The sequence below is a fragment of the Microbacterium sp. No. 7 genome, assembly GCF_001314225.1.
Classification (GTDB): domain Bacteria; phylum Actinomycetota; class Actinomycetes; order Actinomycetales; family Microbacteriaceae; genus Microbacterium.
In genome coordinates this window covers 453,127-509,063 of sequence record NZ_CP012697.1, presented here as the reverse complement: position 1 = coordinate 509,063, position 55,937 = coordinate 453,127, and the positions used below count along the sequence as shown (strand labels likewise).

51 protein-coding genes and 1 tRNA gene (1 of these 52 running past the window's edge) are annotated in these 55,937 nt (G+C 72.0%); 27 read left to right on the top strand and 25 right to left on the bottom strand.

The window, feature by feature from the left end:
- Together AOA12_RS02265 and AOA12_RS02260 are read right to left on the bottom strand one after the other, a co-directional pair.
- A protein-coding gene (locus AOA12_RS02265; protein ID WP_197281035.1) for a hypothetical protein crosses the window boundary here: on the bottom strand, positions 1 to 155 show its start. It extends 301 nt beyond the left edge of the window; 155 of the gene's 456 nt are visible here — the first part of the coding sequence; the start codon lies at positions 153 to 155; its stop codon lies beyond the left edge, outside the window.
- 247 nt (positions 156 to 402) lie between these two features.
- Positions 403 to 972, bottom strand: a complete 570-nt coding sequence (locus AOA12_RS02260) for an NADPH-dependent FMN reductase (protein WP_054679566.1) — start codon at positions 970 to 972, stop codon at positions 403 to 405.
- Between the two features lie 190 nt (positions 973 to 1,162).
- On the opposite strand from AOA12_RS02260, the gene AOA12_RS02255 reads away from it, so the two are divergent.
- Positions 1,163 to 1,987 carry a hypothetical protein gene (locus AOA12_RS02255; RefSeq protein WP_054679563.1) on the top strand — a complete coding sequence of 275 codons (825 nt, stop codon included), beginning with the start codon at positions 1,163 to 1,165 and terminating at the stop codon, positions 1,985 to 1,987.
- Between the two features lie 223 nt (positions 1,988 to 2,210).
- Positions 2,211 to 3,251 carry a tryptophan--tRNA ligase gene (gene trpS / locus AOA12_RS02250; protein WP_054679560.1) on the top strand — a complete coding sequence of 347 codons (1,041 nt, stop codon included), beginning with the start codon at positions 2,211 to 2,213 and terminating at the stop codon, positions 3,249 to 3,251.
- Positions 3,252 to 3,259: 8 nt separating this feature from the next.
- On the opposite strand, the gene istB is transcribed toward trpS, so the two are convergent.
- Together istB and istA are read right to left on the bottom strand one after the other, a co-directional pair.
- Entirely contained in the window at positions 3,260 to 4,072 is an 813-nt protein-coding gene (gene istB / locus AOA12_RS02245; protein WP_054679557.1) for an IS21-like element helper ATPase IstB, read from the bottom strand.
- A complete protein-coding gene (istA, locus tag AOA12_RS02240) occupies positions 4,069 to 5,748 on the bottom strand; it encodes an IS21 family transposase (RefSeq protein WP_054679554.1) in 1,680 nt (559 codons plus the stop codon). The genes istB and istA overlap by 4 nt, the downstream gene beginning before the upstream one ends.
- Positions 5,749 to 5,867: 119 nt before the next feature.
- Here istA and AOA12_RS02235 point away from each other — a divergent pair, with 119 nt between their 5' ends.
- Entirely contained in the window at positions 5,868 to 6,158 is a 291-nt protein-coding gene (locus AOA12_RS02235; protein ID WP_054679549.1) for a hypothetical protein, read from the top strand.
- 165 nt (positions 6,159 to 6,323) lie between these two features.
- On the opposite strand, the gene AOA12_RS02230 is transcribed toward AOA12_RS02235, so the two are convergent.
- Positions 6,324 to 8,546, bottom strand: coding sequence for an ATP-dependent Clp protease ATP-binding subunit (locus tag AOA12_RS02230; RefSeq protein WP_082405865.1), 2,223 nt, complete (start codon positions 8,544 to 8,546; stop codon positions 6,324 to 6,326).
- A 185-nt stretch (positions 8,547 to 8,731) separates the two neighbouring features.
- Between AOA12_RS02230 and AOA12_RS02225 the strand changes: the two genes are divergently transcribed.
- A complete protein-coding gene (locus tag AOA12_RS02225; RefSeq protein WP_054679546.1) occupies positions 8,732 to 9,610 on the top strand; it encodes a formate/nitrite transporter family protein in 879 nt (292 codons plus the stop codon).
- 331 nt (positions 9,611 to 9,941) lie between these two features.
- Here AOA12_RS02225 and AOA12_RS02220 read toward each other — a convergent pair whose 3' ends face one another.
- The 5 genes from AOA12_RS02220 to AOA12_RS02200 all read right to left on the bottom strand — a co-directional run bounded on the left by AOA12_RS02220 (position 9,942) and on the right by AOA12_RS02200 (position 16,560).
- Positions 9,942 to 11,063, bottom strand: coding sequence for a uroporphyrinogen-III synthase (locus AOA12_RS02220; protein WP_054679544.1), 1,122 nt, complete (start codon positions 11,061 to 11,063; stop codon positions 9,942 to 9,944).
- Positions 11,060 to 12,325: a uroporphyrinogen-III C-methyltransferase gene (gene cobA, locus AOA12_RS02215; RefSeq protein ID WP_054686748.1), complete on the bottom strand. Its 1,266-nt coding sequence runs from the start codon at positions 12,323 to 12,325 to the stop codon at positions 11,060 to 11,062. Before cobA (AOA12_RS02215) ends, AOA12_RS02220 begins: the two co-directional genes overlap by 4 nt.
- Positions 12,322 to 12,669: a nitrite reductase small subunit NirD gene (nirD, locus tag AOA12_RS02210; RefSeq protein ID WP_054679540.1), complete on the bottom strand. Its 348-nt coding sequence runs from the start codon at positions 12,667 to 12,669 to the stop codon at positions 12,322 to 12,324. Before nirD ends, cobA (AOA12_RS02215) begins: the two co-directional genes overlap by 4 nt.
- Positions 12,666 to 15,236: a nitrite reductase large subunit NirB gene (gene nirB / locus AOA12_RS02205; protein WP_197281034.1), complete on the bottom strand. Its 2,571-nt coding sequence runs from the start codon at positions 15,234 to 15,236 to the stop codon at positions 12,666 to 12,668. Before nirB ends, nirD begins: the two co-directional genes overlap by 4 nt.
- A gap of 358 nt (positions 15,237 to 15,594) precedes the next feature.
- The gene (locus AOA12_RS02200) at positions 15,595 to 16,560 is read right to left on the bottom strand and encodes a GlxA family transcriptional regulator (protein ID WP_054679537.1); all 966 of its coding nucleotides are present in this window, start codon (positions 16,558 to 16,560) and stop codon (positions 15,595 to 15,597) included.
- Between the two features lie 71 nt (positions 16,561 to 16,631).
- Between AOA12_RS02200 and AOA12_RS24005 the strand changes: the two genes are divergently transcribed.
- A complete protein-coding gene (locus AOA12_RS24005; protein WP_257720151.1) occupies positions 16,632 to 16,757 on the top strand; it encodes a hypothetical protein in 126 nt (41 codons plus the stop codon).
- Positions 16,758 to 16,963: 206 nt separating this feature from the next.
- Here AOA12_RS24005 and AOA12_RS02195 read toward each other — a convergent pair whose 3' ends face one another.
- Together AOA12_RS02195 and AOA12_RS02190 are read right to left on the bottom strand one after the other, a co-directional pair.
- A complete protein-coding gene (locus AOA12_RS02195; protein ID WP_054679533.1) occupies positions 16,964 to 18,043 on the bottom strand; it encodes a glycosyltransferase family 4 protein in 1,080 nt (359 codons plus the stop codon).
- Positions 18,043 to 19,227 carry a glycosyltransferase gene (locus tag AOA12_RS02190; protein ID WP_054679530.1) on the bottom strand — a complete coding sequence of 395 codons (1,185 nt, stop codon included), beginning with the start codon at positions 19,225 to 19,227 and terminating at the stop codon, positions 18,043 to 18,045. Before AOA12_RS02190 ends, AOA12_RS02195 begins: the two co-directional genes overlap by 1 nt.
- A 112-nt stretch (positions 19,228 to 19,339) precedes the next feature.
- Here AOA12_RS02190 and AOA12_RS02185 point away from each other — a divergent pair, with 112 nt between their 5' ends.
- On the top strand, positions 19,340 to 20,698 hold the full coding sequence (locus AOA12_RS02185; RefSeq protein WP_054679527.1) for a DUF2252 domain-containing protein: 1,359 nt from the start codon (positions 19,340 to 19,342) through the stop codon (positions 20,696 to 20,698).
- Positions 20,699 to 21,029: 331 nt separating this feature from the next.
- Here the strand turns inward: AOA12_RS02185 and AOA12_RS02180 are convergent, their stop codons facing one another.
- From AOA12_RS02180 to AOA12_RS02160, 5 genes are all read right to left on the bottom strand, one after another.
- Complete coding sequence (locus tag AOA12_RS02180; protein WP_054679524.1) at positions 21,030 to 21,461, bottom strand: heat shock protein transcriptional repressor HspR; 432 nt, start codon at positions 21,459 to 21,461, stop codon at positions 21,030 to 21,032.
- A 29-nt stretch (positions 21,462 to 21,490) separates the two neighbouring features.
- A complete protein-coding gene (locus AOA12_RS02175) occupies positions 21,491 to 22,477 on the bottom strand; it encodes a DnaJ C-terminal domain-containing protein (RefSeq protein WP_054679521.1) in 987 nt (328 codons plus the stop codon).
- Positions 22,478 to 22,491: 14 nt separating this feature from the next.
- Positions 22,492 to 23,088 (bottom strand): nucleotide exchange factor GrpE, encoded by a 597-nt coding sequence (locus AOA12_RS02170; protein ID WP_054679518.1) that lies wholly within the window; start codon positions 23,086 to 23,088, stop codon positions 22,492 to 22,494.
- Positions 23,089 to 23,090: 2 nt separating this feature from the next.
- Entirely contained in the window at positions 23,091 to 24,950 is a 1,860-nt protein-coding gene (gene dnaK / locus AOA12_RS02165) for a molecular chaperone DnaK (protein WP_054679515.1), read from the bottom strand.
- A 204-nt stretch (positions 24,951 to 25,154) separates the two neighbouring features.
- A complete protein-coding gene (locus AOA12_RS02160; RefSeq protein WP_054679512.1) occupies positions 25,155 to 25,850 on the bottom strand; it encodes a TetR/AcrR family transcriptional regulator in 696 nt (231 codons plus the stop codon).
- A 140-nt stretch (positions 25,851 to 25,990) separates the two neighbouring features.
- On the opposite strand from AOA12_RS02160, the gene AOA12_RS02155 reads away from it, so the two are divergent.
- The gene (locus AOA12_RS02155) at positions 25,991 to 26,536 is read left to right on the top strand and encodes a hypothetical protein (protein ID WP_054679509.1); all 546 of its coding nucleotides are present in this window, start codon (positions 25,991 to 25,993) and stop codon (positions 26,534 to 26,536) included.
- Positions 26,537 to 26,619: 83 nt separating this feature from the next.
- Positions 26,620 to 27,960 (top strand): MFS transporter, encoded by a 1,341-nt coding sequence (locus AOA12_RS02150; RefSeq protein ID WP_054679506.1) that lies wholly within the window; start codon positions 26,620 to 26,622, stop codon positions 27,958 to 27,960.
- Between the two features lie 89 nt (positions 27,961 to 28,049).
- On the opposite strand, the gene AOA12_RS02145 is transcribed toward AOA12_RS02150, so the two are convergent.
- Positions 28,050 to 29,078: a zinc-binding dehydrogenase gene (locus AOA12_RS02145; RefSeq protein ID WP_054679503.1), complete on the bottom strand. Its 1,029-nt coding sequence runs from the start codon at positions 29,076 to 29,078 to the stop codon at positions 28,050 to 28,052.
- Between the two features lie 172 nt (positions 29,079 to 29,250).
- Positions 29,251 to 29,817 (bottom strand): MarR family winged helix-turn-helix transcriptional regulator, encoded by a 567-nt coding sequence (locus tag AOA12_RS22935; protein ID WP_197281033.1) that lies wholly within the window; start codon positions 29,815 to 29,817, stop codon positions 29,251 to 29,253.
- 97 nt (positions 29,818 to 29,914) lie between these two features.
- On the opposite strand from AOA12_RS22935, the gene AOA12_RS02135 reads away from it, so the two are divergent.
- The 11 genes from AOA12_RS02135 (at position 29,915) to AOA12_RS02085 (ending at position 41,041) form a co-directional block, all read left to right on the top strand.
- Positions 29,915 to 30,328, top strand: coding sequence for a hypothetical protein (locus AOA12_RS02135; protein WP_054679500.1), 414 nt, complete (start codon positions 29,915 to 29,917; stop codon positions 30,326 to 30,328).
- A 62-nt stretch (positions 30,329 to 30,390) separates the two neighbouring features.
- A complete protein-coding gene (locus AOA12_RS02130) occupies positions 30,391 to 31,110 on the top strand; it encodes a sirohydrochlorin chelatase (RefSeq protein WP_054679497.1) in 720 nt (239 codons plus the stop codon).
- A gap of 76 nt (positions 31,111 to 31,186) precedes the next feature.
- Complete coding sequence (locus tag AOA12_RS02125) at positions 31,187 to 32,911, top strand: nitrite/sulfite reductase (RefSeq protein WP_054679495.1); 1,725 nt, start codon at positions 31,187 to 31,189, stop codon at positions 32,909 to 32,911.
- On the top strand, positions 32,908 to 33,651 hold the full coding sequence (locus AOA12_RS02120) for a phosphoadenylyl-sulfate reductase (protein ID WP_054679492.1): 744 nt from the start codon (positions 32,908 to 32,910) through the stop codon (positions 33,649 to 33,651). Before AOA12_RS02125 ends, AOA12_RS02120 begins: the two co-directional genes overlap by 4 nt.
- A complete protein-coding gene (gene cysD / locus AOA12_RS02115; RefSeq protein WP_054679489.1) occupies positions 33,648 to 34,595 on the top strand; it encodes a sulfate adenylyltransferase subunit CysD in 948 nt (315 codons plus the stop codon). The genes AOA12_RS02120 and cysD overlap by 4 nt, the downstream gene beginning before the upstream one ends.
- On the top strand, positions 34,595 to 35,914 hold the full coding sequence (locus AOA12_RS02110; protein WP_054679486.1) for a sulfate adenylyltransferase subunit 1: 1,320 nt from the start codon (positions 34,595 to 34,597) through the stop codon (positions 35,912 to 35,914). Before cysD ends, AOA12_RS02110 begins: the two co-directional genes overlap by 1 nt.
- A 70-nt stretch (positions 35,915 to 35,984) precedes the next feature.
- Complete coding sequence (locus tag AOA12_RS02105; RefSeq protein ID WP_054679483.1) at positions 35,985 to 37,076, top strand: ABC transporter substrate-binding protein; 1,092 nt, start codon at positions 35,985 to 35,987, stop codon at positions 37,074 to 37,076.
- Between the two features lie 137 nt (positions 37,077 to 37,213).
- Complete coding sequence (locus tag AOA12_RS02100) at positions 37,214 to 37,984, top strand: ABC transporter ATP-binding protein (RefSeq protein ID WP_054686745.1); 771 nt, start codon at positions 37,214 to 37,216, stop codon at positions 37,982 to 37,984.
- Positions 37,974 to 38,870, top strand: a complete 897-nt coding sequence (locus tag AOA12_RS02095; protein WP_054679480.1) for an ABC transporter permease — start codon at positions 37,974 to 37,976, stop codon at positions 38,868 to 38,870. The genes AOA12_RS02100 and AOA12_RS02095 overlap by 11 nt, the downstream gene beginning before the upstream one ends.
- Entirely contained in the window at positions 38,867 to 39,625 is a 759-nt protein-coding gene (gene cobA / locus AOA12_RS02090; RefSeq protein WP_054679478.1) for a uroporphyrinogen-III C-methyltransferase, read from the top strand. The genes AOA12_RS02095 and cobA (AOA12_RS02090) overlap by 4 nt, the downstream gene beginning before the upstream one ends.
- A gap of 48 nt (positions 39,626 to 39,673) precedes the next feature.
- Positions 39,674 to 41,041 (top strand): FAD-dependent oxidoreductase, encoded by a 1,368-nt coding sequence (locus tag AOA12_RS02085; protein ID WP_054679474.1) that lies wholly within the window; start codon positions 39,674 to 39,676, stop codon positions 41,039 to 41,041.
- 199 nt (positions 41,042 to 41,240) lie between these two features.
- Here AOA12_RS02085 and dcd read toward each other — a convergent pair whose 3' ends face one another.
- Positions 41,241 to 41,846: a dCTP deaminase gene (dcd, locus tag AOA12_RS02080; RefSeq protein ID WP_054679470.1), complete on the bottom strand. Its 606-nt coding sequence runs from the start codon at positions 41,844 to 41,846 to the stop codon at positions 41,241 to 41,243.
- Between the two features lie 76 nt (positions 41,847 to 41,922).
- Between dcd and AOA12_RS02075 the strand changes: the two genes are divergently transcribed.
- Both AOA12_RS02075 and AOA12_RS02070 read left to right on the top strand, forming a co-directional pair.
- Positions 41,923 to 41,996, top strand: a tRNA-Gly gene (locus AOA12_RS02075).
- A gap of 279 nt (positions 41,997 to 42,275) precedes the next feature.
- Positions 42,276 to 43,199 (top strand): helix-turn-helix transcriptional regulator, encoded by a 924-nt coding sequence (locus tag AOA12_RS02070; protein ID WP_054679468.1) that lies wholly within the window; start codon positions 42,276 to 42,278, stop codon positions 43,197 to 43,199.
- A gap of 84 nt (positions 43,200 to 43,283) precedes the next feature.
- Here AOA12_RS02070 and AOA12_RS02065 read toward each other — a convergent pair whose 3' ends face one another.
- Positions 43,284 to 44,495, bottom strand: coding sequence for an MFS transporter (locus AOA12_RS02065; RefSeq protein ID WP_054679465.1), 1,212 nt, complete (start codon positions 44,493 to 44,495; stop codon positions 43,284 to 43,286).
- A 271-nt stretch (positions 44,496 to 44,766) separates the two neighbouring features.
- On the opposite strand from AOA12_RS02065, the gene AOA12_RS02060 reads away from it, so the two are divergent.
- Positions 44,767 to 45,570 (top strand): methyltransferase domain-containing protein, encoded by an 804-nt coding sequence (locus AOA12_RS02060; protein ID WP_054679462.1) that lies wholly within the window; start codon positions 44,767 to 44,769, stop codon positions 45,568 to 45,570.
- Positions 45,571 to 45,605: 35 nt separating this feature from the next.
- Here AOA12_RS02060 and AOA12_RS02055 read toward each other — a convergent pair whose 3' ends face one another.
- Entirely contained in the window at positions 45,606 to 46,466 is an 861-nt protein-coding gene (locus AOA12_RS02055; RefSeq protein ID WP_082405864.1) for an EamA family transporter, read from the bottom strand.
- Between the two features lie 45 nt (positions 46,467 to 46,511).
- On the bottom strand, positions 46,512 to 47,771 hold the full coding sequence (locus tag AOA12_RS02050) for a serine hydrolase domain-containing protein (RefSeq protein WP_054679460.1): 1,260 nt from the start codon (positions 47,769 to 47,771) through the stop codon (positions 46,512 to 46,514).
- 84 nt (positions 47,772 to 47,855) lie between these two features.
- Between AOA12_RS02050 and AOA12_RS02045 the strand changes: the two genes are divergently transcribed.
- Together AOA12_RS02045 and AOA12_RS02040 are read left to right on the top strand one after the other, a co-directional pair.
- Positions 47,856 to 48,167, top strand: a complete 312-nt coding sequence (locus AOA12_RS02045) for a DUF2470 domain-containing protein (protein WP_054679457.1) — start codon at positions 47,856 to 47,858, stop codon at positions 48,165 to 48,167.
- 65 nt (positions 48,168 to 48,232) lie between these two features.
- Positions 48,233 to 48,886, top strand: a complete 654-nt coding sequence (locus AOA12_RS02040; RefSeq protein ID WP_054679454.1) for a biliverdin-producing heme oxygenase — start codon at positions 48,233 to 48,235, stop codon at positions 48,884 to 48,886.
- A gap of 452 nt (positions 48,887 to 49,338) precedes the next feature.
- Here AOA12_RS02040 and AOA12_RS02035 read toward each other — a convergent pair whose 3' ends face one another.
- A complete protein-coding gene (locus AOA12_RS02035) occupies positions 49,339 to 50,712 on the bottom strand; it encodes an ATP-dependent DNA helicase (protein ID WP_054679451.1) in 1,374 nt (457 codons plus the stop codon).
- A gap of 54 nt (positions 50,713 to 50,766) precedes the next feature.
- On the opposite strand from AOA12_RS02035, the gene AOA12_RS02030 reads away from it, so the two are divergent.
- From AOA12_RS02030 to AOA12_RS02020, 3 genes are all read left to right on the top strand, one after another.
- On the top strand, positions 50,767 to 51,924 hold the full coding sequence (locus tag AOA12_RS02030) for a hypothetical protein (RefSeq protein WP_082405862.1): 1,158 nt from the start codon (positions 50,767 to 50,769) through the stop codon (positions 51,922 to 51,924).
- A 170-nt stretch (positions 51,925 to 52,094) separates the two neighbouring features.
- The gene (locus tag AOA12_RS02025) at positions 52,095 to 52,850 is read left to right on the top strand and encodes an SDR family oxidoreductase (RefSeq protein ID WP_054679449.1); all 756 of its coding nucleotides are present in this window, start codon (positions 52,095 to 52,097) and stop codon (positions 52,848 to 52,850) included.
- 3 nt (positions 52,851 to 52,853) lie between these two features.
- Positions 52,854 to 53,669 (top strand): SDR family oxidoreductase, encoded by an 816-nt coding sequence (locus AOA12_RS02020; RefSeq protein ID WP_054679445.1) that lies wholly within the window; start codon positions 52,854 to 52,856, stop codon positions 53,667 to 53,669.
- A gap of 20 nt (positions 53,670 to 53,689) precedes the next feature.
- Here AOA12_RS02020 and AOA12_RS02015 read toward each other — a convergent pair whose 3' ends face one another.
- Complete coding sequence (locus tag AOA12_RS02015) at positions 53,690 to 55,669, bottom strand: cytochrome c oxidase assembly protein (protein WP_054679442.1); 1,980 nt, start codon at positions 55,667 to 55,669, stop codon at positions 53,690 to 53,692.
- Positions 55,670 to 55,937 lie beyond the last annotated feature (268 nt).

The window sequence follows — 55,937 nt, the reverse complement described above, 5'->3', positions numbered from 1 at the left end:
ACGACGAGCGCCCAGCCGGCGAGGATGCCGAGGAACGCGATCCGGCCGAGCTCGGCGCCGAGCAGACCGCGGCCGAAGAACACGAAGAACGGCAGCACGACGGCGAGGACCCACTGCAGCACGACGACGACACGTCCGGACGACACGAGAGGCATGGTCCGACGGTAGCGCGGCGCCCCGCTGATGCGGCCGGGGGCGACGCGGACGCCCCGTGCGACCCCGTGCGACGCGGACGCCTCGGGCGGCCCGCACCGCGGCATAGTGCGGGTCGCGGGCGCGGTCACCCGCACAATGCCGCGGTCGAACCGGGTGGTGGGGCGATCCGCCGGAACGCGACGACCCCGCCCGCTCGCGGGAGCGAGGGGCGGGGTCGGCGCTCGCGAGTCGGCGGATGCCGGTGCGTCAGGCCGCGGCGGACACCGTCGCGTAGCGGTCGATGAGGGCGACGAACGCGTCGAGGTACGCGCGGAGGAAGGCGGCGGTCTCGGGGTTCGTGACCTCGCCCTCGTCGGTGAACAGGCCGGGCAGCGACTGGATGTAGCCCTCGGGCTGGCCGAGTGTCGGCGCGTTGTAGTGGCTCAGGATGGCCTTGAGGTGCTGCTGCGCCGCGGCCGTCGCGATGCCGCCGCCCGAGGTGCCGATGACAGCGGTCGGCTTGCCGTCGAACGAGGCCTGGCCGTAGGGGCGGGCCGACCAGTCGAGGGCGTTCTTGAGCACGCCGGGGATCGAGCGGCTGTACTCGGGCGTCACGATGATGACGCCGTCGACGTCGGCGATCGCCTGCTTGAAGTCGCGGGCGACCTGGGGGAAGTCGCCGTCGAGGTCGGGTGAGTAGAACGGCAGGTCCTTGATGGGGATCTCGACGAGCGTCGTGCCCTCGGGGGCGAGACGCGCGAGCGCCGTCGCGAGGCGGCGGTTGATCGAGGTCGACGAGATGCTGCCGACGATGTATCCGATGGTGCGTGCGGTCATGGTTCCTCCTGACGAATGCGTGCGCCCGCGATGAGGACCACCGTGGACGCTTCCGAGGGGATCAATCGCGCGGCGCCGAGATGTATTCCCGCGAATGCGATGTTACGAGCTCCGTCATGCGTGCCGTCCGCGCGGCCCGACCGCCTAGGCTCGAGCCGCCCCCCGCCCTTCTCCGAGACCGGGAGGTCGCATGTCCCAGATCCCGCCCGCGCCGCATTCCGTGAGCCGCCCGCGCGCGAACGCACGGTCGCGCCGTCGGCGCCGGCAGCTCACCTGGTCCACCTGGCTGCTCTGGCCGTTCGCCACCGTGATCTTCGGCAGCATGCCGCTCTTCGTGCCGTTCGTGCTCAGCACCGGGGCGACCCCGCTCGTCGCCGACTACGGCGGCACCGTCGCGGGCATCGGCGCGTGGGCGGCGCCCGCCTTCGCGAAGGGCTTCGACGCGCTGGGCGTGCTGGCCACGCTGCTCGTCGCCGTCGCCGCGATGCGCGGCTTCCCCGGCGCACGGCTGCCCCTGTCGGACCGCTCCGACGTGCTGATCGACACCCTCGCGACGGTCTCGTACGTCACGCTCCTGCTGATCGGCGCGCTCGTGGTCCCGGTGCTCGCCTCGTCCCCCGGCACGGCGTCGGAGACCCTGCTGCTCTGGGTCTGCGCCTGGGGCGTCATGATCATCGCGCTCGGCGTGGGCGGCAGCATGTCGCCGCGCGAGGCCTACCTCCGCGAACGCGCGCGGCACGCGCGGCTGCTGCACGGCGTTCCGACGACCTCCGCCGCGCCGCCGACCCGGCGGGCGCTCGTCCTCGCGGTCGCGACGGCCGTCTCGCTCCCGCTGCTCACCTGGTCGGCCTGCTGCGTCGCCGTCGCCGTGGTCGACGGCCGGTTCTGGCCGCACGTCCCGTTCCTGCTCGTGCTCGCGTTCGGCTCCTACCTCGCGCTGATCGGGTGGTTCGTGCTCGCCGACCGGACGAGCAGGCCGTTCGACCGCATCGCCGCGACGACCCTCGTCTGGTGAGAATGTCAACCTCAGCTGGGCCCAGGGCGGCAATCTAAACGGGACCCACCCTGTGGTTTCTGGTCTTGGTTCCGGGCCCCGGTAGTATCTCGTTCATGAACTTCAACCGTTCCGCTTGGTGGTGGCTGCGATAGCAGCCGGTTGAAGTATGTTCACGGGCTGCACGGCAGCTCGTGGAACGGCCCGAGTACTCCGTGTAGCTCCCAATCATCGGGAGACACAAATGGAGTCCTTCATCGCAACCGCGCAACGCTCGGCAGAGGTCGCGGTCCTCGTGGCCGAGCACCCCGAGCACTTTCGAGTCCTCACGGGTGAGCGGCCGACTGGGCCGCTGCATCTGGGCCACTACTTTGGCACCATCAGGGAACGGGTGCGTCTCCAGCAGGCTGGCGTCGAGATGTTCCTCGTGCTCGCGGACTATCAGGTCATCACCGACCGAGACACGATGGCTCACGTTCGCGAGAACGTCTATAGCGCTGTGCTCGACTATCTCGCCGCGGGCATCGACCCGGAACGGACGACCATTTTCACCCACTCGTCGGTGCCGGCGCTGAATCAGTTGATGCTGCCGTTCCTGAGCTTGGTCACCGAGGCGGAACTGCATCGTAATCCGACCGTCAAAGCGGAACTCGCGGCGTCCGGGCGCGCGTTGAGCGGGTTGCTCTTGACCTATCCGGTGCACCAGGCGGCCGACATTCTGTTCTGCAAAGGCAATCTCGTGCCCGTCGGCAAGGACAACCTCCCGCATGTGGAGATGACTCGCGTGATCGCTCGACGGTTCAACGAGCGCTATGGGGATGTCTTCCCGGTTCCGGATGCGTTGATCACGTCGACGCCGGAGGTTCCGGGCTTGGACGGTCGGAAGATGTCGAAGAGCTACGGGAACGCGATCGCGTTATCTATGACACCGGACGAGACAGTTGCGGTGATTCGTCAGACTCGGACCGATCAGGACCGGCGGATCAGTTTCGATCCCGAGGACAGGCCTGGTGTTTCGGCGCTGTTGTCGACGGCCGCGCTGTGCCGCGGTGTCGAGCCAGCCGAGTTAGCCGACGAGATCGGTGATGGCGGCAGCAGCGCCCTGAAAGCCATGACGGCGACAGCCGTGAACGACTTCTTGGAACCGTTGCGCGTGAGGCGGCAAGCCTTCGCCAAAGACGAGGATCTCGTGCGGGCGATTCTTCGCCACGGCAATGAGGCTGCGAACACTTCGGCGGAGTCAACACTGGCCCAGGTGCGCGAAGCAATGGGGACGATCTACTAGGACCTCGGTCAGACCTGGTCAGTGAGTCGGCGGGTGTGGGCGAGGCGATAGGAGTCGGTGCCGGTTTCGATGATGCTGCCACCGAACGTGAGTCGGTCGACGATCGCAGCGCAGAGCCTCGGGTCGGTGAAGGTCCTCGTCCATCCGGAGAACGATTCGTTGGAGGCTATCGCGACGGAGTTCTTCTCTTCGCGTTCGGTGAGGACCTGGAACAGGAGCTCGGCTCCGCGGCGGTCGAGTTCCATGTAGCCGAGTTCATCGATGCAGAGCAAGTCGACGCGGCCGTAGCGAGCGATGGTGCGGGCGAGCTGCTTCTCGTCGGCGGCTTCGACGAGTTCGTTGACGAGTTTCGTCGCGAGCGTGTATTTGACCCGATAGCCCTTCTCTGCAGCCGCGGTTCCCAGACCGATCAGTAGATGCGATTTCCCGGTACCGGAGTCGCCGATGAGGCAGAGCGGTTCGCCTTTGCGGATCCAGTCACCGGTAGCGAGTTGGTGGATCGTGGCCGGGTTGATGTTCGGGTTCGCGTCGAAATCGAAGTCACCGAGCCACTTGCTCCGCGGGAAGCCAGCCGCAGACACGCGCCGAATCGAGGAGCGCCGATCGCGATCATCGCACTCCGCGAGCAGTAGCTCTGCCAGGAACCCTTGGTAGGACAGCTGCTCTCGGTTCGCGGTCACCAGGGCCTCGTCAACGACGGCGCGGACAGTCGGGAGCCGGAGACGCCGGCAGGCCTGATCGACAGCCGCGATCGCTGCTTCTTCGGTGAGCCCGCGTCTCCGGCGCAGCGTCGTCGTGACGGTGGTGGGTTTCGTGGTCATGTTCCCGTGGTTCCTTCCCGATCAATCGCTTCGTCCGTGAGCGTCGGGCGTGCCCGACGTTCCAAGAGTTCGTCGTAGCCGGCGACACTCGGCAGTGGTCTCGTGTCGGCCGGGAGACCTGCGATCACCGCGGCCGGATCAGCGAGACGGCGTTGGGTGAGACTGACAACTCGTTGCTCGCGGCCAGACGCGAGTTCACGGAGATGACCATGCAGGCCAGGCCCACCCGTCGAAGTTTGTCTGCGGGCTTCGACAGCGACGACATCGGCGGTGACTGCCCCGACTTGGAGTGCTGCGTGGATGCCGGCGATCACTTCCTCTGCGGGCATGCTCCGGTGCAGAAGCAGAACATCAATGAGGGCTCGCGTGCCGACGGCATCACCATCGGTCTTGCGGGCGGCCGCCCAGAACGCATCGTGGGCAGCCGTAAACACTCCGGCCTCCCGCGCCCTCGCTAAGGCGGTGGCTCCCGGGAGCGCTCCGGGCTTCTGACGCAACACCTCGAGGTAATGGTCGAGGACGACTGATTGTCCGCCGCGCGCGACAACTCGCTCATGGCGGGCAACTTCCTGGTGCCCGTCGAAAACGACGACCACGGACGCGCGTAATGAGACGCGGACGTTCCGGCCGATCAGATGGGCGGGGACGGAGTACTTCGCCATCCGAACCGTGATCAGACTCGACCTGTCGACCCGCGGATGCAGCGTCAGGCCTGGATCGAATCGCTCATACGGCAGCGGCGACAGCAGTGCCTGTTCGACGGCGAAGTCCTGGCCGACTGTGCGAATCCGCGACGCGATCCGCCGCCTGTCATCCGCCGCGTCCCAGGCGCGGATTCTCGCGTTGAGTTCTGCGAGGGAATCGACAACCGGCATGGGTGTCAAATGTGTTCGCCGGAACCGCCCGACCTCACCCTCAACGCCGCCCTTCTCATGTGCGCCCGTGATACCGGGTTGGCAGTAGAACGAATCGAACCCGTAGTGGGAGCGGAACAGCACCCACCGCTCGTTCTCGATCCGGCCGCGCCCGTTGCCATAGAGCACCGCCTGGACTGCCGATGTCAGATTGTCGTAACGGATATGCCGGGTCGGGATGCCGCCAATCTCTTCGAACGCATCAATGTGGCCCTCGAGGAATGCTTCCTGCGACTGAGTCGAATAAACCCGGTGGATCGCCTTCCCCGAGTGAGAGAGCCGGAACACGAACATGTGGCACTTCGTCTTCACCCCAGCTAGCACCACCCACACCTCGCCGAAATCGACCTCAGCCTCCGCACCTGGCTGGTGGTCTTGAGGGATGAAGACCTCCACCCGCCGGCCCGCGACCGCGTCGATCTCGGGCCGGCGAAAGCGGACGTAGTTACGAACAGTCGAATACGACAATTCAGTCGCTCCGTGCTCCTCAATAAGACGATCCAGTACCCGGGTCGCGGTGTGGCGCTGCTTCCTTGGTGCCGTCAGATCCTCCCGCAGCATCGCGTCGATCGCGGGCTTGAACCGGTCAAGCCTCGGCGCCGACCTCACCCGCGTCTTCTTCGGCGGCGGTTCCGGCGAAGCCAACGCCTGCCGCACCGTCGCTCGCCCAACGTGATGACGGCGCGCAAGCTCTCTGATCGAGAGCTCCTCCACCCGCGCATCACGCCGAATCGCCGCGAACACATCCACCCGAGATCCCATCCCAAACCTCCACCATCAGCATCCGGAACAACAGTTCCGTCAACGGTGGAGGTGGACTCGGCTCAGGCTGCCGTGGACACCCCGTCAAGCAGCAAGTGGTCTCCGCTTAGATTGCCCTGGTGGGTCCGACTTACGCTGCCATAGTCATCTGGCTGGGCGCGGCCGCGGGGGCCGTCTTCACGCTGGTGCTCCTGCATGCCGGGCTGTGGCTCGTCGGCATCCCCCTCCTCGTCTTCACCGCCGCGTGGTCCGCCGTCTTCCTGCGGCGGCGGATCACCGCGAGGGCATGGCCGTTCGCGCTCATCCAGGACCGGCTGACCGCGAACGGCCTCGCCCGCCAGGCGCAGCGCGTGCACGACGCCCGGCGAGAGTGGCGCGCCGAGCCGTCCAGCAGCAGACCCTGCAGATAGGGCAGGATGACACGCCGCGGTGCGCCGCGCGGGAGACGGGCGTGGACAGCGACAGCGGAGTGGCATCCGCCGTCACGAGCGCAGGAGAAATCACGTGGACAGGACGATCCGGGTGGAAACGTCCTGTCCACGTGATTTCTCCTGTGGCGCTGATGCCGACACGCGTCAATCCAGCAGCTCGGCCTCGATCACGTCGTCCTCGTCGGGGCCGGCGGATGCCGCGGGCTCCGCGGCCGGGGGCGTCGCAGCCGTGAGCACGAGCTGCGAGCCGTCGGCGGCCACGTCGACCCGCACGAGGTCGCCGTCGCGCACGCCGCCCGAGAGCAGGGCCATCGCGAGGCGGTCCTGGATCTCCGACTGGATGAGCCGGCGCAGCGGCCGGGCGCCGAACAGCGGGTCGTAGCCGCGCTCGGCGAGCCAGGCCCGCGCGTCGGGCGTGACCGCCAGCGTCAGGCGACGATCGCGCAGCCGGCGCTGCAGCGCGTCGACCGACAGCTCCACGATCTGGGCGAGGTCGTCCTCCGAGAGCGCCTGGAACATCACGACGTCGTCGAGACGGTTCAGGAACTCGGGGCGGAAGGCCTGGCGCACGAGCGCCATGACCTGCTCGCGCTTGACCTGCAGCGACAGGGTCGGGTCGATCAGGATCGGCGAGCCGATGTTCGACGTGAGGATCAGGATCGTGTTGGTGAAGTCGACCGTGCGGCCCTGGCCGTCGGTGAGCCGTCCGTCGTCGAGCACCTGCAGCAGGATGTCGAACACCTCGGGGTGCGCCTTCTCGACCTCGTCGAGCAGCACGACCGAGTACGGACGGCGCCGCACGGCCTCGGTCAGCTGGCCGCCCTGCTCGTAGCCGATGTATCCGGGAGGGGCGCCGACGAGGCGGGCGACGGAGTGCTTCTCGCCGTACTCGCTCATGTCGATGCGCACCATGGCGCGCTCGTCGTCGAACAGGAACTCGGCGAGCGCCTTGGCCAGCTCGGTCTTGCCGACGCCGGTGGGGCCGAGGAACAGGAACGATCCGGTCGGACGGCCGGGGTCGCTGATGCCCGCGCGCGAGCGGCGCACGGCATCCGAGACGGCCTTCACGGCATCCTTCTGGCCGATGAGGCGCCTGCCCAGCTCGGCCTCCAGGTGCACGAGCTTCTCGCTCTCGCCCTGCAGCAGCCTGCCGACGGGGATGCCGGTCCACGCGGCGATCACGGCGGCGATGTCCTCGTCGGTCACCTGCTCGTTGACCATGCGCTCCTCGGACGGGTCCGCCTCGGCGCGCTCGGCCTCGGCGAGCTGCTCCTGCAGGCCCTTGATCGTCTCGTACTCGAGCTTGGAGGCCTTGGCGTAGTTCGCCTCGCGCAGCGCGAGGTCACGCTCGGTGATCGCGGCATCCAGCTTCTTCTTCAGGTCGCCGACGCGGTTGAGCCCCGCGCGCTCGCGCGCCCAGCGCGCCTCGAGGGCGTCGAGCTCCGACTGCGCCTCGGACATCTGCTCGCGCAGCTTGCCCAGGCGCTCCTTCGACGCAGCATCCTTCTCCTTCTTGAGGGCGAGCTCCTCCAGGCGCATGCGGTCGATCCGGCGCCGCAGCTGGTCGATCTCGACGGGGCTGGAGTCGATCTCCATCTTGAGCCGGCTCATCGCCTCGTCGATCAGGTCGATCGCCTTGTCGGGCAGCTGACGGCTCGGGATGTAGCGGTTCGACAGGGATGCCGCGGCCACGAGCGCGCTGTCGCTGATCGTCACGCCGTGGTGCGCCTCGTAGCGGCCCTTGAGCCCGCGCAGGATCGCGACGGTGTCCTCGACCGAGGGCTCGCCGACGTAGACCTGCTGGAAGCGGCGCTCGAGGGCGGCGTCCTTCTCGATGAACTCGCGGTACTCGTCGAGCGTCGTCGCGCCGATGAGGCGCAGCTCGCCGCGCGCGAGCATGGGCTTGAGCATGTTGGATGCCGCGACCGAGCCCTCGCCGCCGCCCGCGCCCATGAGCACGTGCAGCTCGTCGATGAACGTGATGATGCGGCCGTCGGAGTCGGTGATCTCCTTGAGCACGCTCTTCAGGCGCTCCTCGAACTGCCCGCGGTACATGGCCCCCGCGACGAGCGCGGAGATGTCGAGGCTCACGAGTTCTTTGTCTTTGAGGCTCTCGGCGACGTCGCCCGCGACGATGCGCTGGGCAAGACCCTCGACGACGGCCGTCTTGCCGACGCCGGGCTCACCGATGAGCACGGGGTTGTTCTTGGTGCGCCGCGTGAGCACCTGGCTGACGCGGCGGATCTCGCTGTCGCGCCCGATGACGGGGTCGAGCTTGCCCTGCCGGGCGCGGTCGGTGAGGTTGATCCCGAACTGCTCGAGGGCGCTCTTCTGCTCCTCCTGCCCGGGCATGGGCTGTGCGTTCATTCGTTCTCCTGAAATCTCTCGCGGTTCAAACTTGAGTCGCTATGGCTCAACTTTACCACGTCGCACCTCACTGTGGCATCCGTCGGATGTGCGCGAAGTGTTCGCGTGCGGCAACACGCGTCGCACGCGGGGGAAACGCGGGCGCAGCATCCTGGGTCTACTGTCATCGCTCCCCCGGAGGTCCCATGTCGTACGTGAAACCCGCCGAGCTCGTCACCCGGATGGTGGATGCCGGCGCGAGCAAGATCCTCATGTCCACCCGCGACACCGTGATCCGCGCGATCATGGGCGGCGCGATCCTCGCCCTCGCCGCCGCGTTCGCCGTGACGGTGTCGGTGCAGACGGGACAGCCGCTGCTGGGCGCCCTGCTCTTCCCCGTGGGGTTCGTGCTGCTCTACCTCATGGGCTTCGACCTGCTCACCGGCGTGTTCACGCTCGCGCCCCTCGCCTGGCTCGACAAGCGCCCGGGCGCGACGACGGGCGGCGTGCTGCGCAACTGGGGCCTCGTGTTCGTCGGCAACTTCGTCGGCGCGTTCCTCGTCGCCGTGCTCATGGCGATCTACTTCACCTACGGCTTCTCCAGCCCGCCGAGCGAGGTCGGCCTCGCGATCGGCGAGATCGGCCACGGCCGCACCGTCGGCTACGCCGACCACGGCTGGGCGGGCATGCTCACCCTCTTCATCCGCGGAGTGCTGTGCAACTGGATGGTGTCGACGGGCGTCGTCATGGCCATGGCGTCCGACAGCCTCGTCGGCAAGGTGCTCGGCATGTGGCTGCCGATCATGCTCTTCTTCTACATGGGCTTCGAGCACTCGATCGTGAACATGTTCCTGTTCCCCTCGGGTCTGCTGCTCGGCGCCGACTTCACCCTGTGGGACTACCTGATCTGGAACGAGATCCCCACCGTGATCGGCAACCTCGTCGGCGGCCTGACGTTCGTCGGCCTCACCCTCTACGTGACCCACGGCCGCACCGCCCCGGCCCGCACCCCGCGCGGCTTCGCCGCCCCGGCGGCGAAGCCCGCCCCGGAGCGGGCGGCCGAGCGCGTCGGCGCGCACGGCTGAGCGGCGCGGCGGTCGCCGCCCCCGCCCCGCTGGTTGAGTAGCGCGCGCAGCGCGCGTATCGAAACCCGTGTAACGGCCCGTTACACGGGTTTCGATACGCCGCCTCCGGCGGCTACTCAACCAGCGGGGGTGTGTGGGGCGGAGGCGGGTGCGGGGGTGGGTTGCGGGTGCGTCCCGTCCCGCTGGTCGAGTGCTCGCGGCGGAGCCGCGAGTGTATCGAGACCCGTCCCACGGACCGTTAGACGGGTTTCGATACGCCGCCTGCGGCGGCTACTCAACCAGCGGGGGCGGGGGGAGAGAGAACCCCAAGCTTCGGGGTGGGGACCAGGGCTCAGTCGTCGGTGTGGAGGCGGTAGCCGCGTTTGATGACGGTCTGCACGACGCCGGCGCCGAGGGCCTCGCGCACGCGCGCGACGGCCATCTCGACGGCGTGGTCGTTGCGGCCCGAGCCGGGCAGCACGTCGAGCAGGTCGGCGCGTGAGACCACGCCCCCGGCGGCGTCGAACAGCGCGCCGAGCACGTTCACGCCGGTGCGCGACAGCGCGATGAACCGGCCGCCCAGCAGGACCCCGCCGCTGCGCACCTGCAGGGGCCCGGCGGCCGTGACCCGCACGGGCGCCGCGCCGCCGCCGAAGTAGGTGACGACCCCGCGCACGAGCGAGCCCAGCCGCCCGCGCTCGGCCTGCAGCACGGTCAGGTCGGCCTCGAGCAGGGGCGACGCCGTGATCGGGCCGACCGCGGCGAGCAGCAGCCGCCCGGTCGCGGCGCGGCGCCGGATGCGCTCGAGCACGCCGGCCTCGTCGGCCTCGGCGAGCCATTGCGCGGCGCCGGGCGCCGAGGTGAAGAGCACAGCATCCACCTCGCCGTCGCCCGTCTGCAGCACCGAGCGGCGCACGAGCTCGGGATCGGGCGGCGGCCCCCAGCGGTACACCGTGAGGCTCACGACGTCGGCGCCGTGCGCCGTGAACAGCTCGTCGAGGCCGTCGGCGCCCGAGCCGTGGTGCTGCACGGCGATGCGCGCCCCGGCGATGCCCTGCGCCACGAGGTACTCGCCGAGCTCGGCCGCCGTCTCCGACTCGGCGACCCAGTCGGCCGTGAACCCCGCCTGCTGGATCGCGCCGCGCGCCTTGGGCCCGCGCGCGATGAGACGCGCGCCCGACAGCACCTCGCTCAGCCCGTCGAACAGGTCGGCCTCGACGGCGGCATCCACCCAGCCGCGGAACCCCACCCCCGTCGTGGCGACGACGACGTCGGGCGGGTCGGCGATGAGCTCGCGGGTGCGCTCCAGCAGCGCCTCGTCGTCGATGTGCGGCACGATCGTGAGCGCGGGCGCGCGGCGCACGACGGCGCCGTGCCGTTCGAGCGCCGCGGTGAGCTCGCCGGCGCGCCGGTCCACCGCGATGACGATCGTGCAGCCGTGCAGCGCGTCGGACAGCGGTGCGGCCCGGCTCACCCGGTGCCCTCATACGGGCCGCCGCCCGCATACGATCCCGCGTCCTCGCGGGACCACTCGGGCAGCAGCAGCCCGGCGCGGGCGACGTCGCCCACGACGATCACCGCGGGGTTGCGCACCCCGACGGCGCGCGCGTCGGCGACGGCGGAGCCCAGGGTCGTGTGCGTCGTGCGCTGCTGCGGCGTGTGCCCGCTCTCCACGATCGCGACGGGCCGGTCGGCCGCCGCGCCGTGCGCGAGCGCCTGCTGCGCGAGACGGGGCAGGGCCGCGACGCCCATGAGCACGACCGTCGTCGTCGCCGGGTCGGCGAGCGCCGCGAGCGTCGCGGCGGTGAGCGCCGCCTGCCCGTTGACGATGTGCACGGCGCCCGCGACGCCGCGATGCGTCACGGGGATGCCGGCCGCCTGCGGGACGGCGATCGCGCTCGAGATGCCGGGCACGACCTCGACGGGGATGCCGGCCCCCACACAGGCCCGCACCTCCTCGCCGCCGCGTCCGAACACGAACGGATCGCCGCCCTTCAGGCGCACCACTCGCTTGCCCGCGCGGGCGTGCTGCACGAGCAGCGCGTTGATGTCGTCCTGCGGCACGGGGTGGTGCCCCGGCCTCTTGCCGACGTCGATGACGAGGGTGTCGGGATCGAGCTCGCCCACGAGCTGCGACCCGGGTCCGAGCCGGTCGGCGACCACGACGTCGGCCTCGGCGAGCAGCCGCCGCGCGCGCACCGTGAGCAGGTCGCCCGGGCCGGGACCGCCGCCGATCAGGTCGACGCGGCCGACCGCGGTCTTGCGCCGGCGCCGCAGCGGCAGGCGCCCCTCGGTGAACAGGCCGTCGATCGCGTCGCGCACGCGCGCCGAGCGACGGGGGTCGACACCGGCATCCGACACGACGCCTACGATCACGTCGCCGGATGCCGTCTGCGCGCTCAGCCGCGCCGTGCCGCGCGCGCCGTCGGATGCCGTGATGCACAGCACGCGGCGCCGCTCGGCCGCCGCGGCGACGTCGCGGTCGACACGCGGGTCGCCCGTCGCGGCGTGCACGAGCCAGGCGCCGGCGACGTCGCCGCGCCGGAACCGCCGCGGCGTCCACGCGACATCGCTGCGTCGCACGAGCGCGCGCACGGCGTCGCACAGCTCCGGAGCGACGACGCGCACGTGCGCCCCGTCGTCGAGGAACCGGGCGAGGCGCCGCGCCGTGACGGGCCCGCCGCCGACCATGAGCACCTCGCGGCCCGCGAGCGACACGCCGATCATCGTGGTCATCGCGCCGCCTCCCACCGGATGTAGATGTCGTCGCCCCGTCGCGCCACGGGCCACACGCGCAGGGCCTTCGGCTCCTTGCCCTGCGGATCGAGGCACGTGCCCGTCCGCAGGTCGAACACCTGCTTGTACATGGGCGACGCGACCGTGGGCGCATCGCCCCGTGTTCCGACGATACCGCGCGAGATCACGTGCGCACCGCTGTAGGGGTCATGGTTCGACACCGCGTGCACGGAGCCGTCGCGCAGCAGGAACAGCGCGATCTGCGTCTCGTCGATGAGGGCGGCACGGCCCCGCTCGACCTCGAGGGCGTCGACGGGGCAGACCCTCACCCACGCGGCGCTCATCGCCGCACCGCCAGCGTCGCGCCCGCGATGCGCACCGACTCGCGCTCCTCGGGGCTCGCGGGGCGTATCTGGCCGCGCTCCGTGACGTACGCGAGCGACGGGTCGGCCGTCTGCGGCGCGTTCACGAACGACTGGAACCGGCGCAGCTTCTCGGGGTCGGCGAGCGTCGCCGCCCACTCGTCCTCGTAGCCCTCGACGTGGCGCGCCATCGCGGCATCCAGGTCGGCGCACACGCCCAGGCGGTCGTCGAAGATCACCGCGCGCAGCCCGTCGATGCCGCCCTCCAGGTCCTCCATCCACGGCGCCGTGCGCTGCAGCCGGTCGGCCGTGCGGATGTAGTACATGAAGAACCGGTCGATCGTGCGGATGAGGGCGTCGTCATCGAGCCCCTCGGCGAGCAGCTGCGCGTGCCGCGGCGTGAACCCGCCGTTGCCGCCGACGTAGACGTTCCAGCCGTTCTCGGTCGCGATCACGCCGACGTCCTTCGAGCGGGCCTCGGCGCACTCGCGCGCGCAGCCCGAGACGCCCAGCTTGAGCTTGTGCGGGGCGCGGAGGCCGCGGTAGCGCAGCTCGAGCCGCACGGCCATGCCCACGGAGTCGAGCACGCCGTAGCGGCACCAGGTGGAGCCGACGCACGACTTCACGGTGCGCAGCGACTTGCCGTAGGCGTGGCCCGACTCGAAACCGGCATCCACGAGCCGCTGCCAGATGTCGGGCAGCTGCTCCAGCCGCGCGCCGAACATGTCGATGCGCTGGCCGCCCGTGATCTTCGTGTACAGGCCGAAGTCGCGCGCGACCTCGCCCACCGCGATGAGGCCTTCGGGGGTGACCTCGCCGCCCGCCATGCGCGGCACGACCGAGTAGGTGCCGTCCTTCTGCAGGTTGGCCATGACGTGGTCGTTCGTGTCCTGCAGCGTCGCGTTCTCGCCGTCGAGCACGTGCGTGCCCGTGAGCACGGCGAGGATGCTGGCGAGCGCGGGCTTGCAGATGTCGCAGCCGCGGCCGCGGCCGAAGCGCTCGATGACGGCGCTGAAGGTCGTGAGCTCCGCGACGCGCACGGCGTCGAACAGCTGGCGGCGCGACATGTCGAAGTGCTCGCACAGCGCGTTCGAGACGGTCTGGCCCATCTTCGTGAGCTCCTGGCCCACGATCTTCTTGACCATGACGATGCACGAGCCGCACGTGGCGCCAGCCTTGGTGCAGGCCTTCACGGCCCCGGCATCCATGCATCCCTCTTCGTGCACGGCCTCGCGGATGCGCCCCGCCGTGACGCTCGAGCACGAGCACACGATCGCCGCATCGGGCAGTTCGGTCTGCGGCGCCTCGCCCGACGACTCGGGCGCGAGGTACACGGCGGGGTCGGCGCCGAGCGCGCCGCCCACGAGGGGGCGCAGCGAGCCGTACGCCGACGCGTCGCCGACGAGGATGCCGCCCAGCAGCGTCTTGGCGTCATCCGACAGCACGAGCTTCTTGTACACGCCCGCGACGGCGTCGGAGTAGACGACGTCGAGCGCGCCCGGCGTCTCGCCGAACGCGTCGCCGAAGCTCGCGACGTCGACGCCCGAGAGCTTGAGCTTGGTCGACAGGTCGTAGCCGGGGAACGTCGCCTCGCCGCCGAGCAGCCGCGTCGCCGCGACCTCGGCCATCGCGTAGCCGGGGGCGACCAGGCCCACGGCCATGCCCTCGAAGCTCGCGACCTCGCCGATCGCGAGGATCGCGGGGTCGCTCGTCCGGCACGAGGCGTCGATCACGACGCCGCCGCGCGGGTCGCAGTCGAGCTGCGCGTCGCGGGCCAGCTCGTCGCGCGGGCGCACGCCGACCGTGAAGACCACGACATCGGCATCCGCGTAGTCGCCGTTCTTGAACTGCAGGCCCGCGACCTTGCCGCTGCGGTCGGGGTCGACGCGGGTCGTGATGGTCTCCAGCCGCACGTCGATGCCGCGCGCCTCGATGAGCCGCCGCAGCACGGCGCCGCCCTGCGCGTCGAGCTGCGCTGACATGAGCCGGTCGCTCGACTGCACGATCGTGGGCTCCACGTCGAGCCCCTGCATCGCGCCCGCGGCCTCGAGGCCCAGCAGGCCGCCGCCGATGACGTAGCCGCGCAGGGGGCGGCCGAGCTCGGCGCGGCGGCGCAGGGCGAAGGCGCGCAGGCCCTCGACGTCGTCGAGGGTGCGGTAGACGAAGCACCCCGGCAGGTCGAAGCCGTCGAGCGCGAGGCGCGCGGCGTACGATCCCGTCGCGAGCACGAGCGTGTCGTACTCGAGGCGGCGCCCGCTGCGGAGCCGTACGCGGCGGCGGTGCCGGTCGACGACGGCGACGGGGTCGCCCGTCTCGAGCACGACGCGCGGGTCGTCGAACACGCGGGGGTCGAGGGTGAGGTCGTCGGCCGTCGCGCCGGAGAAGAAGCCGGTGAGGCCGACGCGGTCGTAGGGATGCCGTCGCTCCTCGCCGACGACGGTGACCTGCACGGCGGCGTCGCCGCGGCTCAGCAGGCTCTCGACGAAGCGGTGGGCCACCATCCCGGCGCCCGCGACGACGATGCGGGTCGGTGAGGTCTCGGTGCTCATGGCGCTCCCCTGGGTCGGTGTCACGGCGCCCCACGGTGGGGACGTCGCTGACCTCCGACGGTAGGCATCCCGTGTTTCACTCCGCGCGAGCACACGTTTCCCCCAGCAAACGTTCCGCTCACTTACGAGCCCTCGGCGGTGTGAGCCCCGCCGGTGCGAGCCCCGCCAGGTGCGAGCCCCCGCGGTGGCGCAAGCCCCCGCGCACCCAACGCCCCGCGAGATGGTGGGATTCTCGGCGACATGGTGCCCACTGTCTCGGCGAGAAACCCACCATCTCGGCGGAGAAGGCACCACCTCGGCGGGAAGCCCACCGTCTCGCGCGGGAGGGGCGCGGGGCGCTGAACAGCGGGGCCGGGGGTCAGGATGCGGCGGCGTCGACGCAGGCGAAGCGGGCGCGGTAGGCGGTGGGGGTCGTGCCGAGGGTGCGGGCGAAGTTCTGGCGCAGCACCGCGGCGGAGCCGAAGCCGCAGTCGGCGGCGATCGCGTCGAGCCCGAGGTCGGTCTGCTCCAGCAGGCGCTGCGCGTGGATGATCCGCTGCCGCGCGAGCCACGCGGCGGGCGTCGTGCCGTAGTCGGCCTTGAACCGGCGGGCGAAGGTGCGCGGCGACATGTGCGCGCGGGCGGCGAGCTGCTCGACGGTGAGCTCGCCGCACAGGTTCTGCAGCGCCCAGTCGGCCACCGGGGCGAGCGAGAGGGATGCCGTGACCGGCAGCGGCGATCCGATGAACTGCGCCTGGCCCCCGTCGCGCTGCGGCGGCACGACCATGCGCCGCGCGATCGTGTTGGTGATCTCGGCGCCGAGCTCGAGCCGCAGCAGGTGCAGGCACGCGTCGAGGCCCGCGGCCGTGCCGGCGCTCGTGATGATGCGGCCGTCCTGCACGTACAGCACGTCGGGATCGACGTCGATCTGCGGATACATCGCCGCCATCCGGTCGGCGTACATCCAGTGCGTCGTCGCGCGGCGTCCGTCGAGCACCCCCGCCGCGGCGAGCACGAACGAGCCGCTGCACACGCTCAGCAGCCAGGCCCCGCGCGCGGCGGCGTGCCGCACGACGTCGAGCACGCGCTCGTCGAGATCGGCCCAGTACTCGTGCGGCACGGGAGAGACCACGACGACGTCGGCCTCGTAGGCGAACGACAGGTCGGCGTCGACGTTGAGCGAGAAGCCCAGCTTCGACGGCACGATCCCGGGATCGGGCGTCACGACGCGGAAGTCGAAGTTCGGCACGCCCTGGTCGGAGCGGTCGATGCCGAAGGCCTCGCACGCGACGCCGAACTCGAAGGGTGCGAACCCGGGGATCACGATGCAGGCGACGGACTCCATGGCAGAAATCCTACTCATACAGTCCGTTCTGCCACTAGTGGCAGTTTCCCGGCATCCGTAGCGTTTCTGCCATGCTTACCGTCATCGCCCTCATCGCCCTCGCGGTGTTCGTCCCCACCGTCGTCGTCCTCACGCTCCGCGTCGTCGCCCGCGACGGCTACCGCCAGCAGCCCACCGACTGGAGCCGCCTCCCCTGACCGCCAGCCCCTGACCCCTGCCCCCACCCCACCCCCCTAAGGCCTCAACCGCGGCAAAACGCGGGTCCAGCGCCTCCCGACCGACACTTCGCCGCGGTTGAACCCCCAGGGGATGCCCACGGCCTTCCCTTCGACCGCGGCAGAGTGCGAGTTCAGACACCTGAGACCCGCACTTTGCCGCGGTTGGAGAAATGAAGGGCGGGCGCTCAGCGCGCGAGCGACGCGACGGCGTCGAGCAGGATGCCGGCGGAGCGGGGCCACGTGAACCGCGCGATGTGCGCGGTGCCGGCCGCGATCACGGCGGCGCGGCGCTCGTCGTCGTCCAGCGCACGCACGGCGTCCGCGACGGCGGCGGGGTCGTGCGGGTCGACGTACAGCGCGCCGTCGCCCGCGACCTCGCGGAAGATCTCCATGTCGGTCACGACCGCGGGCACGCCGAGCGCGAGCGCCTCGGCGACCGGCAGCCCGTATCCCTCGTCGAGCGAGGTCGTCACGAGCACGGCGCGGTCGGCGAGCAGCGCCGCGTACTCGGCATCCGTCACGCCGTCGTGGAACACGACACGCCCCGGGTCCGCGAGGGCCTCGAGCTCCGCCCGCCGCTCCCGCGAGATGCGCGAGAGCAGGTGCAGCGTGCGCCCGGGCAGCAGCCGCATCGCGCGCACGAGCGTCTCGACGTTCTTGTAGGGCATGAACGAGCCCATGTACACGAGGTTCTCGGCGCCGCCGACCACGGAGGCCCCGGTGTCGGCGAGCCGCTGCGGCGCGTTCGGCACCACGACGACCGGCCGCATCGTGAGCCGCACGCGCGCGAACTCGCGGGCGCTCGTCTCGCTCACGGTCGCCACCGTGTCGGCGGCGTTCAGCACCAGCCGCTGCGGCGCGTACGAGAGGTGGAACAGCCGCCATCCGAGCCGCACGTGCCAGGGCAGGTCGCGCGGCGGCGTGCGGTGCCGGTAGTAGATCGTGTCGTGCAGCGTGAGGATCAGCCGGAACCGGCGCCCGAGCGATCCGATCGTCTGCATCGGCGAGAACACCGCGTCGGGCCGGTGCCGGTTCAGCATCAGCGCCGTGAGCGGCTCGCGCAGCGCCGTCGGCCGGTGGATGCGCAGCACGCGCGCCCCCGCGGGCAGCAGCGCCCGCTGCGCGTCGTCGCAGATCAGGAAGACGACCTGCACGCCGCGGGCGGGCGCCTCGGCGTGCACCGCGGCGGCGAGCTCCGCCGAGTAGCGGCTGATCCCGTCGTGGAAGTCCGTGCGGATGTAGCGGGCGTCGAACAGCAGCCGCATCACACCGGCTCGCCGCGGTACAGCTTCTCGAAGGTGTCGAGCGTGCGCTCGATGTCGTGGATCTCGATGCCGTCGAGCGAGGCCCGCTGCATCCGCCGGTACTCCTCGGGGGATGCCGTGAGCACGCGCCGCAGCTTGTCGGCGAGCTCGTCGACGTTGCCGGGCTCGAAGAGGTAGCCGTTCTCGCCGTCCTGCACGAGGTGCGGCAGCGCGACGGCGTCCGCCGCGACGACGGGGAGGCCGGATGCCATGGCCTCCATCGTCGCGATCGACTGCAGCTCCGCGATCGAGGCGATCGCGAACACGTCGGCCTTGGCGTACGTCGCGCGCAGCTGCTCCTCCGAGATGCGCCCGTGGAAGAACACCCGCTCCTGCAGGCCGAGCCGGGCCACCCACTGCTCGAGGTTGCGCTGCTGGTCGCCGCCGCCGACGATGTCGAACACGATGTCGAGCTCGGACGCGAGCTTCGCGACCGCCTGCAGCGTCACCTCGACGTGCTTCTCGGTCGTGAGACGCCCGACGAACAGCACGCGGCGGCGCGGCCGCTCGGTGAGGTCGGGCGCGTAGTTGCGCTTGTCGATGCCGCAGCTGATGGGGATGACGCCGTGGATGTCGATCGTCTGCTCGAGGAAGTCGGCGGCGCGGCGCGTGGGCGTCGTGACGGCGCGCGACATGTCGAAGGTGCGCTTCGCGTCGTCCCAGGCGAGCTTGATCGCGACCTTGTCGAGCAGCGGCGGCAGGGTCGTGAAGTCGATGACGTTCTCGGCCATCACGTGGTTGGTCGCGACGACGGGGATGCCGCGGCGATGCGCGATGCGCGTGAGCCCGCGGCCGATCACGATGTGCGACTGGCTGTGCACGACGTCGGGCTGCACGGCGTCGAGCACGCGGCGCGCGTAGTGCTTGCTCATCCACGGCAGCACGAAGCGCAGCCAGTCGTGCGGGTACCAGCGCCAGCCGGGCAGGCGGTGCACCGTGAGCGGCTGCCCCTCGATGAGCTCGGTGAACACGCCGTGGTTGCCGTGCGTGACGCTCGGCGTGACCACGTGCACCTCGTGGCCGCGGGCCGCGAGCCCGGCGGACAGGCGCTCCGCGAAGCGCGCAGCGCCGTTGACATCGGGGCTGAACGTGTCGGCGGCCATCACGATCTTCAGCGAAGCGGGAGACGGCGCGGAGTCGGTCACGGGGTACGGGGCCTATCTGTGCGTGCGGGGGGCGGCGCACGGTCAGCGCCGCGGGCGAGTCTACCCGAGCGCGTCGGCGACGCCCGGGAGGGCAAGCTGCCAATATGGGCGCATGCCCGTTGCCGACTGGACAGTCCCCCCGCCGACCCCCGTGCTGCGAGAGGCGGGAGAGGCGGCGCGCAAGACGACGCCGCGCCGGCTCCTGGCCGAGCTCGAGACGTCGGGGCGCGACCCCCTCGGCATCCTCGACGCGCAGAACGCGACGCGCCTGCCCGAGCTCGTGCCGCTGCGCGTCGAGCGCATGTCGGCGAGCCCGTTCGCCTTCTACCGGGGCACCGCGGCGCTCATGGCCGCCGATCTCGCGCGCGGGCCGAGCACCGGCATCCAGGTCGCCTCCTGCGGTGACGCGCACGTCGCCAACTTCGGCTTCTACGCCTCGCCGCAGCGCACGCTCGTGTTCGACCTGAACGACTTCGACGAGTCGGCGTGGGCGCCCTTCGAGTGGGACCTGAAGCGTCTCGTGACGAGCATCGTCATCGCGGGCCAGGCGACGGGCCGCGACGAGACCGTGACCCGCCGGGCCGCGCACGCGACGGTGCACACCTACGCGCGCGCGATGCAGGCCGCGAACGCCGCGACGCCGCTGCAGCGCTACTTCGCGCACTTCGACGCCGACAGCGGCATCGGTCCGCACGACGACGGCTCGCGCGAGGTCGTGCAGGCGGCGATGAAGGGCGCCGCCAAGCGCACGGGCGAGCGCGCGGCGCGCAAGCTCACCGAGCGCGGCGACGACGGACGCCTGCGGTTCATCGAGCAGCCGCCCACGATGGTGCACGCCGACGAGCGGGTGCGGGATGCCGTGGACGACGTCGTCGCGGCCTACATGGCCTCGACGCGGGTGGACGTGCGGCTCGTGCTGAGCCACTACTCGGTCTCCGACACGGCACGGCGCGTGGTGGGCGTCGGCAGCGTCGGCACGCGCTGCTACATCTCGGTGCTCGAGGACGGCGACGGCCGGGCGCTGCTGCTGCAGACCAAGGAGGCGGGATGCAGCGTGCTCATCGAGCACGGCGGATGCCCGCAGCCGCCGTCGCTGCTCGAGCACATCGACGCGAACGGCGAGGGCGGCCGGGTCGTGGCGCTGCAGCGGATCCTGCAGGGCGTGTCGGACCCGTTCCTCGGCTACCTGCGGCGCGACGGCTTCGACTACTACGTGCGGCAGTTCCGCGACATGAAGTACGGCATCGACGTCGAACAGCTCGGCGACGGCCCCTTCCACCGCTACGCGCTCGCGTGCGCGGCCGTGCTCGCGCGGGCGCACGCGCAGTCGCCGCGCGCCGGCGAGGTCGTCGGCTACCTGGGCGGCGGCCGCCGCGCCGCGGCCGCGGTCGTCGACTGGTCGTACGCCTACGCCGACCTCTCCCGCGCCGACTACGACGCCTTCGTCGCGGCGTATCGCCCCGCTGGTTGAGGAGCCGCCGTGCCCCACCCCGCTGGTTGAGTAGCCGCCGCAGGCGGCGTATCGAAACCCGTGTAACGCACCGTGAGAAGGGTCTCGATACGCTCGCGGCTCCGCCGCGAGCACTCGACCAGCGGGAATGAGACGCACCCACACGCCCGACCCACACTCCCGCTGGTTGAGTAGCCGCCGCAGGCGGCGTATCGAAACCCATGTAACGCACCGTTAGAGGGGTCTCGATACGCTCGCGGCTCCGCCGCGAGCACTCGACCAGCAGGAGGGGAAGGCGGTTCCGCCGCGGGCGGCGTATCGATCAGAGGGAGGGAGGGATGCCGCGGTGTCGTCAGTCGTCCTGCGGGTGGGGGCGCCACAGCACGACCTCGGTCGCGCGACGCACGCGGGTCCCCTGGCGCAGCGTGACGACGGCGCCCGAGGCGCCCGCGGCGAACACGCGCGCACCGCGCCGCTGGTCGATCTCGTCGCGCAGCTGCTGCTCGAGCTCGCCGACGCGCGCACGCAGCGCGCGCACGTGGTTCTCCAGCTCGATGATCCGCGAGATCGCGGGCAGGCTCACGCCCTCGGCCGACATCGCGGCGACCTCGCGCAACTGCTTGACGTGCCGCAGCGAGTACCGTCGCGACCCGCCCTGCGTGCGCGCGGGCACGACGAGGCCGAGGCGGTCGTACTGACGGAGGGTCTGCGGATGCATCCCGGCGAGCTCCGCCGCCGCCGCGATCGCGAAGATCGGCGTCTCCTCGTCGATGTCGTCCGGCATCCGGCTCACCTCCGTCTCTCCCGCCGCCGCTACTCGCGCGCCTTCGCCATGAGGTCGGCGCGCGGGTTCTCCTTGGGCTCGACCGCGTGGTACTGCTCCAGCGCCTCGCGCGCACGGCCCTCCAGGTGCGACGGCACGACCACCTGCACCTCGGCGAGCAGGTCGCCCGTGCCCTTGGCCGACTGCACGCCCCGGCCCTTGACCCGCAGCACGCGTCCCGACGGGGTGCCGGGCGCGACGCGCAGCTTCACGGGGTCGCCGCCCAGCGTCGGCACCTCGATCGTCGCGCCGAGCGCCGCCTCGGTGAACGTCACGGGAACCGTCACGCGCAGGTTCAGCCCGTCGCGCGTGAACACCGCGTGCGGACGCACCGCGACGGTCACCACGACGTCGCCGGCCTCGCCGCCGTCGGGCGACGGACGCCCGCGGCCGCGCAGCCGGATCTTCTGCCCGTCGGCGACCCCCGCGGGGATCTTCACCTTGAACGGCTTGCCCTCGGCGCCCTGCAGGGTGATCGTGTCGCCCTTCACGGCCGTCGCGAAGTCGATCGTCGTGCGCGCGGTGACGTCGGCGCCGCGCTGCGGGCCGCCGTAGCCGCGGAAGCCGCCGGTCGGCTGGCCGAAGCGCCCCGACCCGAAGCCGCCGCCCTGCTGCTGCCCGAACATCGCGAAGATGTCCTCGAAGTCGGGCTGCCCGCCGCTGCTGCGCGTCGTGAAGCGGCTGAAGACGTCCTCGAAGCCGCCCGTGCCCTGGCCGCCCGCGGTGAACCGGGGCGCGCCGGCGCCCATCGCACGGATCTGGTCGTACTCCTCGCGCTGCTCCTTGTCGGAGAGCACCGAGTACGCCTCGCTGATCTCCTTGAACTTCGCCTCGGCGACGGGGTCGCCCTGCGTCGAGTCGGGGTGGTACTTGCGCGCGAGCTTGCGATAGGTCTTCTTCAGCTCGGCGTCGGTGACGTTCTTGTCGACCCCGAGCACCTTGTAGAAGTCCCTATCGAACCAGTCCTGGCTGGCCATGTGTCTCCTTCTGACTACTCGGCGGCGACGGCCACGACGACCTTCGCGGGGCGCAGCTCGATCGCACCGAGCCGGTACCCCACCTCGACGACCTCGAGGATCGTCGGGGTCTCGGCACCGGGGGTGGGCACCTGCACGATCGCCTCGTGCTGCAGCGGGTCGAACACCTCGCCCGCCGCGCCGTAGCGCTCCACGCCGAGGCGCGCCACGACGGCGCGCAGCTTCTCGGCGATCGCCAGCAGGGCCGAGCCCTCCGCGAGGTCGCCGTGCTTCTCGGCGCGGTCGAGGTCGTCGAGCACGGGCAGCAGGCCCGAGGCCACCGAGCCCTTGGCGCGCTCGATCTCGATCTCGCGCTGCTCCTCGGTGCGCCGGCGGTAGTTGGCGTACTCCGCCTGCACGCGCTTCAGGTCGAGCAGCAGGTCGGGGTTCTCGGCGTCCACGACGGCGGCCTCGTCGGTCTGCTCCGTGCCGAGGATGTCCTCGATCGTGAGCTCGTCGTCGCCTGCGGCGTCCTCCTGCAGGTCGGGGTCGGGGCGGGCCGCCTCATCGGCGGCCGCCTCCGACCCCTCACCACCGGGGACCTCGTTCTCGTCGAAGTCCTTGTCGGTCATAACTACTTCTTCTCGTCCTCGTCCTCGACGACCTCGGCGTCGACGACGTCCTCATCCGATGCCGGCTGCTCGCCCGCGGGCTGCTCGTCAGCGGCATCCGCCGACGCCTGACCCGCCGCGTAGAGCGCCTCGCCGATCTTGCCCTGCGACTGGCTCAGCTTGTCGAAGGCGTCCTTGACCGTGTCGTCGTTGTCGCCGGCGAGCGCCGTCTTGAGCGCGTCGACGTCGGCCTGCACCTCGGTCTTGATGTTCTCGGGCAGCTTGTCCTCGTTCTCCTTGAGCAGCTTCTCGACGGAGTAGGCGAGGGTCTCGGCCTGGTTGCGCGTGTCCTGCGCCTCGCGGCGCTTCTTGTCCTCGGCGGCGTGCTCCTCGGCCTCGCGCACCATGCGGTCGATGTCCTCCTTGGGCAGCGACGAGCCGCCCGTGATCGTCATCGACTGCTCCTTGCCGGTGCCCTTGTCCTTCGCTGACACGTGCACGATGCCGTTCGCGTCGATGTCGAAGGTGACCTCGATCTGCGGGATGCCGCGGGGCGCCGGCGCGATGCCGGTGAGCTCGAACGTGCCGAGCGGCTTGTTGTCGCGCGTGAACTCGCGCTCGCCCTGGAAGACCTGGATCGCGACCGACGGCTGGTTGTCGTCGGCGGTCGTGAACGTCTCGCTGCGCTTGGTCGGGATGGCCGTGTTGCGCTCGATGAGCTTGGTCATGATGCCGCCCTTGGTCTCGATGCCGAGGCTCAGGGGGGTCACGTCGATGAGCAGCACGTCCTTGCGCTCGCCCTTCAGCACACCGGCCTGCAGCGCGGCGCCGACGGCGACGACCTCATCGGGGTTGACGCCCTTGTTGGGCTCCTTGCCGCCCGTGAGCTGCTTGACGAGCTCGGTGACCTGCGGCATGCGGGTCGAGCCGCCGACGAGCACGACGTGGTCGATGTCGCCGACCTTGACGCCCGCCTCGCGGATGACGTCCTCGAACGGCTTCTTGGTGCGGTCGAGCAGGTCCTTCGTGAGCTCCTCGAACTTCGCGCGGGTGAGCGTCTCGCTCAGCGACACGGGGCCCGAGTCGGTCAGCGACAGGTAGGGCAGGTTGACCGACGTGCTCGTCGACGACGAGAGCTCCTTCTTGGCCTGCTCCGCAGCCTCCTTGAGACGCTGCAGGGCGATCTTGTCGCCCGAGACGTCGACGCCCGTCGTGTCCTTGAACTGCTTGATCAGGTAGTCGACGACGCGCTGGTCCCAGTCGTCGCCGCCGAGGCGGTTGTCGCCCGCCGTGGCGCGCACCTGGATCGTCGAGAAGTCGTCGTCCTTGCCCACCTCGAGCAGCGAGACGTCGAACGTGCCGCCACCGAGGTCGAAGACGAGGATGAGCTCGTCCTCCTTGCCCTTGTCGAGGCCGTACGCGAGGGCCGCGGCGGTGGGCTCGTTGATGATGCGCAGCACGTTGAGGCCGGCGATCTCACCGGCATCCTTCGTCGCCTGGCGCTCGGCGTCGTTGAAGTACGCGGGCACCGTGATGACCGCGTCGGTCACGGTGTCGCCGAGGTAGGTCTCGGCGTCGCGCTTGAGCTTCTGCAGGATGCGGGCCGAGATCTCCTGCGGGGTGTAGTTCTTGCCGTCGATGGCCTGGGTCTTCCAGTCGGTGCCCATGTGACGCTTGACCGAGGTCAGCGTGCGGTCGACGTTGGTGACGGCCTGGCGCTTGGCGGTCTCGCCGACGAGCACCTCGCCGTCCTTGGTGAACGCGACGACCGAGGGGGTCGTGCGGAATCCTTCGGCGTTGGCGATGACCTTCGGCTCGCCGCCCTCGAGGACGGAGACGACGGAGTTCGTCGTACCGAGGTCGATGCCCACTGCACGTGCCATGTGTGTTCCTTTCGGTGTTCGAGTGCCGGCGCGCGGCGCCGGCCTGTCGAGATCGTGAAGTCTGCGTGGTTGAGCCGGATGGGCTCAAGATGTCATGCCTTAGACAGTACGCCCTCCGCAACACCCTGTCAAACGAACTTGATACAACTCATGTCAAGTTTTCAGCCACTCCCCTCTCGGCAGACGAGCAGGCACCGGGGCGGGTCAGGGGGCGGGCGGGGGCGTGGCGCCGCGGGCGATGACGGCGAGCAGCGCGGCGCCGAGCTCGTGGCCGGAGGCCTCGGGCGGCTGCCGCCCCTCGCGGGCGCTCTCGCCCGCGACGAGCAGCGTCGCGACCCAGGCGGCGAACACGGCGGCGGCGCGGGCGCGCGGCACGAGCGAGTCGACGCCGTGGCCGCCGCGCTCGCGCGCGTCGGCGGCGATGACGTCCTGCGCCCGCACCCAGCTGTGCAGGATGTGCCCCGCGATCTCGGGCGGCCCGCCGCCCAGGAACTCCACCGTCGGATACGGCGCGGGCATCTCGTCGTAGCGCCGGTCGGTCCAGCCCTCCCGCGCCATGACGCCCAGCGCCGCCTCGACGGTGCGATCGATCGGCTCGTCGACCGGCCGGGCGACGATCGCCGCGACGAACGCGTCGAGCCAGTCGTCGAAATAGGCGAGCAGCATGGCCGCCTTCGACGGGAAGTGCAGGTAGATCGTGCGCACGGCGACGTCGGCGGCATCCGCGATGCCCTCGACCGACGTCGCCTCGTAGCCCCGCTCCGCGAACAGCCGGTCGGCGGCCACGAGGATGCGGGCGCGCGTCGCCGCCCGGCGTCTGTCGGTGCGCGTCGACCCGCCCGCGCCCGATCCGCCCGCGCCCGACCTCTCTGCGCCCGATGGCGAAGCGGAGCCGACCATGTGGCAACTATAGGCGGCGGCACATTTCTGCCATCATGCTACTAATACAGTGTGTGCAGTTCTCTGCCTCGCCCCAGGCCCGCACACCCCGACCCGCATCCCCACCCCGCACGTCCCCCCACCCCGCACAAGGAGCACGCATGACCGAGAGCGCCCCCGACGCTCGCCGCACCACCGGTCGGCGCTCGCTGCTCGCCGCAGCGGCCTGGTCGGTCCCCGTCGTCGCCGCGGCGGTCGCGGCGCCCGTCGTCGCGGCCACCACGACGCCGCAGGACGCGGGCGACCTGCTCGTGACGATCACGCACGTGAAGAGCCAGACCCGCCCCGGGTACGACACGCTCTTCTCGCTCACGCCCTCCTCGGCGGCCGTGCCGATCCCGCAGGGCACGCTCGTCACGATCGAGGTGACGGGAGTGCACAGCCGCCTGTGGACGGTCGTGTCGTCGCAGTTCGACTACGTGAGCACCGTCGTCGACCCGCCCGGCGACTCCGTCAACGCGAACCACACCGCGTCGACATACCTGACGAGGCTCCCCTTCGCGTCGACGCACAGCATCGGCCTCTACTCCGTGCAGTGGCGGGACAGCCGGCTCTGGGGCCTGCGCGTGACGGCGACGCTGCCGGCGGGGTGGAGCGCGGGGCCGAACGCGGTCCTCGCCGCGACACAGGGACCGCTCTACCCCTGAGGACCCGGGTGCGCCAGTAGCCTGAGCACGTGCTGCGACGTCGCAGCACCGGTCGTTCACCGAAGGGACCTAGCGTGACGAGCATGGACGCATCGCACCGACCGCGCGGCGTGCTCGCCTGGGCGCTGTGGGACTGGGGGTCGGCCGCCTTCCAGGCCGTCGTCACGACGTTCGTGTTCAGCACGTTCCTGGCATCCCGCGCGTTCGTCGACCCCGCGATCGTCGCGGCGGCCGGCGACGACCCGAACGACCCGGCGCTGACGCGCGCACTGGCCGAGAACGCGAGCTTCATCGGCCTCGCGCTCATGGTCGCCGGCATCCTCATCGCCGTGCTCGCGCCCGTGATGGGACAGCGCTCCGACGGATCGGGCCGGCGCAAGCTGTGGCTCGGCATCAACACCGCGCTCGTCGTGTTCGCCATGGCGGCGATGGTGTTCGTCGAGGGCGCCCCCGAGTACCTCGTGCTCGGCGCGACGCTGCTCGCCGTCGGCAACGTGTTCTTCGAGTTCGCGAGCGTCAACTACAACGCGATGCTCGTGCAGGTCTCGACGCGCGAGACCATCGGCCGCGTCTCGGGCTTCGGATGGGGCATGGGATACGTCGGCGGCATCGTGCTGCTCCTCGTGCTGCTCGTCGGGTTCATCGGCCTCGTCTCGAGCCCGGGCCCGCTCGGCATCACGACGGAGGGCGGCCTGCACATCCGTCTCGCGGTGCTGGCGTCGGCCGTGTGGTTCGCGGTCTTCGCGATCCCCGTGCTGCTGCGCGTTCCCGAGATCCCGGCCCGCGACGACGTCGAGCGCGTGGGCTTCTTCCGCTCGTACGTGCTGCTCGCGCGCACGCTCGCCGGCCTGTGGCGCACGAGCCGCCAGGTGCTGCTCTTCCTGCTCGCGAGCGCGGTCTTCCGCGACGGCCTCGCGGGCGTGTTCACGTTCGGCGCGATCATCGCGGCGCAGGTCTTCGGGTTCAGCGCCTCGGAGGTGCTCTACTTCGCCGTCGCGGCCAACGTCGTCGCCGGCGTCTCCACGATCGCCGCGGGGCGCCTCGACGACGCGTTCGGGCCCAAGCGGGTCATCATCGTCTCGCTCGTGGGACTCGTCGCGGCGGGGCTGGCGGTGCTGTTCATCGGCACGGCGAAGACGGGGTTCTGGATCCTCGGCCTCATCCTGTGCATGTTCGTCGGCCCCGTGCAGTCGGCGTCGCGCTCGTTCCTGGCGCGCATCACGCCGTCGGGCCGCGAGGGCGAGATCTTCGGGCTCTACGCGACATCCGGCCGGGCGGTGTCGTTCATGGCCCCCGGCCTGTTCGCGCTGTTCGTCGCGGCCACGGGCGACACGCGCCTCGGCGTGCTCGGCCTCGTGATCGTGCTGCTCGCGGGCCTCGTGCTCATGCTGCCGGTGAAGGCGGAGCAGGCCGAGATCTCATAGGCCTGGACGCGTCCGGTTACGACGGTCGCAGAAGACGCGGCGGGCGGGGGTGCGAGCCTCACCTGCACGCACCCCCGCCCGCCGCGGGCTCAGTGCGCGAACTCGAAGACGCCCTTGCCGGCGTCCTGCCGGTCGAACCAGGCGTAGGCCTCGGCGGCCTGCTCGATCGTCCACGAGTGCGAGAACAGGTCGTCGACCGGCAGGCCGTGCGACACGACGTAGTCGGCGCAGCGCTGCTGCTCCATCCACGACATCGTCCACGACGTGAACAGCGTCCACTGCTTCTTGTAGACGAGCTGCGTCGTGAACTCGACCTTGCCGGGAAGGCCGATGAACGCGGCGCGGCCGTACGTCCCCAGCACGCTCAGCGCGTCGGCGCCGGCGTGACCCGACGTCTCCAGCACGACGTCGACGCCGCGACCCTTCGTGTGCTCGTTCACGACGTCGACGAGCGGCTGCGTGCGCGAGTTGACGACGACCTCGGCGCCGAACCTCTTCGCCTGCTCCAGGCGCTTGTCGTCGACGTCGACGGCGATGACGCGGGCGCCCATCGACGCCGCGAACATCACGCCCGACAGCCCCACGGGGCCCTGGCCGAACACGGCCGTCCAGGTGTCGCCGATGCCGCCGAGCTGCTCGATGCGCTTGATGCCGCCCCACGCGGTGCCCGTGCCGCAGCCGATCGCGGCGCCGGCCCTGAACGACAGCTCGTCGGGCAGGGGCATGAGGCTGCTCGACGGCACCTTGAGGTAGGGGGCGTGGCCGCCGTTGGCGTGCGTGGCGAGGGCCTGGCCCGGGGCCACCTCGCACATCTGCGGCCAGCCCTCGCGACAGCGCCGGCAGGAGCCGCAGCCCCAGTAGTGATGGATCATGACGCGGTCGCCCACCTTCGCGACCCGCGGGTCGACGCCCTCGCCGACGGCATGCACGACGCCGCACGGCTCGTGGCCCTGCACAATGCCCGGGGCGACGGGGAAGCTGCCGTGGTAGAAGTGCAGGTCGCTGCCGCACATGCCGGATGCGCGGTTCTCGACGACGACCTCGCCGTATCCCGGCGTCGGGTCGGGGAACTCCTTGACGACGGCCGTGCCGTCTCCGGGGAAGACGATTCCTCGCATGCGGGCCTCCTTGCTCTCTGCGGCTCTTCCGTGCCCGCGCGCGACGACGCCCGGGCGCTTCCATCGTGTCATCGGGCACACGAACGATGCAAGCAAAATGTGTGATGCCTAATATTTTATCCCCGCACCGCCGCGCCTCCGGAAAGCAGCGGGAGCCCGCGGGGATCGCGCGCTACTCGCGCGGCCACGCATCGGCAAGCCGGGCCAGCAGCCGGGCGAGCTCGGCCCGCTCGGGCGCGGTGAACCCCTCGAGCGCCGTCGCGAGCTGGTCGCGGCGCCGGCCGCGGAAGCCGCGCACGAGCCCGGCCCCCTGGTCGGTGAGCGCGATGCGCGTGCGCCGCGCGTCGGCGGGGTCGGCCTCGCGGCGCACGAGACCCATCTCGACGGCCTGCTGCACGAGCCGCGACGCCCGCGGCTGATCGACGCCGATCACGTCGGCCGCCTCGCTCACCGAGAGCGGGACGGATGCCGCGGCGAGCGCCTCCAGCAGACGCAGCCGTGCCGGCCCGCCGATACGCGCGCCGCGCATGCCGTCGGGCTCCGGCCCTTCGCCGCGGCCGTGGTCGTGGTCGTGACCGCGCTCGTGGCCGGGCACTCCCCCGCGCCGGTGCGGACCGTGGTGGCCGTGCCGGTGCGGACCCCCGCGGGCGCCCCCCGGACCGCGCCCGCGCAGCGCGCCGAGGGCGCCGAGGATCACGTCGAGGTCGTCGGGGGCGGCGGGGCGGTCGGCATCCGTCATCCCGCCAATGTACATGCGACTTGACATGCATCGCATTCCATGTCACTATACATATACATGTCAACTCACATGCATCCATCCCGAAAGGACCTTCGCCATGAACTCCACCCCTCAGAATCACTTCCCCGCCGACGACCGCTCCGACGACCGCTGCGGTCGCCCGCACCGCCACGGCCGCCCCGGCCCGCGCGAGCACGGCTACGGCCGCCCGAACGAGGACGGCTACGGCTACGGCCGCCCCGGCCTGAACGAGTACGGCCCGCGCGAGCAGCGCCACGGCCGCCCCGGCCCGCACGAGCACGGCCGCCCCGGCCCGCACGAGCACGGCCACCGCGGCCCGCACGAGCACCGCCGTCGCGGTCGCATCCGCGTGCAGCGCGCCTTCGAGCGCGGGTTCGAGCGCGGCTTCGCCGCCGGCCTGGCGCGTGCCGCCGCCGACCCGGTGGACGCGTCCGCCGCCGACGCGGAGCGCGCATCCACCGCCGGTCCCACCCCGTCGCACGAGGCCTGAGCCCCGCCGTGCGGGGCGACCGCGCCCGGCGCACGACGCGAGGAGTGCGTGAGAATGGGCGCATGCCCTCTCGCGCACTCCTCGCCATCTCTCACGGCACCGCGTCGCCCGCGGGCCAGAGCGCCGTCTCGGCGCTCGTCGACGCCGTCGCCGCGGCGGCGCCCGACGTCGTCGTGCGCCTCGGGCACGTCGACGTGCAGCAGCCCGACGTCGAGGCGTCGCTCGCCGCGCTCGACGGCCCCGTCACGATCGTGCCGCTGCTGCTCTCGGCGGGCTACCACGTGCACGTCGATCTCGCGGAGTCGGTCGCCGAGCGCGCCGACGCGGTCGTCGGCCCCGCACTCGGCCCCGATCCGCGCCTCGCCGAGGTGCTCGCGGCCCGCCTCGACGCGCTCGTGCCCGGCGGGCTCGACGCCGACCACGCCGTCGTGCTCGCCGTCGCGGGCTCCAGCGACGAGCGCGCCAACGACGACTGCCGCACGGTGGCGACCCTGCTGGCGGAGCGCATCGGCCGCCCCGTCTCGGTCGGCTTCCTCGCCGCCGCCGAGCCCCGCCTCGACGCCGCGGTCGCCGCCGCGGCTGCGGACGGCGCACGGCCCGTCGTGGCGACCTATCTCATGGCGCCCGGCTACTTCCACGACCTCACGGTGCGGCTCGCGGGCGGCGCCCCCGTCGCCCGCCCGCTGCTCGACGACGACGCGCCCGCCGACGCGCTCGTGGCGATCGTGCTCGACCGGTATCGCAGAGGATCGGGCATCGAGGCCGTTCCGTCAACTGCGTGACGCACTGTTACAGAGCGTTCCGAAGGATGACGCCTCGGATGTCGTCGATCGCCGCGAGGGCGCATAGTCTCACCGAGTGACCGTCAGCGAAACCGCCAACCCTCCGTCGAGGCCTTCCGTCGACCGTGCGCGTCCGCCTCGCCCGTCGTCGAAGCCCAACGGACAGTGGAAGATCGACGGCACCGCTCCGCTCAACGGCAACGAGGAGTGGAAGCAGCAGGACGGCGGCCTCGCCGTGCGCGAGCGCATCGAGAGCGTCTACGCCGACGGCGGCTTCGCCTCGATCGACCCGACCGACCTGCACGGACGCTTCCGCTGGTGGGGCCTCTACACGCAGCGCAAGCCCGGCATCGACGGCGGCCGCACCGCGCAGCTCGAGCCGCACGAGCTCGAAGACGAGTACTTCATGCTGCGCGTGCGCATCGACGGCGGGCAGCTCACGACGGAGCAGCTGCGCGTCATCGCGAACATCTCGATCGACTTCGGCCGCGACACGGCCGACGTCACCGACCGGCAGAACATCCAGCTGCACTGGATCCGCGTCGAGGACGTGCCCGAGATCTGGCGCCGCCTCGAGGGCGTGGGCCTCAGCACGACCGAGGCGTGCGGCGACGTGCCGCGCGTGATCCTCGGCTCGCCCGTCGCCGGCATCGCCGCCGACGAGCTCATCGACCCGACGCCGCAGATCGACGAGATCACGGAGCGCTTCATCGGCGACCCGTCACTGGCGAACCTGCCCCGCAAGTTCAAGTCGGCCATCACGGGCCACCCGAGCCAGGACGTCGTGCACGAGATCAACGACGTCGCCTTCGTCGCCGTGACCCACCCCGAGCTGGGCGTGGGCTACGACCTGTGGGTCGGCGGCGCCCTCTCCACGACGCCGCGGCTCGGCGAGCGGCTCGGCACCTTCGTGCGCCCCGATCAGGTCGCCGACGTGTGGCACGGCGTCACCCAGATCTTCCGCGACTACGGCTACCGCCGCCTGCGCAACAAGGCGCGCCTCAAGTTCCTGCTCGCCGAGTGGGGCACCGAGAAGTTCCGCACCGTGCTGCAGGACGAGTACCTCGGCTACGCGCTGCCCGACGGTCCCGCCCCGGGCAAGCCGACGTCGTCGGGCGACCACGTCGGCATCCACCGGCAGAAGGACGGCCTGTTCTACGTGGGCGTCACCCCCATCGTGGGCCGCGTCTCGGGCCCCACGCTCGCGAAGCTCGCCGACGTCATGGAGGCGCACGGCTCGACGCGGCTGCGCACGACGCCGCACCAGAAGCTCGTCATCCTCGACGTGCCCGAGGAGCGGGTCGAGCCGCTCGTCGCGGCGCTGAACGAGCTCGACCTGCAGGCGCGTCCGAGCCTGCTGCGCCGCGGCACGATCGCGTGCACGGGCATCGAGTTCTGCAAGCTCGCGATCGTCGAGACCAAGGTCAACGCGAAGGCCGCGATCCTCGCGCTCGAGGAGCGGCTGCAGGGCTTCGACCTGCCGCATCCGATCTCGCTGCACGTGAACGGCTGCCCGAACTCGTGCGCGCGCATCCAGACCGCCGACATCGGCCTCAAGGGCCAGCTCGTGATGATCGACGGCGAGCAGGTGCCCGGCTATCAGGTGCACCTCGGCGGCGGGCTCGCCTCGAGCGACCGCGAGGAGCCGGGCCTCGGCCGCACGGTGCGCGGCCTCAAGGTCGCCGCCGACGGCATCGCCGACTACGTCGAGCGCGTCGTGAAGCGCTTCCTCGCCGATCGCGAGGCCGACGAGACCTTCGCCCAGTGGGCGCACCGCGCAGAAGAGGAGGCGCTGCAATGACCGTGTCCCTGGCTCCCCGCGCCGCCGTGCGCCGCTCGGCCGACGAGCTGCGCGCGATCGCCGAGCGCGGCGCCGAAGAGCTCGGCAGCCTGACCGACCACGAGGCCTCGCCCGCCGAGGTCGTCGCGTGGGTCGCCCGCAGCTTCGGCGTCGACGCGTGCGCCGTGGCGTGCTCGATGGCGGATGCCGCCCTGCCGCACCTCGTGGCCGAGCAGCTCCCCGGCGTCGACGTGCTCTTCCTCGACACCGGCTACCACTTCACCGAGACGCGTGTCACGCGCGACGAGGTCGACCGCGTGCTCGACGTGCGGATCATCGACGTGCTGCCCGAGCAGACCGTCGCCGAGCAGGATGCCGAGTTCGGCGAGAAGCTGTTCGCGCGCGACCCGGGGCTGTGCTGCGCGCGCCGCAAGGTGGAGCCGCTGCACGACGCGCTCGGCGGCTACGAGCTGTGGTTCACGGGCGTGCGCCGCGAGGAGGCCCCGACGCGCACGAACACCCCGCTCGTGCAGTGGGACGAGCGCAACGGGCTCGTCAAGGTGAACCCCGTCGCGGCGTGGACCTTCGACGACCTGATCGGCTACGCCAACCGGCACCGCGTGCCGGTGAACCTGCTGATGGAGCACGGCTTCCCCTCGATCGGCTGCGAGCCCTGCACCAAGCCCGTCGCCCCGGGCGAGGACCCCCGCTCGGGCCGCTGGGCGGGCCTCTCCAAGACCGAATGCGGACTGCACCTATGAGCATCGTCGACACCAGCCCCCTGACCGCGGACGGCGCCGCGGACGGCGCGAAAGGCCTCGACGCGCTCGACCTGCTCGAGGCCGAGGCGATCCACGTGATCCGCGAGGTCGTCGCCGAGTTCGAGCGCCCCGTGCTGCTGTTCTCGGGCGGCAAGGACTCGGTCGTCGTGCTGCACCTGGCGACGAAGGCGTTCTTCCCCGGCCGCGTGCCCTTCTCGCTGCTGCACGTCGACACGGGCCACAACTTTCCCGAGGTGCTCGCCTTCCGCGACGAGACGGTCGCGCGCCTGGGCGTGCGGCTCGAGGTCGCGCGCGTGCAGGACTACATCGACGACGGGCGGCTGCACGAGCGCGCCGACGGCACGCGCAACCCGCTGCAGACCCTGCCGCTGCTCGACGCGATCGCCGCGGGCCGGCACGACGCCGTGTTCGGCGGCGCGCGCCGCGACGAGGACCGCGCCCGCGCGAAGGAGCGCATCATCTCGCTGCGCGACGAGTTCGGGCAGTGGGACCCGCGCAACCAGCGCCCCGAGCTGTGGAGCCTGTACAACGGGCGGCACACGCCGGGCCAGCACGTGCGCGTGTTCCCCATCTCGAACTGGACCGAGCTCGACGTGTGGCGCTACATCGAGCGCGAGGACATCACGCTGCCGCCGCTGTACTTCGCGCACGAGCGCGAGGTGTTCGCGCGCGACGGCATGTGGCGCGCGGTCGGCGAGTTCTCGCCGCCGCGCGAGGACGAGACCGTCGAGCGCCGCACCGTGCGCTACCGCACCGTCGGCGACATGAGCTGCACGGGCGCCGTCGAGTCGGATGCCGCCGACATCGCCCAGATCGTCACCGAGGTCGCCCGCACCACGATCACCGAGCGCGGTGCGACGCGCGCCGACGACCGCCTCTCGGAGGCGGCGATGGAGGACCGCAAGAAGGACGGGTACTTCTGATGACCACCGCCGCCATCGAGACGGACACGCTCTTCCGCTTCGCGACCGCCGGCTCGGTCGACGACGGCAAGTCGACGCTCGTCGGACGCCTGCTGCACGACGCGAAGGCGATCCTCGCCGACCAGCTCGAGCAGGTCGCCCGCACCTCGGCCGAGCGCGGCTTCGCGCACGGCGAGTTCGACTTCGCGCTGCTCACCGACGGCCTGCGCGCCGAGCGCGAGCAGGGCATCACGATCGACGTCGCGTACCGCTACTTCTCCACGGGCCGCCGCTCGTTCGTGCTCGCCGACTGCCCCGGGCACGTGCAGTACACGCGCAACATGGTCACGGGCGCGACGACCGCCGACGCCGTGGTCGTGCTCATCGACGCGCGCAAGGGCGTCGTGGAGCAGACGCGCCGGCACCTCGCGGTCGTCGCGCTGCTGCGCGTGCCGCACGTGATCGTCGCGGTCAACAAGATCGACCTGCTCGGCTACGCCGAGGAGCCGTTCCGCGCCGTCGAGGCGCAGGTGCGCACGCTCACGGGCGAGCTCGGCATCGCCGATGCGCACGTGCTGCCGGTCTCGGCGCTGGAGGGCGACAACATCGCCGAGCGCTCGGAGCGCACCCCGTGGTTCGAGGGCCCGTCGCTGCGCGAGCTGCTGGAGACCCTGCCCGCCGACGGCGCCAACGGGCACGCGGATGCCGGTGCGCCCTTCCGCCTGCCCGTGCAGCTCGTGCTGCGCCCGCAGGGCGGGCTGGCGCCGCAGCTCGCGGCCGATCCGGCCGCCGCCGAGCGCTACCGCGACTACCGCGCCGTCGCGGGCCGCGTGTCGGCGGGCGACGTGCGCGTCGGCGACCGCGTCGCGGTGCTGCCCGGCGGGTTCGAGACGACCGTCACGGGCATCGAGATCGCCGGCGTCGCGGCCGAGCAGGCCACGGCGCCGCAGTCGGTGTCGCTGCAGCTGGCCGACGACGTGGATGCCGCACGCGGCGCCCTCATCGTCGCGGCCGGCAGCGCGCCGACGCCGACCCGGGCTTTCGAGGCGGAGCTGTTCCAGCTCGACGCGCGGCCCCTGGCATCCGGCCAGCGCGTGCTCGTCAAGCACGGCACGGCGACCGTGCAGGCGATCGTCGAGATCACGAGCCGACGCGACCTCGACACGCTCGAGTTCGCCCCCACGGCCGCGCTCGAGGTCAACGACATCGGCCGTGCACGCGTGCGCGCGGCGGTCGAGCTGCCCGTCGAGCCCTATGCCGTCTCGCGCGCGGGCGGCTCGTTCCTCGTCATCCATCCGTCCGACGGGGCGACCCTCGCCGCCGGCACGGTGCAGCCGTGACCGGGGCCGTGCAGGCCTGACCCCGAACTCCCCACCACCGCTCACCCGACCCCCGCAGAGGAGGCGAACGATGAACAGCCGTGCACGCACCGCGACGGCCCTGGCGGGCCTGACCGCGGGCGCCCTCGCGCTCGCCGGCTGCGTCGCCTCCGCCGAGGCGGGCGTGATCGGGCCCGCCGACCTCACGAACGGCACGCCCGCCGCCGAGCTGCGCCTGGGCTACTTCGCGAACGTGACCCACGCGCCGGCCCTGATCGGCGTGCAGGAGGGGCTGTTCGACGACCGTCTCGGCGACACCGAGCTGAGCACGCAGATCTTCAGCGCCGGCCCCGCCGCGATCGAGGCGCTCTCGGCGGGCGCGATCGACGCGACCTACATCGGCCCCAACCCGGCGGTGAACACCTTCATCCAGTCGGGCGGGCAGTCGGCGCGCGTCGTCGCGGGCGCGACCACGGGCGGCGCCGCGCTCGTCGTGCGCGACGGCATCGACACGGCCGCCGACCTGGCCGGCACGACGATCGCCTCGCCGCAGCTGGGCAACACGCAGGACGTCGCGCTGCGCGTGTGGCTCGCCGACCAGGGCTTCGAGACCTCTCTCGCGGGCGGCGGCGACGTCACCGTGAGCCCCACCGAGAACGCGCAGACCCTGCGCCTGTTCCAGAGCGGGCAGTTCGACGGCGCGTGGGTGCCCGAGCCGTGGGCGTCGCGGCTCGTGCTCGACGCGGGCGGGCACGTGCTCGTCGACGAGGCCGACCTGTGGCCGGACGGCGCCTTCCCCACCACGGTGCTGCTCGTGCGCGCGCAGTTCCTCGCCGCGCACCCCGAGACGGTCGAGGCGCTGCTGCGCGGCCACCTCGACGCCGTCGACTGGCTGAACGACCACCCCGCCGAGGCGCCCGACGCGATCAACGCCAAGCTCGCCGCCGACACGGGCAAGCCGCTCGACGACGCCGTGCTGCGGCGGGCGCTCGAGAACGTCGCCTTCTCGTCCGACCCGCACGCCGCGGCCTTCGCGACCCTGCTCGAGGGCGGCCTGCGCGCGGGCACCCAGAAGGAGGGCTCCATCGACGGGCTCTTCGACCTGCGCCAGCTGAACGGGCTGCGCGCCGAGCGCGGCCTCGCCGCCGTGTCGGCGGCCGGCCTGGGCGAGGACGTGCCGTGAGCGTGCAGAACAGCTCCCCCGCGCGCCGCTCCGCGCCGGCGCCCGCGGCGCAGACCGCCGGCGGGCAGGCTCCCGGCGCACAGACCGCCGCGACCCCGGCATCCACGGTGCCGAACCTGCTCGGCCCGAGCTTCGACATGACGGCGCCGCCGCCCGCGCCCGCTCCTCCCCCCGAGCCGGCCGTGCGGCTCGAGCACGTGAGCAAGCGGTTCGGCCGCGGCGCGCTCGTGCTCGACGACGTGAGCCTCGACATCCTGCCCGGCGAGTTCGTGTGCCTGCTCGGCGCGTCGGGCTGCGGCAAGTCGACGCTGCTCAACCTCATCGCGGGGCTCGACGCCCCCACCGGCGGCGGCATCACGACGCCCCCCGAGGGTGCGGCGTTCATGTTCCAGGACTCCGCGCTCATGCCGTGGCTCACGGCACGGCGCAACGTCGAGCTCGCGCTGCGGCTGCGCGGCGTGCCCCGCCGCGAGCGCGGCGAGCAGGCGCTCGCGCTGCTCGACACCGTGAACCTCGCGGATGCCGCCGACAAGCGCCCGCACGAGCTGTCGGGCGGCATGCGCCAGCGCGTCGCCCTCGCCCGCGCCCTCGCCCAGGACCGTCCCGTGCTGCTCATGGACGAGCCGTTCGCGGCGCTCGACGCCATCACCCGCGACCTCCTGCACGAGGAGCTCGAGCACGTGTGGCGCGCGACGGGCCGCGCGATCGTCTTCGTCACGCACAACGTGCGCGAGGCCGTGCGCCTCGGCCAGCGCGTCGTGCTGCTGTCGAGCCGGCCCGGCCGCATCGCCCGCGAATGGCGCGTGCAGAAGACCGTCGGCCGCCGCATCGAATCGCCCGAGGTCGGCGCCCTCGCCACCGAGATCACGGGCCACCTGCGAACGGAGATCCGCCGCAATGCCGCGTGACTCCGCCCTCACCGCGCCTCCCGCCGACGACCTGCGCAGCCTGGAGGCCGGCCTCGACCGCCTGCAGACCGACGAGCAGCGCTCGGGCATCGCGTGGCGCAAGGTGGCGGCATCCGCCATCCCGCCCATCGTCTTCGTGGTCGTGCTGCTCGTGCTGTGGCAGCTCTACACCGTCATCGTGCAGCCCCGGCCCGACATCGCGCCCGGGCCGCTCGACGTGCTGGGCGCCCTCGGCTCGGCGTGGGAGACCGACCGCCTGCAGACGGCCGTCGCGACGAGCCTCGAGCGCGGGATCATCGGCTTCCTCATCGCGATCGCGGTCGCGACGCCGCTCGGCCTGCTGCTCGCCGAGGTGCGCTGGCTGCGCCGCGCCGTCGGCCCCATCGTCTCGGGCCTGCAGGTGCTGCCGTCGGTCGCCTGGGTGCCGGCCGCGATCATCTGGTTCGGGCTCTCGGACGCCACGGTCTACTTCGTCATCCTGATGGGCGCGATCCCCTCGATCGTCAACGGCCTCGCCGCGGGCGTCGACCAGGTGCCGCCGCAGCTGCGCCGTGTCGGGCACGTGCTCGGCGCGGGCCGCGTGCACCAGGCCCTGTTCATCGTGCTGCCCGCGTCGCTGCCCGGCTACGTCGCGGGCCTCAAGCAGGGCTGGGCGTTCTCGTGGCGCTCGCTCATGGCCGCCGAGATCATCGCGATGGGCGGCACGATCGGCTTCGGACTGGGAGCGATGCTGCAGCAGAGCCGCGAGCTCGCCGACCTCGCGGGCGTGCTCGCGACCATCCTGCTCATCCTGTTCATCGGAATTCTGGTCGAGCTGCTGGTGTTCAACCCGGTGGAACGCCGCCTGCTGCGCCGCCGTGGACTGCTGCAAGGAGGAAGCCGATGACCGGATTCGTCTCGCTCGTGGGCGCCGGCCCCGGGGATCCCGGGCTGCTCACGCTGCGCGGCCTGCGCGCCCTGCAGGAGGCCGACGTCATCGTCGCCGACCGGCTCGGCGCACGCGCCGTGCTCGACGGCCTCGCGGCCGAGGGCGTCACGCTCGACGCCGAGATCGTCGACGTCGGCAAGACGCCCGGCCACCACGCCGTGCCGCAGGACGCCATCAACGAGCTGCTCGTGACGCTGGCGCAGGACGGCAAGCGCGTCGTGCGGCTCAAGGGCGGCGACCCCTACGTCTTCGGGCGCGGCGCCGAGGAGCTTGAGCACTGCCGGGCGCACGGCGTCGACGCGGAGATCGTGCCGGGCGTGACGAGCGCCATCGCGGTGCCCGCGATCGCCGGCATCCCGCTCACGCATCGCGGCATCGCCACGTCGTTCACGGTCGTGACCGGTCACGACCAGATCGGCGAGATCGGCGGCGGCCGCGACCACACCGTCGTGCTGCTCATGGGCGTCGGCACCCTCGCGCACTCCGCGATGGTGCTCGCCCGCGGCGAGCGCGGCGCCGACTGCCCCGTCGCGGTCGTCGAGGACGGCTTCGGCGACGGGCAGCGCGTCACGATCGGCACGCTCGCGTCGATCGCCCACCAGGCCGCACGCCGCAAGGTGCGCTCTCCCGCCGTCGTCGTCGTGGGCGACGTCGTCGCGCTGAGCGTCTATGCGCCCGAAGAGCTGCGTGCTTCCGTGCCGGCATCCAGCTGACACGACTATCGTTTCGTCCGTCCCCTCACTCCGTAGGAAAGACCACTCATGAGCTCACCCCTGAACCTGCGCGTCGCGATCGTCGGGTCCGGACCCGCCGGCATCTACGCGGGCAACATCCTCTCGAACTCGGTCGCCGAGGCCGGCGGCACCGTCGCGATCGACCTGTTCGAGTCGCTGCCCGCGCCGTACGGCCTCATCCGCTACGGCGTCGCGCCCGACCACCCGCGCATCAAGGGCATCGTCGACTCGCTGCACGAGATGCTCAACTCGGGCAAGATCCGCCTCATCGGCAACGTCGAGGTGGGCAAGGACATCGCTCTCGACGAGCTGCACGCACGCTACGACGCCGTCATCCTCGCGACGGGCGCGATCCGCGACGCGGCGCTCGACATCCCCGGCATCGACCTGCCGGGCTCCTACGGCGCCGCCGACTTCGTCGCCTGGTACGACGGCCACCCCGACGTGCCCCGCACCTGGCCGCTCGACGCCGCCGAGGTCGCCGTGATCGGCAACGGCAACGTCGCCCTCGACGTGGCGCGCGTGCTCGCCAAGCACGGCCGCGACCAGCGCACGACCGAGGTGCCCGACAACGTGCTGGAGGGCCTGGAGGGCTCGGCCGTCACCGACGTGCACGTCTTCGGCCGCCGCGGCCCGCAGGACATCAAGTTCACCCCGATCGAGCTGCGCGAGCTGGGCGAGGTGCCCGACGTCGACATCGTGCTGTACGACGAGGACTTCGCCTACCTGGAGGGCTTCGTGCCCGCCAACAACCAGCTCAAGGTCATGCTGCGCACGCTCGACCAGTGGCGCAAGAAGCCCGCGGGCGAGGCGAGCCGCCGCCTGCACCTGCACTTCTACCACGCGCCGGTCGCCGTGCTCGGCACCGACCGCGTCGAGAGCCTGCGCTTCGAGCGCACGGCGCCCGACGCCGAGGGCGTCGTCCGGAGCACGGGCGAGGTCCGCGAGATCCCCGTGCAGGCCGTGTACCGCGCCGTGGGCTACTACGGCACGCCCGTCGTCGGCGCCCCGTTCGACGAGAAGGCGGGCGTCGTGCCCAACGTCGAGGGCCGCGTCACCGACGCGCCCTTCGCGGGCCTGTACGCCACCGGCTGGATCAAGCGCGGCCCCGTGGGCCTCATCGGCCACACCAAGTCGGACGCGATGGAGACCATCACGCACCTCGTCGCCGACGCGCAGGCCGGCGCGCTCGAGGCGCCGACGGTCGACGCCGACGTGCTGTCACTCCTCGCCGAGCGCGAGGTCGCCTACACCACGTGGGAGGGCTGGCTCGCCCTCGACGCGCACGAGCGTCACCTGGGCCAGACGCACCAGTACGCGCGCGAGCGCGTGAAGGTCGTGCCCCGCGACGAGCAGGTCGAGCGCTCGCTCTCGGGGACCCTCGCGCAGAGCTGACGGATCGCTCGGTCCTCACGGGGCGCGGATGCTGCGGCATCCGCGCCCCGTGCCGTTCGTGGGGGCGTGGTCCTGATGCCGGCACGCCCGGCACGGGCGTCGCCGCCGCGCACGTTCCCGAGGAGATCTCTCGTTCCCGAGGAGGGATGCCGCGGCATCCGCCCTCGGGAAGGAACGTGGCCCTCGGGAACGAGGGTGCTCAGGCGCCGGTGGCGCCCGCGTCGCTCACGCCGACGTCGGTGCGGTGGAAGTTCTGGAACGAGCGGGATGCCGTGGGGCCGCGCTGCCCCTGGTAGCGGTTGCCGTACGCGCCCGAGCCGTAGGGGCTCTCGGCGGGCGAGGTGAGGCGGAAGAAGCAGAACTGGCCGATCTTCATGCCCGGCCAGAGCTTGATCGGCAGGGTCGCGACGTTCGCGAGCTCGAGCGTGACGTGCCCCGTGAACCCCGGGTCGATGAACCCCGCGGTCGAGTGCGTGATGAGGCCGAGGCGGCCGAGCGAGCTCTTGCCCTCCAGACGGGCCGCGACGTCGTCGGGGAGCGACACCTGCTCGAACGTCGCGCCGAGCGCGAACTCGCCGGGATGCAGGATGAACGGCTCGTCGGGCGCGACCTCGATGAGGCGCGTGAGGTCGGGCTGGTCCTCGGCCGGGTCGATGAACGGATACTTGTGGTTGTCGAACAGCCGGAAGTACCGGTCGAGCCGCACGTCGATGCTCGAGGGCTGCACCATCGCGGGGTCGAAGGGGTCGAGGCCGATGCGGCCGGCGGCGAGCTCGGCCCGGATGTCGCGGTCGGAGAGCAGCACGTGTTCAGCGTAGCGGTGATGCCGGGGCGTCCGCGGCCGTGAATGGTAGGCTGGTGCGGTCGGCTCCGGCCGGTGCGGGGCTGTAGTTCAATGGCAGAACTTCTGCTTCCCAAGCAGACAGCGCGGGTTCGATTCCCGTCAGCCCCTCCATGTGCCACCCAGCGCACTCCTGCCGACGCGCGTCGCCGGCTCTCGGCGCGGTGTAGCGGCGCGGCGTGCCCCGCGCCCGGTGCGCCATGCAGGACGTTTTCGCGATCCCGGGCGTGTCGTGCGGCTCGCGGGCCGTCGCGGCCGTTTTCTCCTGCACGCCGCACACCGAACCACGCCGCGCGCCCCCGCACACGCTCCGCGCCGCACGGTCCGCACGGTCCGCCCGACACGAGCCGCCATCGCCGGAATACCGGCCCCGCCCCGCCGGTTCCCCCCAGCGTGACCTCCCTCGCGCCCGTGCCCGACGTGCAGCAGGATGCCGCGCTCGAGCACGTGCTCGGCGGCATCGCGATCCGCGTGCGTCATCAGCGCCGCATCACGGCCCTGCGCGACGAGGCGATCGCGATCGAGCCGCACGACCTGACCGTCGGCTACGTCGTGGCGGGATCGGTGCGGCTGCGCAGCGCGGGCCGCACCGGCTGTGACCTTAGCGCGAGCACGGGCATCCGCGCCGGGGAGCACGGCATCCGCGAGACCCTGTCGGCCGGCGACGCGCTGATCACGAACGGCCGCCACCCGGCATCCCTCGCGATCGACGCGGGCTCCGGCATCCTGCTCTCGCGGCTGCGCCTCGACGAGCACGCCGCGCACGTCGCCGATCTGCTGCCGAGCGCCGCGTGGGTGCGCGGCTTCGCCGAGCACGAGCCCGGCGCGGCCGCCCTCGCGCTGCACATGGGCGTCGACGGCGACGGATGCCCGAGCCGTGACGGCGACCTCGTGATCTGCCGCACGATGGCGACGACGCTGCTGCAGTCGGTGATCCGCGCGTGGAGCACGCTGGGCTGCGCGCCCGACGGCTGGCCCGCGGGCAGCGGCGACGCCTTCCTCGACCGGGTCGCCGACGCCGTGCGCGCCGACCCGGGACGCGACTGGACCGTCGACGCGCTCGCGAGCGTCGGCGCCATGTCGCGCACGGTGTTCGCCGAGCGGTTCCGCGCCGCGTTCGGCCTCTCGCCCGCGCAGTTCGTCACCGACGTAAGGATGCGGGCGGCGCGACGCCTGCTCGCGGAGGGCGGCAGCATCGGCGACGTGGCGCGCGAGCTGGGCTACGGCTCCGACGAGGGCTTCAGCCGCGCGTTCCGCCGGCACGCCGGGCTCACGCCGTCGGCCTGGCGCACCTCGCGGGCGCTCGACCGCACGTAGGCCGCCCGGCACCCGCGAGAGGATGCCGCGCCCGGCGACTCGCCTGCCTGCCGCACCCCTGCCGCCCCCCCGCCCGGCCCGCCGTCACGCCCGCTCCGCCCGGTCCGAGAGGCCGAACAGCACCGCCCCGCCCACCAGCACCGCGGCGCCGATCGGATACACGACCGTGACGCCCACGGCATCCACGAGGGCGCCGCCCGCGCCCGCCGCGAGCATGATCGCGGCCTGGAAGCCGACCACGACGAGGCTGCCGCCGGCCTCCAGCCGGTCGGGCAGGCGATGGCCGACCCACGTGTTGACGATGATCAGCCACGACGAGAAGAAGAAGCCCCACACGAAGGCCGCGACGCCGACGACCCACGGCATCCCGGACCCCACGATCATCAGCACGACCGTCACGGCGATCACGAGCGGGCTCGCGACCGCGAGCGGCCGGAACGTGCGGTCGATGACGACGCCGATCACGAGGTTGCCGAGCAGCCCGCCCACGCCGAACACCGCGAGCAGCACGACGATCGTCGACGCGTCGACGGGGATGCCGTCCGCCTGCACCCGCTCGAGGGCGAGCCGCACGTACGTGTAGGCGATGAAATGTCCCAGCACGACGAGCACGTGGCCGCCCAGCGCGAGCGCGACGCCGGGCCGGCGCAGCGTCTCGGCCAGCACCGACAGCCGCGCGGCGTTCTCGGCCGGCACGCGCGGCAGCAGCATCCGCAGGGCCACGGCGAGCGCCGCCGTCGCGAGCGCGGCGAGCACGAACACCGCCCGCCAGCTCATCAGCTCGCCGAGCATGACCCCCACCGGCACGCCCGCCACCGTCGCGAGCGACGTGCCTGCCGTCGTGAACATGACCGCGCGCCCCAGCCGCTCGGGGCCCGCGATGCGCGCCGCGACGCTGATCGACATGGTCCAGAAGGCCGAGAGCGCGGCGCCCAGCAGCACGCGGGCGAGCAGCATGAGCGGCAGGTTCGGCGCGATCGCGACGATCGCGTTCGACAGCGCCGCGGCGAGCGCCATCCACACGAGCAGCGTGCGCCGGTCGAGGCGCGGCAGCGCGAGCCCGACCGTCGGCGCGACGACGAGCCCCACGAGGGCGGTGACGGTCACGAGCTGGCCGGCGGCGCCCGGGGTCACGCCCAGCTCGTCCGCGATCTCGGTGAGCAGGCCGTTCGGCAGGAACTCGGCCGTGACGAGCAGGAAGCTCATCGCCATCATCGCGATCAGCGCGCCATAGCGCAGCCGGGGCGGGGCGGAGCGGTCGGCGGGGACGGTCGGGATCGGCGCGGTCGTGGTCATCCTCCCAGCGTCCTGCGCCGCGCGGCGCCGCACCCGACCGCGCGTCCGCGGCATCCGACCGATCGTCCGGATGCCGCGGACGCGTGGGTCACGAGGAAGCGCGTGCCGAAACTCCTCCGATCCGGTCGCCCGCGTCACGTGATCGCCGGTGTTTCCGTGGTCGCGCGACCGTCGCGATGCAGGATCGGAGGAGTTCGGACCGGCCTCACCCGGCGAGGCCTCCCGCGGAGGCGGAATCGCGCCGGCACCGCCCGCCCCTAGACTCGCTCCCATGGCCGACGCATACACCCACGGACATCACGCGAGCGTGCTGCGCTCGCACACCTGGCGCACCGCCGAGAACTCGGCCGCGTACCTGCTGCCGCGCCTGCGGCCCGGCCTGCGCGTGCTCGACATCGGGTCGGGCCCCGGCACGATCACGGCCGACTTCGCCGAGCTCGTCGCGCCCGGCGAGGTGCTGGGCGTGGATGCCGCGGCATCCGTCGTCGAGAAGGCGATCGCCGACACGGCGGAGCGCGGGCTCGCGAACCTGCGCTTCGCGACGGGCGACGCGTACGCCCTCGACCTGCCCGACGACGCCTTCGACGTCGTGCACGCCCATCAGGTGCTGCAGCACGTGACCGACCCCGTCGCGATGCTGCGGGAGATGGGCCGCGTGACCGCGCCGGGCGGCACGATCGCGGTGCGCGACGTCGACTACGAGGGCGTCATCTTCGCGCCCCGCTCCCCCGAGCTGACCGAGTGGCTCGACCTCTACCTGCGGGTGCACCGCGGCACCAGCGGCGAGCCCGCCGCCGGCCGCTATCTCAAGACCTGGGCGCGCCGGGCGGGGTTCACCGACATCGCGTGCTCCGCCTCGCTGTGGCTGTTCGAGAACGCCGAGGACCGCGCCTGGTGGGGCGGGATGTGGGAGGAGCGCGCCGTCGCGTCGGCCTTCGCCGACAACGCCCTGCGCCTCGGCCTCACCGACCACGCGGGCCTGGAGCGCATCTCGGCAGGCTGGCGCCGCTGGGCCGACGACCCCGACGGCTGGATCCTGCTGCCGCATGCCGAGATCCTCGTCACGGTGCCGTGAACATCCGCCGCGATGACGGGGCGTCGGCCCCGTGATCACGGCCCGCCGACCGCGTCCCCCTGCCGGGCGCCCCGCACCGCGCCCATCGACGCGACGATCACGAGCGCGATGCCCGCTGCCTCCAGCCACGTCATGCCCTGTCCCAGCAGCACGAAGCCCGCGATCGCGGCGGTGGCCGGCGCGAGGCTCATGAGCACGGCGAAGGCGGATGCCGGCAGCCGGCGCAGGGCGATGAGCTCGAGCGCGTAGGGGATCGTCGACGACAGCAGCGCGACGGCCGCCCCGAGCGCGAGGATGTCGACGCGCAGCAGCGCGGCACCGGCATCCCAGATGCCGAACGGGAGCGACACGAGCGCGCCGGCCGCCATCGCGAGCGCGAGCCCGTCGAGGCCGCGGAACCGCGCGCCCACGCGGGCCGAGGCGAGGATGTAGAACGCCCACGACGCCGCGGCGCCGGTCGCGAACAGCACGCCGAGCGGGTCGAGCCGGTCCCAGCCGCCTCCGCCGAGCGCGACGACGCCCGCGAACGCGAGGCCCGCCCACAGCCACGCCGACGCGCGGCGGCTCGCGACGATCGACAGCACCAGCGGGCCGAGCACCTCGATCGTGACCGTGACGCCGAGCGCGAGCCGCTCGAGCGCCAGGTAGAACAGCCCGTTCATCACGGCGAGCACGAGGCCGAACCAGAGCACGGCGGTCACGTCGGCACGGGTGAGCCCGCGCAGACGCGGGCGCGCGATCGCGAGCAGGATGAGGGCCGAGAACGCGAGTCGCAGGCACACCATGCCGAGCGGTCCCGCCTGCGGGAACAGCAGGTACGCGAGCGCGGCGCCGACCTCCTGGCACGCGAGGCCCGCGACGACGAAGAGCACCGCCGAGGCCGACCGCGGGCTCATGTCACCGGCCGCGGCGCCGGTGCGGCGGTGGCACGGGCCGCGCGGTCACGATGTCGGGCAGACGGCGGCCTGGTCGATGGATCCCGCGAACTGCTCCGCTGTCCACGGCAGCGCGACGTCGGCCGCCGAGCCCGAGGATGCCGGTGCCTTCGCCGCGATCGCCGCGAGCTGCCACAGGGCATACGCGCCGACGTCGCCCCCGGCGCGCGAGTTGTTCAGCATCACGACGACCGTCATGCCGGTGGCCCGGTCGGCCGCGGCGCCGACGATCGCGCCGGGGACCGCGCCGAACTGGCCGACGAGCGAGCCGAACTGCATGGCCCCGCCCGCCGCGGTGTACCACGCGGGCGCGCCGTTGTAGGTGGGCAGCGGCTCGTCGAACCGCGCGTCGGAGTCGTAGGGGCGGGTGCCCTGCGCGAGCGCGCGCAGGTAGCGGCCGAGGTCCTCGACGCTCGCGGTCACCCCGCCCGCCGCGTGCGTCGCGGACGGCGACAGGTCGGACATGTCGAGCGGGCTCGCACAGTCGACCTGGCCGTCGACGGTCGGCGAGTAGAGTCCGCCGATGTGCGCGACGGGCTCCTCCAGCGCGTCGAGCAGCGTGGCCGTCGTCATCTCCAGGGGCTCGAACACGTAGTGGCGCAGGAGGTCGTCGATCGAGTCGCCCGAGGCCTTCTGCAGCGCGAGCGCGAGCAGCACGTAGCCGGTGTCGGAGTCGCGGTAGGTCGCGCCGGGCTCCAGGCCCGTCTTGTTGCCCATGCCGAATGCGACGAGCTCGGCGGCCGGCCACGAGCGCGACGGGTTGGCGATCCAGCGCGGGCCGAGCTGCGGGGCGAACGATCCGATGCCGCTCGTGCTGTCGCACAGCTGCCCGAGCGTGACCTCCTCGCCGAGGCTCGGCACGCTCGGCACCCAGCGCGTCACGGGGTCGTCGAGCGCCACGCGGCCGTCGGCGACCATGCCGTACAGCACGTCGCACGTCATGGGCCTCGTCATGTTCGCGACGGGGAACGCCATGTCGACGCTCACGGCGGAGCCGCCGGGCCCGCTCGTGCCGAACGCCTCGACCCAGTTGCCCGCCCACGGCACCCACACGCCCACGACGGCGCCGGTCGAGCCCGTCGCCTCCATCGCGTGCTCCACGACGGCGCGCAGCCGGTCGGCGGTCGACGCGTCGAGGGCGCCCGTCACCGCGGTGTCGGGAATGACCGTGACGGATGCCGTGGGCGCGCACGCCGTCGCAGAGAGGGCCAGGGCGATGGCTCCCCCGACAGCGGCAGCCCACCTGGCACGACGCGTGCGCGGCATCGATCCTCCTGCAGATAGTCGACCTCCAGCGTACGTCACGGCCGACGCTCCGACGTGTGGCACGGCGGCCTCTAAGGTGAGGACATGGCGCACACCTTCGACGACGGCACGCTGCGCGGCGTGACCGGACACATGAACAACGACCACAGCGACGACAACGTGCTCATCGCCCGCGCGTTCTCGCCGCTCGCCGACGTCATCCGTGCCGAGATGGTGACGTTCGACGGCGAGGCCGGCCAGTGGCACGTGATCACGGCCGACGGCAGCGAGGACGTCATCCGCGTGCCGTGGCCCGGCGGCCCCATCACCGAGCGCCCGGAGGTGCGCCGCGAGATCGTCGCCCTCTACGACGCGGCGTGCGCGCGCCTGGGCGTCACCCCGCGCCCGCACAGCTGACATCGTTTGTAAACTCTGGATGAACCTTCAGGTTAGCTGACCCTAAAACACGCTATGCTCGGTCCATGGCCGAGTTCACCCCGTTCTCCACTACACTGCGCGAGCGCTCCCACGGCGCCCACTCCGACAGCGAGCACGCCGGCTTCATGGCCGACCTCATGCGCGGCAAGGGCACCCGTGACGACTACATCGCCCTGGTCGCGCAGCACTGGTTCATCTACGACGCGCTCGAAGACGCCGCGTCGGCCATGGCGAACGACCCCGTGGCATCCCTCTTCATCAGCGACAAGCTCACGCGACTGCCCGCGCTCGAGGCCGACCTCGCCTTCCTGCTCGGCGACGACTGGCGCACGCGCATCTCGCCGCTGCCGACGACCGAGCGCTATGTCGCCCGCATCCGCGAGGTGGCGTCGACGTGGCCCGGCGGCTTCGTGGCGCACCACTACACGCGCTACCTCGGCGACCTGTCGGGCGGCCAGTTCATCGGCAAGATCATGGCGCGGCAGTTCGGCTTCGAGACGAACGGCATCGGCTTCTACATCTTCAGCGAGATCGCCGACCCCCGCGCCTTCAAGGACGTCTACCGCGAGCAGCTCGACACGGCCCCATGGGATGCCGCGGAGCAGGAGCGCGTGATCGACGAGGTGCTGCTCGCCTACCGCTTCAACACCGAGCTCTTCGTCGACCTCGCCGCCGACAAGGCCGCCCGCGCCGCCTGACCGCCCCACACCCCTCACACCGCTGGTCGAGTGCTCGCGGCACAGCCGCGAGCGTATCGAGACCCGTGTCACGGACCGTGGGAAGGGTTTCGATACGCCGCCTCCGGCGGCTACTCAACCAGCGGGGGGCAGATGCCCGCCCCACCCCATCGCGCCCCACACACCGCTGGTCGAGTGCTCGCGGCGGAGCCGCGAGTGTATCGAGACCCGTGTAACGGTCCGTGGGAAGGGTTTCGATACGCCGCCTCCGGCGGCTACTCAACCAGCGGGGGGCAGATGCCCGCCCCACCCCATCGCGCCCCACCGCACCCCGCCCCGCTGGTCGAGTGCTCGCGGCGGAGCCGCGAGTGTATCGAGACCCATCCCACGGCCCGTTACCCAGGTTTCGATACGCGCGCTGCGCGCGCTACTCAACCAGCGGAGGAAGCGCGGGCGACCGGCGCCGGTGCGGGTCAGCGGGGGACGGATGCCATGAAGCGGCGTACGTCGGCGTCGACGAGGATGTCGGCGGGGCGCAGGGGGCGTGAGAGGTAGAGGCCGTCGATCGACGTGAGCCGCGAGAGGGCGACGTAGGTCTGGCCGGGCGCGAAGGCGCCGGAGCCGAGGTCGACGACGGCGCGCTCGTACGTCTTGCCCTGCGACTTGTGGATCGTGACGGCCCACGCGAGCCGCAGCGGGAACTGCGTGAACTCCGCGACGATCTCCCGCGTGAGCTTGCGCGACCCCGCGTCGTAGGCGTAGCGGAACCGCTCCCACACGGCCGGCTCGACGTCGTGCTCCTCGCCGTCGAGCTCGACGCGCACGGTGCCGCCCGCGATGCGGGTGACGGTGCCGATCGAGCCGTTGACCCAGCGCGGTCCGTCGCCGCCGTAGCCGCCCCCCACGTCGTTGCGCAGGAACATCACCTGCGCGCCCACCTTGAGCTGCAGCTCGGGCTCGGCGGGGTACGCCGCGTCACCCCGGCCGAAGTCGCCGCTGATGTCGGCGCGCGCCGTCTGCACCGGTCCCGGCAGCGCGTCGAGATGACGCTGGTTGATGCGGCTCACGATGTCGTTGCGGGTCGCGAGCGTGATGATGGGCGCCTCGCCCTCGACGGGCTCGGGCACCGGCCGCGCGCCCGCCGCGTTCAGCAACCCGGCGATGTCGGCCGTGACGACGCCGTGCCGCACGGCGTTGAGCATCGCCTTGAACGCGGGATCGGACTGCCGGTGGATGTCGCGCAGCTCCGCGATGTGCAGGGGCGCCCCGACGCGGCCGAGGTCGAGCAGGCCGTCGGAGCGGATCGTGCCGCCGTCGCCGCGCGGCCCCGCCCACACCTGCGCGTCGAAGAACCAGAACGAGCGGTAGTGGTCGCGGATGTAGCGCAGCTCGTCGCCGCGCGGCGGCACGGGCGACAGCTGATAGGGATCTCCGAACATCACGACCTGCACGCCGCCGAACGGCTCGGAGCGGCGGCGGCGCGCCTGCCGCAGGGCGCGGTCGATGGCATCCATCACGTCGGCGTTGACCATGGAGATCTCGTCGATCACGAGCGTGTCGATCGCGTTGAGGATGCGGCGGGTCGCGTCGGTCTGGTCGAGCTCGCTGTCGGCGATGAGCCCGATCGGCAGCCGGAACAGCGAGTGGATCGTCTGCCCCTCGACGTTGAGCGCCGCGACGCCCGTCGGCGCGCACACGGCGATCTGCTTGTCGGTGTTCCAGGCGAGGTGCTGCAGAAGGGTCGACTTGCCCGTGCCGGCGCGGCCCGTGACGAAGACGTGGTCGCGCGTCGTCTCGATGCGCCGGAACAGCTCCTCCTGCTCGGGGGAGAGGGCGCGCGCGGTCATCCCATCCATGTTAGTTATCAGCTTCGCGTCACCGGCCCTTTCTAGACTTGGTCCATGGATGCGCCCCGCGACGACGGCCGAGCCGTCGTCGCGGCCGAAAACCGACATTCCGGCGATGGCGCGGCCGTCGTCGCGGTCGCGCGCCCGCGTTCCGGCGATGGCCGGCCCCTCGTCGCGGCCCGGTACCGCCGCACGCTGCAGTTCGATCTCACGATGCTCGCCCTCGTCGGCATCCTGCTGGGAGCGGCGTTCGCCGCGACGGCCGCCACGGTGTACGAGCGGTTCTACTCCCCCGCCGCGTTCGTCGAGCACTACCTCGACCTGCTCGGGCAGGGTCGCGCCGCCGAGGCGCTCGAGGTCCCGGGCGTGCGCGTCGGCTCCGCGGAGCTGGGGGCCGCGGGGCTCCCGCAGACGTCGTCCGACGCGCTCCTGCGCCGCGACGCGCTCGCCCCGCTCACCGACGTGCGGGTCACCGGCACCGCCGAGCACGACGGCGTGCACGAGGTCACCGTCGCCTACACGGCGGGCGTGCACAGCGGCACGAGCACGTTCAGCGTGGAGCCGAACGGGTGGATCGGCGTCGCGCCGGCGTGGCGGTTCATGAAGAGCCCCCTCGCGGTCATCGACCTCGCGGTGCGCGGATCGATGCAGTTCTCCGTCAACGGCTTCACGATCGACAAGCGGCAGATCTCCGTCGAGGGGTCGAACGCCGACCCGCTCACCGCCGTGCCGATGCTCGTCTTCTCGCCCGGCCTCTACTCCATCACCGTCGACACGGCCGTCTCGCACAGCGCCGGCGTCGCGGTGCTGTCGGACAGCCCCCTCAAGCGCATCCCCGTCGAGGTGCAGACCGAGCCGACGCAGAGCTTCATCGACGTCGTGCAGGAGGAGGTCGAGTCGTTCCTCACCCGGTGCGCGACCCAGCGCGTGCTGCAGCCCACCGGCTGCCCCTTCGGCTACGAGATCCGCAACCGCATCGTGACCGAGCCGGAGTGGTCGATCGCGCAGCAGCCGACGGTGACGATCGTGCCCGACGGCGGGCACTGGGCCATCATGCCCACCGAGGCGATCGCGCACCTCGCGGTCGACGTCATGCTCATCGCCGACGGCACCATCATCGAGCTGCGCGAAGACGTGCCGTTCTCCCTGGAGGGGACCATCGAGATCCTGCCCGACGGACGGGCATCCATCGAGGTGTCGGCGGCGGGCTGAGCCTCCGGACTCGTCCTGCGGGGGTTTGACGGAGACCTCGCCGTGGGACACAATGGATGCCGTATCAATGACTGAGCGAGCGCTCAGTCGGCAATGTCGTCGAAGGTCGACGAGGACCGCGAGCGTCCGCGGCCGCCGGATGCGACGACCACCACCGAGAGGGCTCGACGATGACCCGGAGATTCGAGGGGAAGACGGCCGTCGTCACCGGCGCCAGCCGTGGCATCGGACTGGCGATCGCGCAACGGCTCGTCGCCGACGGCGCGCGGGTGGTGATCACCGCACGCCGTCAGGAGGCGCTCGACGCGGCGGTCGCCGAGCTCGGCGGCCCGGCGGTGGCGCTCGCGGTCGCGGGCTCGACCGACGACGAGGCGCACCAGGACGAGACGATCGCGAGGGCGATCGAGACCTTCGGCGCCGTCGACCTCCTCGTCAACAACACCGGCATCAACCCCGTCTACGGCCCGCTGCGCGACCTCGACCTCGCGGCGGCGCGGAAGATCCTCGAGGTCAACGTGCTGGCCACCCTGTCGTGGGTGAAGAAGGTCGCCGCCGCCTGGCAGGGAGAGCACGGCGGCGCGATCGTCAACGTCGCCTCGGTCGTCGGGTTGAGGCCCTCCCCCGGCATCGCCTTCTACGGCGTCTCGAAGGCCGCCGTCATCCATCTCACCGAGGAGCTGGCGGTCGAGCTCGGCCCCGGCATCCGCGTCAACGCCGTCGCCCCCGGCGTCGTCAAGACGCGGTTCTCCTCCGCCCTGTACGAGGGACGGGAGGAGGACGTCGCGGCGCCCTATCCGCTCAAGCGGCTCGGCACGCCGGACGACGTCGGCGCGACCGTCGCGTTCCTGCTCTCCGAGGATGCCGCGTGGATGACGGGACAGACCCTCACCGTCGACGGCGGCCTGCTGCTCACCGGCGGGGTCTGAGCGGTGAGGGCCTTCGATCCCAACGGCGCGGGCATCGTCGTCACGGGTGCCGGCGGCGGCATCGGCGCCGCCCTGGCCGAGGCTCTCGCTGCCGCCGGCGCCCGCGTGGTCGTCGCCGACATCGACGCCGCCGGCGTCGCACGGACCGTGGACGCCATCGCCGCCGCGGGCGGCGATGCGCACGCCGCGCCGGGCGATGCGGCATCGGAGACGGGCGTGGCGGCGCTCGTCGCGACGGCACGCGAGCGGCTGGGCGCGATCGACGCGTGGTTCGCCAACGCCGGCGTGCTCCGCGGCGAGGGCCTCGACGCACGGGAGGCCGACTGGGAGCTGTCGTGGCAGGTCAACGTCCTGGCGCACGTGCGGGCGGCGCGGCTGCTCGTGCCCGAGTGGGTGCGGGCGGGCCGCGGGCGGTTCGTCGTGACGGCGTCGGCGGCCGGGCTGCTGACGATGCTCGGCGCGCCGGCGTACTCGGTGACCAAGCACGGCGCGGTGGCGTTCGCGGAATGGCTCTCGGCCACCTACCGGCACCGCGGCGTGGTGGTGCAGGCGATCTGCCCGCAGGGCGTGCAGACGCGCATCCTCGACGAGTCGGGCCCGCTGAAGCCGCTGCTGACGCACGACGCCGTGCTCACGCCGGAGGACGTCGCCCGGCAGACGCTCGCGGCGCTCGACGGCGACGAGCTGCTGATCCTGCCGCATCCCGAGGTGCGCGGGTACTACCGGGCTCGCGCCGACGACACCGATCGCTGGCTGACCGCGATGAACGGGATCCGGCAGCGGCTGGACGGCGCAGCGGGCATCGCAGAGGCGGGCTGACTCGACGCGGCCGTGCGCCCTCAGCGCCCCTGCTGGCGCGCGTCGCGCTCGGCGAGGGCCGCGAGCTTCGCGTTGTAGGCGACGAGCTCCTCGTCGCCCGTGCGGTCGGCGTGCCGGTCGGCGCGGCGGCTGGCCCGCTCGTCCGACCTGCTCCACTGGATCGCGACGGTGATGGCGAGGATGAGCGTGGGGATCTCGCCGATCGACCACGCGACGCCGCCGCCGATGTACTGGTCGTGCAGCGGATCGGGGCCCCACGTGCGCCCCATCGCGCCGAACCACTCGGCGACGAACAGGCCGTTCGCCATCATGATCGACATGCCGAAGAAGGCGTGCATCGCCATCACGGCGAGCAGCGTGATGAGCCGGCCCGGATACGGCAGTCGGTAGGGCACGGGGTCGATGCCGACGAGCGACTGCACGAACAGGTATCCCGAGATGAGGAAGTGCGCGACCATCCACTGGTGCCCCAGGTGGTCGTACATCGACCAGCGCAGCAGGTCGGAGTAGTAGAAGAGCCACAGCGAGCCGATGAACACGCCCGCCGCGACGAGCGGATGCGTGATGACGCGCGCCCACGGCGTGTGCACGGCCCACAGGATCCACTCGCGGCCCCCGCGCGTGCCGTCGGAGCGCTTGCGGATCGCCCGCGCCGCGAGCGTCACGGGGGCGCCGAACACGAGCGGCAGCGAGATCGCCATGGTCAGCAGCATGTGGCCGATCATGTGCACGCTGAACAGGTACTCCTGGTAGGCGTTGATCGGGCCGCTCGTGGTCCACGCGAGCAGCGCGATGCCGAACAGCCACAGGATCGTGCGGTGCAGCGGCCAGTGGTCGCCGCGGCGGCGCAGGCGGACCACGCCGACGACGTAGAAGAACGCGGCGAACCCGCAGGCGACGGCCCACAGCAGGTCGAGGTTCCACGCCGTGAGCCAGCGGTCGGGCGTGAACTCGGGCGGCAGGGGCGAGCCCGTGAGGATCTCGGCGGGGCTCAGCAGCGCGGGCAGGCGCGTGTCGCTCGGGGGGCGCGTGCGCGCGAGGGCGGCGGCGGCGCCGCTCGCGACGCCCATGATCGCGAGCTCGATCGCGACGAGCGACCAGAAGCGCCGGGATGCCGCATCCTCGCGCATCCGCGCGATGAGCCGCGTGCGGTACCAGGCGCCGAAGGCGCCGAGCGCGATGAGCGCGGCGACCTTCGTGAGCAGGATGGCGCCGTAGGGGCTCAGCAGGTCGCCCCACGAGGCGAGGCCGACGGCCGAGCGCGCGACGCCCGAGACGGCGACGACGACGTAGGCGGCGAGGGCGAGGCTCGAGTAGCGGGCGACGAGCTCGGCGAGGCGCGCGCGGGGAACGCCCGGTCGCAGCAGCACGAGCAGCAGCAGGCCGCCGAGCCAGACGGCCGCGCCCAGCAGGTGCAGGCTCAGTGCGGAGACCGCGATCGTGTGCCCGGTCTCCTCGCCGGAGTGGCCCTGCGTCGCCATGGGGATGAGGGTGACGAGCGCGAGCGCGGCGACGAGGAGCGTCGTCGTCCAGCCGCGCACGGCGAACGCGAGCACGGTGACGATCGCGCCGAGCACGGTCGTCAGCAGCCAGGCGAAGCCCACCTCGGTCGTGGTGAGGAACTGCCCCAGCTGCTCGCCGAAAAGCATGTCGGCGCTCGGCGTCGCGGGGATCACCGACAGGAAGGTGAGGTACGTGGTCGTGCCGGCCGCGATGGTGAACACGGCCGCGGCGATCGAGGCGGCATCCAGTGCCCGGGCGAAGATCTTGTCGTCGGGCTTCAGGGCGAACAGCGTGAGCACGAGCCCGCCCGCCATCAGCCCCGCCGACAGGTTGACCACGAGCTTCGCGGCGGGGAGCCCCCACCGCACGACCGCGCCGGGGTCGCCCTGGATCAGCGGTGCCGCGCCGCCGCCCACGACGAGCGCGGCGATGAGCGCGGCGAGTGCCGCCGCCACGAGTGTCGCCGGCCCGGCGAGACGGAGCGCGCGGTCGGTCACCCCTCCAGCCTACGCCCGGCGCGCGACAGCGCCCGCCGGGCGAGTACCCACGCGGACGCGACACACCCCGCCGGTCGAGTGCCCGCGCGCAGCGCGGGTGTATCGAGACCCGTGTAACGGACCAATACAAGGGTTTCGATACGCCGCCGCTCCGCGGCGGCTACTCAACCAGCGGGGTGCGCGCCTACCCACGTCGCCGTCGCCATTGCTCGACGGCAGCCCCGAACTGCGAGCCGGCGTTCCACCCACCACGAACGCGACACACCCC

Bases quoted from the DNA above. Each gene is read 5' to 3' on its own strand.
- AOA12_RS02155 (WP_054679509.1), top strand. From the start codon at position 25,991: ATGACCGAGAGCGCCCCCGACGCTCGCCGCACCACCGGTCGGCGCTCG.
- AOA12_RS02185 (WP_054679527.1), top strand. From the start codon at position 19,340: ATGCCCGTTGCCGACTGGACAGTCCCCCCGCCGACCCCCGTGCTGCGA.
- AOA12_RS02095 (WP_054679480.1), top strand. From the start codon at position 37,974: ATGCCGCGTGACTCCGCCCTCACCGCGCCTCCCGCCGACGACCTGCGC.
- AOA12_RS02065 (WP_054679465.1), bottom strand. From the start codon at position 44,495: ATGACCACGACCGCGCCGATCCCGACCGTCCCCGCCGACCGCTCCGCC.
- AOA12_RS02035 (WP_054679451.1), bottom strand. From the start codon at position 50,712: ATGACCGCGCGCGCCCTCTCCCCCGAGCAGGAGGAGCTGTTCCGGCGC.
- AOA12_RS02050 (WP_054679460.1), bottom strand. From the start codon at position 47,771: ATGCCGCGCACGCGTCGTGCCAGGTGGGCTGCCGCTGTCGGGGGAGCC.
- AOA12_RS02030 (WP_082405862.1), top strand. From the start codon at position 50,767: ATGGATGCGCCCCGCGACGACGGCCGAGCCGTCGTCGCGGCCGAAAAC.
- nirD (WP_054679540.1), bottom strand. From the start codon at position 12,669: ATGAGCGCCGCGTGGGTGAGGGTCTGCCCCGTCGACGCCCTCGAGGTC.
- AOA12_RS02225 (WP_054679546.1), top strand. From the start codon at position 8,732: ATGTCGTACGTGAAACCCGCCGAGCTCGTCACCCGGATGGTGGATGCC.
- AOA12_RS02135 (WP_054679500.1), top strand. From the start codon at position 29,915: ATGAACTCCACCCCTCAGAATCACTTCCCCGCCGACGACCGCTCCGAC.
- AOA12_RS02230 (WP_082405865.1), bottom strand. From the start codon at position 8,546: ATGAACGCACAGCCCATGCCCGGGCAGGAGGAGCAGAAGAGCGCCCTC.
- AOA12_RS02085 (WP_054679474.1), top strand. From the start codon at position 39,674: ATGAGCTCACCCCTGAACCTGCGCGTCGCGATCGTCGGGTCCGGACCC.
- AOA12_RS02200 (WP_054679537.1), bottom strand. From the start codon at position 16,560: ATGGAGTCCGTCGCCTGCATCGTGATCCCCGGGTTCGCACCCTTCGAG.
- AOA12_RS02060 (WP_054679462.1), top strand. From the start codon at position 44,767: ATGGCCGACGCATACACCCACGGACATCACGCGAGCGTGCTGCGCTCG.
- AOA12_RS02045 (WP_054679457.1), top strand. From the start codon at position 47,856: ATGGCGCACACCTTCGACGACGGCACGCTGCGCGGCGTGACCGGACAC.
- AOA12_RS02130 (WP_054679497.1), top strand. From the start codon at position 30,391: ATGCCCTCTCGCGCACTCCTCGCCATCTCTCACGGCACCGCGTCGCCC.
- cobA (WP_054679478.1), top strand. From the start codon at position 38,867: ATGACCGGATTCGTCTCGCTCGTGGGCGCCGGCCCCGGGGATCCCGGG.
- AOA12_RS24005 (WP_257720151.1), top strand. From the start codon at position 16,632: ATGCTTACCGTCATCGCCCTCATCGCCCTCGCGGTGTTCGTCCCCACC.
- AOA12_RS02175 (WP_054679521.1), bottom strand. From the start codon at position 22,477: ATGGCCAGCCAGGACTGGTTCGATAGGGACTTCTACAAGGTGCTCGGG.
- AOA12_RS02100 (WP_054686745.1), top strand. From the start codon at position 37,214: ATGACGGCGCCGCCGCCCGCGCCCGCTCCTCCCCCCGAGCCGGCCGTG.
- AOA12_RS02055 (WP_082405864.1), bottom strand. From the start codon at position 46,466: ATGAGCCCGCGGTCGGCCTCGGCGGTGCTCTTCGTCGTCGCGGGCCTC.
- istB (WP_054679557.1), bottom strand. From the start codon at position 4,072: ATGACCACGAAACCCACCACCGTCACGACGACGCTGCGCCGGAGACGC.
- AOA12_RS02145 (WP_054679503.1), bottom strand. From the start codon at position 29,078: ATGCGAGGAATCGTCTTCCCCGGAGACGGCACGGCCGTCGTCAAGGAG.
- AOA12_RS02195 (WP_054679533.1), bottom strand. From the start codon at position 18,043: ATGCGGCTGCTGTTCGACGCCCGCTACATCCGCACGGACTTCCACGAC.
- AOA12_RS02160 (WP_054679512.1), bottom strand. From the start codon at position 25,850: ATGGTCGGCTCCGCTTCGCCATCGGGCGCAGAGAGGTCGGGCGCGGGC.
- trpS (WP_054679560.1), top strand. From the start codon at position 2,211: ATGGAGTCCTTCATCGCAACCGCGCAACGCTCGGCAGAGGTCGCGGTC.
- AOA12_RS02255 (WP_054679563.1), top strand. From the start codon at position 1,163: ATGTCCCAGATCCCGCCCGCGCCGCATTCCGTGAGCCGCCCGCGCGCG.
- AOA12_RS02170 (WP_054679518.1), bottom strand. From the start codon at position 23,088: ATGACCGACAAGGACTTCGACGAGAACGAGGTCCCCGGTGGTGAGGGG.
- AOA12_RS02105 (WP_054679483.1), top strand. From the start codon at position 35,985: ATGAACAGCCGTGCACGCACCGCGACGGCCCTGGCGGGCCTGACCGCG.
- AOA12_RS02025 (WP_054679449.1), top strand. From the start codon at position 52,095: ATGACCCGGAGATTCGAGGGGAAGACGGCCGTCGTCACCGGCGCCAGC.
- AOA12_RS02260 (WP_054679566.1), bottom strand. From the start codon at position 972: ATGACCGCACGCACCATCGGATACATCGTCGGCAGCATCTCGTCGACC.
- AOA12_RS02040 (WP_054679454.1), top strand. From the start codon at position 48,233: ATGGCCGAGTTCACCCCGTTCTCCACTACACTGCGCGAGCGCTCCCAC.
- nirB (WP_197281034.1), bottom strand. From the start codon at position 15,236: ATGAGCACCGAGACCTCACCGACCCGCATCGTCGTCGCGGGCGCCGGG.
- cysD (WP_054679489.1), top strand. From the start codon at position 33,648: ATGAGCATCGTCGACACCAGCCCCCTGACCGCGGACGGCGCCGCGGAC.
- cobA (WP_054686748.1), bottom strand. From the start codon at position 12,325: ATGACCACGATGATCGGCGTGTCGCTCGCGGGCCGCGAGGTGCTCATG.
- AOA12_RS22935 (WP_197281033.1), bottom strand. From the start codon at position 29,817: ATGACGGATGCCGACCGCCCCGCCGCCCCCGACGACCTCGACGTGATC.
- dnaK (WP_054679515.1), bottom strand. From the start codon at position 24,950: ATGGCACGTGCAGTGGGCATCGACCTCGGTACGACGAACTCCGTCGTC.
- istA (WP_054679554.1), bottom strand. From the start codon at position 5,748: ATGGGATCTCGGGTGGATGTGTTCGCGGCGATTCGGCGTGATGCGCGG.
- AOA12_RS02150 (WP_054679506.1), top strand. From the start codon at position 26,620: ATGGACGCATCGCACCGACCGCGCGGCGTGCTCGCCTGGGCGCTGTGG.
- AOA12_RS02120 (WP_054679492.1), top strand. From the start codon at position 32,908: ATGACCGTGTCCCTGGCTCCCCGCGCCGCCGTGCGCCGCTCGGCCGAC.
- AOA12_RS02180 (WP_054679524.1), bottom strand. From the start codon at position 21,461: ATGCCGGACGACATCGACGAGGAGACGCCGATCTTCGCGATCGCGGCG.
- AOA12_RS02110 (WP_054679486.1), top strand. From the start codon at position 34,595: ATGACCACCGCCGCCATCGAGACGGACACGCTCTTCCGCTTCGCGACC.